Below are 45,048 nucleotides of genomic sequence, written 5' to 3'. Positions count from 1 at the left end.
TTCATCAATCTGATTCCCATTACATCTGATGGGAATCAGATTGCCGGTGCCGCGCCCTCATGAACAGACGGTACGTGTCGAGCGCTTACCGTTCGAGCGTATCAACGTGGATCTCAACGCCAAGCCGGCTTGGTTTTTGGCACTGTCACCGACTGCCAAGGTCCCTTTGCTCCAAATCCAGCAGCCCGACGGCGAAGAAGAGATCTTGTTTGAAAGTATGGCGATTTGCGAATATCTGGACGAAACGCAACCCGGCCCACATCTCTACCCGGCCAATCCATTGGCACGCGCCAAGCATCGAGCCTGGATTGAATTTGGCTCTGCGACCCTGGGCGAGGCGTGGGGGTACTTGAACGCCAAGGACCATGCCAGCGCCGAAGTAAAAGCCACGTCGTTCAAAGAACGGCTGGTCCAACTCGAAAACGTCCTAGGCTTCGGTCCGTACTTCGACGGTGAGGCCTTTGGCATGGTAGACGCGGTCTTTGCCCCCATCTTTCGCTACTTCGACACCTTAGAGATAGATGGTGTCGCGTCAATTTTCGCGGACGTTCCCAAAGTCAACACCTGGCGTAGAAATCTCCGAGGAAGAGCTAGTGTGATCGGCGCCGTTTCTGTAGATTATCAGGCCCATTTTCTAGCGCACTTGCGACGGCAAAAGGCTGTGCTGGCCGAGAAAATGTAGGACGCGTCCCCATCGCCTCACGTGCTCTATTGGAACGCGCCCCTCCGTTACAAATCCATCCCGAGACCTTATAGCCGCAGCCGGAAGCTAACAAAGGTTCTTCTCGGGAACCACGGCTAAAAGATGCCACCGCCTCGCGTGCTCGGAAAGACGATTGTCGAATGATCGTCATCGAGCATTCGTTCGGTGGGCAAATTATTCACAGAGCCTTGATATCGGAGACGGCTGAAGGCGATTGGCGAGCGACAACCACGTCACAACCAGCAGATTGTTCTGACGCGCTTCGAGCCAGCGTCGTCATGTCCCGTTCAAACCGCACCCGCTCCCCACGCAAGGAATCCGCCGTCCACCGGAAGCACAATTCCGTTCGTATACCCCGCCTCCTCCGACGCCAGATAGCACACCGCCGCAGCGATTTCCGACGTCGTGCCGTAGCGCTTCATAGGAATCGCATTTGAATATTCGGCGCGGAACTCTTCACTATGCAGCGCCTTGGTCATAGGCGTATCGACTGGGCCTGGCGCGATTGCGTTAGCTGTAATGCCGTAATCGCAGAGCTCCACTGCCATCTGGCGGGTTAAAGCAATAACGGCCCCTTTCGAGGTGCCGTATGCCGTGCGGCCTTTACCGACCGCTCGCATGCCCGCCACCGAGGCGATATTGATTATGCGGCCCCAGCGATTCTTTACCATCAGACGTGCGGCGTGCTGGGAGCACACCGATGATCCGCCGCCCGAAGTAGCGGCGGCCGGTCACAATCGTTGTATCTGAATACAACCAACTGCTAGATCGTCTAAGTCTTTGATCTGGTGGGCACTTCCACAACGAACAGGTTGTGGCTCGGTTCCCCAGTATCAGCGTTAGACGCCCCTTCGAGAGCATCGACCAACGCAAAATCGTCATCGTTTGCAAAAGAAGGAGGTCACTTCGCCGGCCGAAGCCGACGCCGAAGGGGAAAATGTCGTCATACGTGCCGCGAAATGAAGTCGTCCCGACGCTCGGCGTTGCGAACGCCTGACGCCAACTCGCCCAGGGGCAGGCGTATTGAGAGTCATACATCATTCCCGAGCTCGGCACGCCTCAACACTCAACCCTTAGGTACCTTACTTGATCTTGACCACGACCTTACCCTTGGCGCGTCCTTGCGCTAGGTACTCAAGCGCTTCCTTTGCCTGTTCAAACGGAAATACCTTGTCAATCACCGGATGGATGCGTTCTGACTTGAGCAGTTTGCCAATCTCGGCAAGTTGAGCACCGTCGGGGCGTACGAAGAGAAATGAGTAGGTGACGTCCCGCGTTCTCGCGAGACGCATGATCTTGCGACTCATTAGGCCAAATACGAACCTCAGGACGAAGTTCAGCCCGCGAGCACGGGCGAACGCTGCGTCCAGCGGCCCGATAAGAGAGACGATCTTGCCTCCTTGACTCAGGATTCCTATCGACTTTTCAATCGCATCACCCCTGATCGTGCCAATCACCACATCGTAGCCGCGCAGCACTTTCTCGAACTCTTGCTTCTTGTAGTCGACTACCTCGTCCGCGCCCAGGCTTGTAACCAATGGGATATTACCCGTACTGGTGTTGGTCCCTACTTTAGCACCGAAATACTTGGCCAATTGGATCGCAAACGTGCCAATACCGCCAGATCCTGCAGGAATGAACACCTTCTGACCCGCGTGAAGATTGGCACGTTCCTTCAGCGCTTGCCAGGAAGTGAGTGCGACCATTGGAACTGAGGCGGGCTGCACGAAGTCGAGATTAACCGGTTTTGGGGCTGCTGCACTCTCCGGTACAACGGCGAATTCGGCGATAGATCCTCTTCCAAGGTCGAACAGACTTGCAAAGATTGCGTCGCCTTTCTTGAAGCGAGTTACACGGCTGCCAACATCGATCACAATGCCAGCGAGGTCGCTACCCATAGTCGCGGGCAGTTGGAACTTCAATACGGGTTTGAAAATCCCCGTCGGAATCATGTTATCGATCGGGTTCACCCCCGCGGCGTGAACCTCGACCAGCAGTTCGTCGGGCTTTAGTGTGGGGCGCGGAACTTCGGCGAACCCAATCTCGGGTGATTTGCCATAGCGTTTGAATGTGAGTGCTTTCATGTTGCTCTTACTCCGATGTTGCGTTGTATTGTGAAGGCGCTGAACTGAGCCGCGCTCACGCCCACGGCTGGGGTACTATCCAGCCGCTTCGACGCGAATGAGAACTTCGTCGTCGGCGAGTGAGGGATCTGGCACATCCTCATACACCAGGGTTTCAGGGCCTCCGGTCTTATGAAATCGGACTGATTTCATTTCTTTCTCCAAATTTCGGTGATGCTTTCGGCAAAGCGCGTCGTCGACGAATTTTGGTCGAGAATCATGCGCGCTCTGCTGGGGTTCGCGAGAAGCTTCATACGTGGCTGCTCCACAGAGTATTCATTGCGATAGGAACTCCAGTGCCGTAGGTACGAAGTTGGTGTAATGCTGGAAAATTCCACCATGGCCCGCGTCCTGATAAATGACGAGTTGTGCATGGGGGATGCGGCGGGCCATATCGTGGCTCAAAGCGGTGGGTACCATAATGTCGTTATCCCCATTGGCGATCAGGACAGGGATGGGCAGGTTGGTGAGGTCTTGTGGCGCCTGCTGGCCCCAAGCCTTGATCGCCTTGAGTTGATGAAGGAAGGCGCGAGGTGTAGGCCCCTTGTCACGGCCAGTCTTACGTTCCTTCAACCGTTTCAAGAAGGCGCTTGCTGCCCGCCGGCCATTGGTTGTGGAGGTGAAGAACAGATAGGCCTTTGGATCGCGCAGCGTTAGCAGGCCTTTGAGCATCAGTGGCCAGGACACGGCACCCACACGATCGATGCCGTGACCGCCGGCGGGACCCGTGCCAGTGAGGATGAGCTTGCGCACCAGGCCGGGCGCCTTGAGAGCCACGTCCTGCGCCACGAATCCGCCGAGCGAGAAGCCAAGCAGGTCGACTCGATCAAAACCCATTGCGCGAATCACCGCGATGGTGTCGCGCGCCATCTCGTCCACGGTCACCGGCGCGATACCGCCGGATAAGCCAATTCCTCGATAGTCGATGGTGATAACGCGACGCTTGTGAGCCAAGCCGTCGACGATGCGCGGGTCGAAGTTATCCAGAACGGCTCCCCAATGGTTCAAAAAAACTAAAGGAATTCCGCCGTGCGGACCGAGTTCGCGGTAGGCGAAGGTAGTGCCAGCCGCCTTGACGAAGTTGTTCGGTGCTCGAGCAAACGACGGGTCCGATTGGGTGTCTGGGTTGATGCTCTTCATCATTGACTCCTTGGGTTCTACTTTCATATGTCGAGCATCATGCTGACGGGTAAAAAAAACGGTCGGACTTTAATCCGCGCCGCAAGCAAGATGCTCGAGTGCTGCTTCAAGCATCGATTCGGACAACGGCTCTTCGTCGACAGCGCGCGCCAGGATCACGGCCCCAATCATCGTCGCTGTGGTCGCCAGGGCACGCTTGTGCGCATCGGGCTCACCCCAATCGGCCGATTGGCGGGAGACGACTTCGATCATTTCTTTGATGCGGCGCGTAATTGCGCGTCGTACAGCCGGCGCCTGACGCGGCATTTCCGTTCCCAGGGCGGCGATTGGGCAACCGACCTCCGGGTTTTTCACGTGCTCCTTGGACAGATAAGCTCGTAGGAGCGCCCGCAGGGAATGCTCGGCGGGCGCTGCGGCCGTACAGCGCAAAAAGGTGGCGATGGCATCGGCGCCTGCCCGATCCGCCAACTCGACCAGCATTGCCTCTCTCGAAGCGAAATGTCCGTAAAACCCACCGTGGGTGAGGCCCGCGTGCTTCATGATGTCGCCAATGGCGACGCCGTCATACCCGCTGCGGCGGATCACGCGCGCGCCAGCGTCGACAATGCGCTCGTGCGTGGCTTCCTTTGATCGGGCGGCGGATCGTTTCATAGGACGTTCATCAGCGATGAGTTTCTAATCGCAAGCGCCTCGGCGCTCAACTGCGCGCCCGCAAACGACGCGTGCGAAACGTTCCCCAGCCGCTGCTGAATGCAGACTTCAAGAATGCCGCAAGCCCGCTCTCGTCGGGGCGCGGTTCTCTACCCCTCGCAATGCGCTTGAGCTGGCGCGTGTACCACAGCACCTCCATGATTCCGATGCGATCGACAGTCTTGAGGCCGGTACTGATTGGGTGCACCTGCTGCAGGCTGTCGCGCCCTTGAAGCAACGCGACGGGGGCATCAGGATCGATCGCGAGCAGACGCGCCAAGCCCACCACATCCAGCGCGCTGGAGTGCAGCGCCGCATTCATGCCGGCAGCCGTTCGGAAACCACCGGTCACCATCAGTGGCACTTTGACTGCTGCCCGCACCTTCTGGGAAAATTCAAGGAAGTAGGCTTCTCGGACCGCGGTGGATTCCTTCTTCGGTTCTCGCATCGCCCCGCTCATGGCCGGCGCCTCATAGGTACCGCCAGAAATCTCGATTAGGTCGATGCCCGCGTCGGTCAACGCGCGGATTGTCTCGATCGACTCTTCTTCCGTAAGACCACCACGCTGGAAGTCGGCCGAATTGAGCTTGATGCCGACCGGGAAGTCTGGACCGACCTGCCGGCGGATTTCCGCATATACGGCCAGTACGAACCGGCGCCGCTTCTCGGGACTGCCGCCCCATTCGTCGCTGCGGCGGTTATGGTGCGGAGAAAGAAATTGGCTAATCAGATAACCATGTGCTCCATGGATCTCTACGCCACTGAACCCAGCCTTCTTGCAAATAGCCGCACTGCGCCCGAAGCGTTCGATGATTTCTTGAATCTCGGACGTGGTCGCTTCGCGCGGTGTCTCGAAGAATGCTGCCATGTCCTCGCGGAAAGGAACCGTAGAGGGCGCCAGGTTGAAGGCGTTCAAACCCTTGGTCGACTGCTTTCCGGGATGGTTAAGCTGCACCCAGATCGACACCCCTTGCGCGGTTGCAGCCTCCGCCCACTGCCGCAGCACGGGCAAGTCTGCTTCGTCTTCGATCACGACATTCCCAGGCTCGCCCAAGGCGCGGCGGTCGATCATTACGTTGCCTGTCATGATCAGTCCGAGCCCCGAGGCAGCCCAGCGTCGGTACAACTGCACCAGGTCCGGTGTTGGGCGATTATCGTAGGTGCCCAGAGTCTCACTCATGGCGGCCTTGGCGAGCCGGTTGCGCAGAGCGCTGCCATTGGGCAGGCGCAGCGGCTGGTTAAGCAGATCGGGTTTCATGGCAACTCAGAAGACGGTGCGGTCGTAAGGCAAGACGACTTTCGGAGGCTGCAGGAACGCCGTAAGGCCCTGGAACCACAACACTTCCCGGAAGTCGCCGCTGATGGTCAGGTCTTTACTGCTCACCCCCCTGAGGAAAGCCGCTTGGGCATCCTTGTCCGACAGAATCTCGAAGCCTTTGGCGGCACTAGTAAAGGTGAGCGTGAATCGAGGAGTCGCTGCCAGTCCCGCAAACGATCGGACGGTGGCGGATCTTGGTCGGCTCGCATATGACGCCGCTCCCAGAACGCCCTTGCTGCCTGCTCAGCCTCTGCTGATCGGCCGAAGAACAGATAGAGGAAGTCTTCGAACGCAGGGACCGGATTGACCGCTGTCGTCAACACGCGCTGCTCCATTTCGGGATTTCCCCCGCGCGGCCCGGTACCCAGCAGCATCAGCTTCCGCACGAGCTCGGGATGGCGCCAAGTCAGGTCCAGCGCCTGAAACCCTCCCAACGAAAAGCCCAGAACGTCGATTTGCTGCAAGCCGAGTGCGCGAACGAAGGCCGCTGCGTCATCGGCCATGTCCTCAATGCGCGTTCGTGGTTGCCCGCCGGAGGAAGCGACGCCGCGACCGTTGTAGAGAATGACTTCGCGGCTTTGCGCAAGACCATCCGTCATCAGTGGATCCCAGTTGTCCATGCCCCCACGGAAGTGCTGCAGGAACAGTAACGGCGGCTGCGAAGAATCTGCGTTACCCCAGCGGCGGTAGGCGAATCGAGTACCTTCGACATCCACGAAGCGCGTGGGTGTAGTGATATGGTTGTCAATCATGTTTTCACCTGTTGAGGCAGCTTCGCAGCTTCAATGCGCTAGAAATGCCAACACTTGGGGCGCAAAGTCCTCGTGGTATTCGTCGCTCCGCCGTTTGCTGCAATTGCTTTACAGACCACGGTGCCCCCTGAAACAACCAGAGGGTGCAGTGTCGGGATGCAAAAAACGGCTTCTTACAGATCAGGTACAGCCTGACGCTCGCCAAAGGCAGAAACGGCAATAGTCAGGCGTTGAGCTGATAGCGCTCGGCCGCGTGTGCTTGTCGAATGTCCGACATCAGTCCCTGGCGAGCGCCATCCAGCGCGTCCCATCGTCCGGCTACGTGCAGTGGCGGGATCGTGACCAGTTCGCGACGGTCGAACCCAATCAGTGCCGCATCAACCAGCTCTCCGACTTCCATAACTTCGGGAAGCGTGTTCACGTCGACCCCGGCACGCTCCCAGATCTCCGTGCGGGTCGCCGCCGGCAGTACCGCCTGCACGTAAACGCCCTTGGGCGACAACTCGAGGTTCAGGCCCTGCGACAGGAACAGCACGAATGCCTTGGTCGCGCCGTAGATCGACATGCCGAACTCGGGCGCGAAACCTACCACCGAGCCAATGTTGACGATCGAGCCATTACCGGACTGCACAAAGCGTGGAGCGACCGCGGCTGCAAGCCTCGTCAGCGCCGTCGTGTTGAGCGTGATCAGGCGTTCGATGCTTTCAGAGGTTTGCTGCAGGAAGCCGCCAGACTGAGCCACACCGGCATTGTTTATTAGAATTCCTATCCGATCGTCATCGCGCAGACGCGCCTCGAGCGCGGACAGATCGGTGGACTGGGTCAGGTCGGCCTGCAGCACTTCTACGGCCACACCGCTTTCCTCACGCAGGCGCGTTGCCAAGGCATCCAGTCGCGCCTTGTCACGGGCGACAAGGACGAGGTCATGGCCACGCCGAGCGAAGCGCTCGGCGTAGGTGGCGCCGATGCCGCTGGAGGCGCCGGTGATGAGGACTGTCGGAAGCGTGGTCATGGGTACTTTCCTTTGCAAGGGTTCTTCTGGCGGAGACTCAGTCAAGGGCACGAGCTTTAGCCGGAGATCGTCGGATAATCGATGTAGCCCACAGCGCCGCCGCCATAGAGCGTCGCCGGGTTGAGCTGCGTCAGGGGTGCGCCGTGCTGCAGGCGTTCGACCAGGTCCGGGTTGCTGATAAACGGACGGCCGAACGCGAACAGGTCGGCCCTGCCCTCATTGAGTTGAGTGGTGGCGAATTCCAAGTCGTAGCCGTTGTTGGCTAGATAGGTCTGCTTGAAACGGCGGTGCAGCGCGTCATAGTCGAACGCGGCGACATCGCGTGGGCCGCCAGTCGCACCTTCGACTACGTGCAGATAGACGACGCCCTGGGCGCTGAGCTGTTCGGCGATGTAGTCGTACTGCGCTTGCGGATCGCTGCAGGAAATGCCGTTGGCCGGCGAAACGGGCGAGATGCGCACGCCAGTGCGTTCGGCGCCGATTTCCTTGACCACTGCGGCGACCACCTCGAGCAGCAGGCGCGCACGGTTTTCGATCGAGCCGCCGTAGTCGTCGGTGCGATGGTTGGCCCCGTCCTTGATGAACTGCTCCAGCAGATATCCGTTGGCGCCGTGAATTTCCACTCCGTCGAAACCAGCGGCAATAGCGTTGGCGGCAGCCTGTCGAAAATCGTTCACGATGCCCGGCAGCTCGGCAAGTTCCAGGGCGCGTGGTTCGGACACGTCGGCAAATCCGTTGTTGACGAAAGTCTTCGTCTCGGCGCGGATAGCGGAAGGTGCGACCGGCGCCGTACCGCCAGGTTGCAGGTCAGTGTGCGAGACACGGCCCACATGCCAGAGCTGCACGAAGATGCGTCCACCCTTGGCATGTACGGCGTCCGTGACCTTCCGCCAGCCAGCGATCTGCTCGGGCGTGTACAGGCCGGGAGTGTCCTGATAGCCCTGGGCCTGGGCCGAAACCTGAGTGGCCTCCGTGATGATCAGGCCGGCCGACGCACGCTGGGCGTAGTAGGTCGCGGCATGCTCGCTGGGCACCAACCCGGCGCCGGCACGGTTGCGGGTCAGCGGTGCCATGACGATGCGATTGGCGAGCGTCAGGCCACCGAGGGCGTACGGCTCGAAAAGCGTTTTCTCCGACATGTTGTTCCAGCGTCTGGTGGTGGGAATGGGTTAATGATGATAACCATAATCAAAAGTGTCAAGACTTTGATGACGACCAACATCAATGTATAGTCGGGCCATCAGACAGGAACGCGCCCACGGAGAGGAAAAGTGAAAGTCACCAAGGCACAGGCCCAGGCCAACCGGGCCCACGTTGTTGAAACAGCGTCGACGCTGTTCAGGGAGCGCGGTTTTGATGGGGTCGGAGTAGCGGATCTGATGGGCGCAGCTGGGTTCACCCACGGCGGCTTCTACAAGCACTTCCGCTCAAAGGCCGATCTGATGGCGGAATCGGCGGCCTGCGGCATGGCGCAGACCGTTGCGCTGTCGGCTGGGGTGGACGCATCGGAATTCGTGCGACTGTATCTCGCGCGCGAGCACCGCGACTCGCGCGCAACCGGCTGCACGATGGCCGCGCTGGGTGGGGATGCCGCGCGTCAACCCGAAGCGGTCCGGGCCACATTCGCGGACGGCATCGAAAGACTGCTGGCGGCGTTAGTCCAAGAACGTGATTCGTCAGACGGTGCAGACTCGGCGGAGGCCCGAGCCAACTGCCTCGACATCATGGCGCATGCGGTCGGCGCCATTGTGTTGTCGCGCGCGTGCCCGGATGATTCTCCTCTGGCCGACGAAATCCTGACGGTATGCCGCGACAAGATTCTCGCGACACTGGGCCCGTCGGCGACAGCGCGCGAACCAGGTCGCAATCAGGGTAACGACAGCTCCGCCAAGTCAAATTGACATCGGGCGCCGACGGCCACCTGGAAGGTATTGGAGATCATGGAATACGAGAGCTCCGACAACTGTTGTTCCCTGCGGGGCCGACTATCGTTCTCTTCTTTTATCCGTACGGGCGCACGAGCAGACCCGCATTCCTGCCGTTTGGATGATCTGTTGACGTGACGCCTTATAGCTTGAGGAGAGGTGAGGGATTGGACCGTGGAACGACGAGTGTCAGATGCTCGCACGCCCGGCTCAGCGCAACGTAGAGCAGGCACCGATTCTTCTCGTTGGCAACGAGGTTGTTGGCGTCACAGGGGACCAAGAACGCTCTTCGGGTTTCCAGCCCCTTCGACTTGTGGATGGTGCTAATCGCTTGAGGCGGCAACTGGCCTTTCCGTACGCCGCGTTGATGTGTCAGTCTCGTGAGAACGGTATTGATGTCCGGGTCCGCATGTATCCGGCGTGCCTCAGCGAATTCCCGCCCCAGATCGATCCGGATGTCGCGAAAATTTGCGCTCGTCTGCATCAACTGATGAATCAGCTCACCGAAAAATCGGAGCCGGGCACCAGCTCGGGATAACGCGTCAACGATATCCGCATCTAATCGAAGATGACACGTGTATGTCAGATTCGATTAGATGCGGATATGGGCGCTCGGCGCATGGCCGGCACACCGCGCCGCTGCCGCAGGGCTTGCAGCAGGTGCTGCAGTGACAGTCGAGAAGGCTCGCCGTCGCCCCGTTTCCTTGAGCACACGACGTGTGCCGTGCGAGTCTATCGGCGCGAATCGAGCCTCGCCAGCACGCTGGCCACGATCCGATCGCAACGTGCGCCGTCGAACGAGAACACGTCACGCTCGGCCAGATCGACTTCCTGAGCAAGGGATTCGCGCAGCATGTTCCTTGCCCGGAAATGACGCGAACGCACGGTCGCTTCCGGCATACCGAGACACTGTGCCGTTTCCTCGACGCTCAGCTCCTCGACGCAACGCAGGACGAAGACGACCCGGAACGTGTCGGGTAACGCATCAAGCTTGCGATCGAGCAACGCGCGCAACTCTGCCCGCATGAGCGCGCGATCGGGCGATGAGATTGGGTCTTCGACCATGACGTTCCGCTCGAAATCGCCGATGGTCGACGTGCTGACCATCGGCGCGATGTTATCGCGCCGGGCGCTCCGGCGCTGACGCGTAAAACAGGTTCAGCCTGGTCGCGAGCGCGACCGCCGATCGGTTCACGCTGGTGTGGTCCGTGACCATCAATTTTGCAAAGTCCCTGACCTGCTTCGTGTGAGTCTTGCCTATCGCAAGCTTCCCTGCATCGATGTCGACCTGATTCGCCGTCACCACGATCGCGGCGATCTGGGGATCGGCTAACTGCGCATCCTGCGCGTAAGCCGCGAGCGGCAACGTCGAAAGCAGTGCCACCAGGCTCAGTTTGTGCGTGAGCGCCATTTGTTTTCTCCTGTCCAGTTTGAACGGCCGTCCTCGCAAGGATCGACGATGGACGGTTCCGTGGCGATAGACGTCACGACTGATCGTCGCGTTCCGCGCCCGACACCGTAGCCGCGCAAATGAAACGAGCGGAATAAACGCACCGGCCTGTCCGTTTACTAACGTCCCATTCGTGTTCGGAGCCAAGTCATGAAACAGGTCCATACAACGCTCGGCGCTGCGATGATGGCATTCGTGCTGACCAGCGTCGTAGCATGCGGCAGTTCATCCCACGTCAGTCAGTACAAGGTCGGCGTACTGGTTTCCGACGGTGCGCTTCCCGCTGCTCACGTGGATACAAACCTGAAGAATCCGTGGGGCATTGCATTCAATCCCAAGGGCTTTGTCTGGGTCGCGGATAACGGGACGCAGCACGCAACGCTCTATGACGGCAATGGCGTGCCGCAATCGCTCGTCGTGACAATCCCCGCCGGCTCGCAAGGCGACGCCGCCCCCACGGGCATCGTATTCAATGGCACGTCAGACTTCGTGGTGACCCAGGGCGCAAAATCGGGGCCGGCGCCCTTCATTTTCGCCGGAGAGGGTGGAACGATCACGGCGTGGTCGCCAGCGGTCAATCCGACATCGGCCGTCACTGTGTTCGACAGCGGCGGCAGCGCCGTCTACAAAGGGCTCGCCATGGCCAGCAACAACGGCGCGAATTTCCTGTACGCAACGGACTTCCACAACAACCGGATCGATGTTTTCGACAGAACCTTCACAAAGGTTACGACGACCGGTGCATTTCAAGATCCCGCTTTGCCGGCAGGGTTTGCGCCGTTTGGAATTCAGGCCATCGGCTCGAAACTTTACGTCTCTTATGCGAAGCAGGACGCGGCAGCACACGACGACGTCGCTGGTGCAGGGTTGGGTTTGATCGACGTGTTCAGCCCGTCGGGACAATTCATTCAACGCTTCGCCTCAGGCGAACCGTTGAATGCGCCGTGGGGCATGGCGCTTGCGCCCGCGGATTTTGGCCGCTTCAGCAACACCGTTCTGATCGGCAACTTCGGTGACGGCATGATCCACGCGTTCGATGCGACGTCAGGCATGCTGCGCGGGACCCTGCAGCAACTCGATGGCAAGGCGATCGTCGAGCCGGGGCTGTGGGGCATCGCATTCGGCAACGGCCTCAACAATCAACCCGTCAATACGCTGTTCTTTGCTGCCGGCCCCAACGACGAAGCCGACGGTGTCTATGGCCGCATCGATGTCGGCCCGTGAGCGTTCTCGCCGGGATCGCTTACGGCAATCGCTCGACGCTTGATAGGCCGCGTTGTTTCGATGCAAAGGAGGCTGCCATGGACGCCGCTTACAGAATCGCCATCCTCGCCAGTGTGACCGCCCTCGGCATGACATCGCATGCAAGCCGGGCGGAGCAAACCGTCAACGCGACGTTGCGTTCGAACTCGATCCAGCTCGAGACACACAACGTGAAAGCGGGTCGCGTCACGTTCGACGTCAAGAATGCTGTGGACAACAACATGGAGCACGAACTTGTCGTGCTCAAGACCGATCTCCCGGATGATGCACTTCCTGTCCGCAAACGGCAGGTGCTGGAGCACAGGTTGAGAAAGATCGGCGAAGTCGAAGACATCGCGCCGGGCACGAGCAAGCGCGCGTCATTCAAGCTCACGCCCGGCCACTACGTGCTGATCTGCAACAAGCCGGGACACTACGTTGCGGGCATGCATACGGCGCTTGTCGTGACGCCGTAAGTCACTTCGCGGCCCGAAAGACAGCCCGGAAGCGCCGGGTACCGATGTCGTGCGATCGGAACCGGAGACTTCGCCACGCGGCGCGGCGTGTGCGTCGTCGACTTCAGCCCCTCTTCAGTTCGTCCGTCGCGCGGCGCCGCCTCGGCGTCACGCGGACGGATGCCCTTGTGCTGCTGACCCCCGCCCCTTTTCAACGACGGCACAGCAAGCAGACCAATCAGCGAGAGGGTGACGATCCGGAACGCCACTCGCTGACGTCGACCGTCCGCGGATTTGCACAGGCTGAACCTGCCCGCGTGTTCCAGTGCTGCCGGAATCGCCCCCAATGATCCGGTCATGATGTCGGGAAGACGGTCCATTGAATTTCCATCCGTACACTTCACGATGGACCCTGGAGCACACTCTCGGGTCAAGGCCTGCGGCTCAGTTTTCTGCTGAATTCCGCTGCAGCCAGCGCGTGCGCACCACATGATCAATCGATAACAATCCGGCGCCGCGACACAACAGCACGATCAGCATCGCCGCCCATTGAATGTGTATGGGCCACGCCTGCGGATAGACAAAGATTTCAATCACCGAGGTCATCCCGAGCAGGACCAGCGCGGCGGGCCGGACTGCCAGGCCGAGTACAAGCAGCACCGGCATGCTCAGTTCGATCGAGACAGCCATGTATGCGGCGATTTCGGGTGGCAGCACCGGCAACCGGTACTCTTCCGAAAAGAGTTGCAGTGCCGCGTCCCAGTTCGCAAGCTTGGTCATCGCCGAGTTCCAGAAGACGGTCGCCACCGCAATCCGCAGCGGAATGGCGAGCAGCCAGTAAGGAACACGCTCGAGCGTCTGCGCGATGCGCAGCAGTGCGTCGCGCGCGCTCGCCCGGGTATGGACGGTTTGTGACAGGCGAGTCATGTCCGTGATCCTCCGTCGAACGCGCAGTCGTTCGCCGACTGCGACGCTTCAGCAAAACATCCGCGTGCAAGACAGGTTGCGAGCAGTGCGTATCCGTGCGCTTCGGGAGCTTTCGCGAGTGCGACACTCACCGCCTCGCCTGCGAAGAGCGCCGTGGCGATCTGCCATTCGGCGACACTCAAGCGGAGCGTCTCCACATCTTCGGCCGTGCGCTGCACGAGCAGGTGTGCGGGCGCGTCGTCGAGCCGGATCGCGCGTAGGGCCGAATCGTCGTTCTCGAGCACTGCGCGCCAGATCGCGTCGGCGGGAGAGTTGCAGCGCAGCAGCCGCGCAGCTGGATGGGGCCACAGCCGCAACTCGCCCAGCGCGACGTCGTCGAGTCGTGCCAGGCGGGCAAGATCGAGTATCGGATCGTCCGGTGCGTGAAGCACGAGATTGACCTGCCATTCGAGGCGTGCGACGTCGCCGAGGTACGGCTGCGACGCGGTCTGCGGCATCTGCGCGAGGAAGTCGGGAAACTGCGCGCCGTATTCGTCCAGCCACGCGCGATGCGGCGGCGCCGTGCTGCAGAACAGGCGCGCGGCACCGTCGAAGAATTCGGCGCCGACCAGACGCTGCACAGCCGGAAAGCTCAGGCGCAGCGCATTGGCCAGCACGCTCATCGCCGTGTTCCGGTAGATGTTCAAGCGCGCGCGTGGCTCCAGCCCGTCGCCGAGCACCATGGCTGCAATGTCGCCATTCGCATCGTGATCGGCATCGCACAGCAGGCTGCGGCTGAAAGCCTGCTGCACGTCAGCAAGCGAATGCGTTTGCGGTTTCATTTCGAATCGCCTCCCGTACGGCATCCGCGATGGCCGCTTCCTGAATCAGAACCTCGAGCGTGGGCACGTCGTTGTCCCATTCGATCAGCGTCGGCACCGGGCCAAAACGCCGTAGCGCCGCTTCGTAGAGTGTCCACACCGCGGGCGCGACGCGCGAGCCATGATCGTCGATGCGCAGTGTTCGGCCGTTCTCGAGTTGCATCGTGCTATGGCCGGCGAGATGGATTTCGCCGATCGCCGCCGGCGGCAGCGTAGCGAGATAGGTATGCGGGTCCCAGCCATGATTGCACGCGCTGACGTAAACGTTGTTCACGTCGCAAAGCAGGCCGCATCCCGTGCGCCGCGCGATTTCCGAAAGAAATTCCCACTCTGGAATGGTCGAGTGGACGTAGCGTAAATAGGTGGACGGGTTCTCCACCAGAATCTGCCGCCCGAGCGCGGTCTGCACCTGGTCCACATGCCGGCATACGACCTCCAGTGCCTCCTCGGTCATCGGCAAGGGCAGCAGGTCCGCCAAATAGGTTCCGCCCAGCGCGCTCCACGACACATGCTCGGAAACCAGGTCGGGCTCGAAACGCAGCACTGCTGCACGCACCCGTGCGAGATGCACGGCATCCAGCCCGTCCGCGCTGCCGAGGGACAAGCCCACGCCATGCAGCGACAGCGGGTAATCGCGACGAATCGCATCCAGACATCGCGACGCCGTGCCACCGCCCATGTAGTTCTCGGTGTGCACCTCGAACCATGCGACAGCCGGCCGCTCGTCAATGACCGTCCGATGGTGCCGGAAGCGCAGCCCGACGCCCGCCCGGGCCGGAATCGGGCGCGGCGCCGGGCGATGCGGCGCGGATACGCTCATGATGGGGCGGGCCGTCAACCGGCCTTGAGCTTGCCGCCGGCGATCTTGCCGCAATCGCCGGCCGGCAACAGCACGAACGACTTCGAATCACGAGCCTGCGTGGCCTGCCCCGCGCACGAATGTGCGCCCTCGGCGCAGTCGTTCTTGGCGACCGCGTTCACGCCATAGCATTTTTCCAGATGGTTCTGCGCCATCTTCGCCATGTTGTCCTTGACGACCTGGGGCATATTGCTCATATCCTTCATACCCTGCGCCTGTCCCGGAGCGGCTTGCATGGCAAGCGCAAGTCCGATCGCGGCTGACAGGGAGGAAACGGCTAAGGCGGATTTGCTCATGGTGTCTTCTCCTGAAGATCGGGGGATCGCCGGTGCGCGACCTTGTCAGAAAATTCGCTCCGCGGCGACTAAAGGTTACGCAGCGCGCCGGAAAATTTTCTGCGCCGGACCTTGTAGCGGGATACCTTGGAAATGACCGACGACGAAAGCCATCGTGCAAGGCGTATCCGTCTGGTCCGGCCGGCAGCCGGGCCCGAGGCAGGTAGCGGACGGGCGGCGATTCGGGAGGACGGATCGCCCGACTGGTCGACGCTGATGGCATGCGCACAGATCGGCGACCGGGACGCCTACCGCCGGCTGCTCGAGAGCGTCACCCCGTACTTGAGGCGACTTGCGGCACGCCACGGCGTCCACCCCGATGCCATCGAGGATGTGGTGCAGGACATACTGATCACCCTTCATCAAGTGCGCCACACCTACGCGCCCGAGCGGCCATTCGGGCCGTGGCTGGTATCGATAGCGAGTCGCCGCATCGTCGACGCGCTGCGTCGCCAGGGCCGTGCGGCATCACGCGAGATGTCGCTCGACCCCGACCACGAAACCTTGGCCGGCGACGGAGCGAATCTTATGGAGGAGGCAGCCGATGCGCGGGTGCTGCGCGACGCGCTTGCCCGCTTACCCCAGGGCCAGCGCGACGCGATCCGGATGCTCAAACTCGAGGAAATGTCGTTGAAGGAAGCGGCCGTCGCGAGCGGCATGACGGTTGCCGCCCTGAAGGTCGCGGTCCATCGCGGGATCAAGACATTACGTAAATTGTTGGCGAGAAAAGGGACAGCTGAATGATACGGCCGACCTCCGAACTGATCGAATCGCTGGTAGCGGACAGCACGCCGGTCCGCCCGCTGCGCCGGCCGCTGTGGCGGGCAACAGGCTGGCTGACGTTCGCGGCGCTGCTGCTCCTTGCCATCGCCGTCGCGCACGGCTTGCGGCCGGATCTGTCGTTGAAGCTGCACGAGCGGGCGTTCGTCACCGGCATCGCAGCGGCGGCGGCAACAGGAATTCTGGCCGCCATCGGCGCGTTCATCGCGAGCGTGCCGGGGCGCTCGCTGCGGTGGCTTCTGTTGCCGTCGCCGGCTCTGTTCGTCTGGATCTCGACGATCGGCTACGGTTGCCTGACGAATTGGGTCGAAATCGGCCCCGACGGCCTGTCGCCGGGCGAAACGGCCCGCTGTTTTGCGACGCTCGCGCTCACCGGCGTGCCGCTTTCGTTGACGCTGCTGATCATGCTGCGCCATGCCGCACGTCTCGCGCCGGTGCCCGTGGTCATGGCGGGAAGCGTTGCCGTCTCCGCGATGACGGCGGTCGCGCTATCGCTCTATCATCCGCTCGACGCCACGATGATGATTCTCGCGTGGAACGTCGGACTGACAATTGTCCTGCTGATCGCAAGTGCGTCGTACGGTGCGCGGCTGCTCCGTTGGGTCGGGGCAGGCGTGTGATCGACAGATGGACGGCAGCCGATTGTCCGGCCGCTCGCATCGGGCCTGCCGTTACGCACGGCCCGACCCAACGGAGCAGCCGCGCGAGCGGCGCATGGCCGTGCTCATTACACGCGCTTCAACGCTTCCAGCCCCTCCGGCAGCTTCGCATCCGGAAACTGCGTGGACAGCGTCGCATCCCGCCACCGCGCGGCTTCTTCCGCGCGCTGCGTTTCCGCCTGCTCGCATACGAACAGCGCATCGCCGCCGAGCAGCAGGCGCATCGGCACGTCGTCGCGCCGCGACAGCTCGACGATCAGCTTCGCGACCCGCGCCGGATCGCCGACCTCGTGGCCGGCATATGCGCCGTACAGCTCGAGAATCTTCCCGACCGACGGCTGATAGTCGGGCAGCAGGTCGTCGACGCTGCGCTTCGCCTGCGCGGCCCAGTCGGTGCGCATCCCGCCCGGCTCGAGCGCGCACACGCGCACGCCGAACGGCGCGACTTCCTTCGACAGCACGTCGCTGAACCCGCCGACCGCCCACTTCGCCGCCTGATACGCGGACAAACCGGCCGTCGACGTACGCCCGCCGACCGACGATACCTGGAAGATGTGCCCCGCGCGCTGCGCACGCATCGTCGGCAGCACCGCACGCGTCAGGTTGATCACGCCAAACAGGTTCGTTTCGATCTGGTCGCGGAAGTCATCGGCGCCCATCTGCTCGAACGGCGCCGTATGGCCGTAACCCGCGTTGTTCACCAGCACGTCGATGCGGCCGAACGCTTCGCGAGCCGCCGCGACGGCCTGCGCGGCCGCCGCCTCGTCGGTGACGTCGAGCGCGACCGGCAGCAGCCGGTCGCCATGACGCTCGGCCAGATCGGCCAGCCGCGCGGGATCGCGCGCACCGGCCACCAGCCGGTCGCCCGCCGCCAACACGGCTTCCGAAATCGCTCGCCCAAGACCGCGCGCGGCCCCTGTTACCAACCAGACTTTCGACATTTTCCTGCTCCTTGAAAAGATGAAACCACGATAATGAATGATTACTCACTCATTAATATCGACGATGCATCGATGATTCGCGCGACGCCTCGCCGTGCCTTAAACCGTCCTGCCTTCCGTCGTACCGCACACGCACCGCCCATGCCATCACGGCGGCCAACCCTTCCGTCGCATCGTTCGCGTCACGCTCATACCGCGTGCAGCACCGCCCACAACGCACGAAACCCGGCTTCCCGGTACGCATCGGCCCGCGCCGGATCGCGCGCGACCGACTCCATCGCCGTTTCCGCGATCGACGTAAACAGCGCCGCGCAGAACGCGTGCGCTTCATCGGCCGTCAGCCCGCGCGACGCGACGATCTGCTCCCGCAGCAGCGAGCGGATCGTGCCGAAGCCTTCGGCGCCGGCCGCGCGATGCGCGTCGTCGATGCGCCCGCTCACGCCGAGCTGCTGCAGCGCACGCCGCCCGTCCGGATTCGCGACGCCCCACGACACATAGCCGTTCCACGCATGCCGCACGGCCTGTTCGGCCGGCGCGCCTTCCGGAAAACCGGCCATCATCGCTTCGCGCATCCCGGCCTTCAGGCTCAGATACAGCGCGTTCAGCAACGCATCCTTGGTCTCGAAGTACGTGAACACCGTGCCTTCCGCCACGCCTGCGAGCCGCGCGATGCGCGCGGTGGTCGCGGTCGCGCCGTCCTCGGCGAGCGCGCGGGCGGCGGCGGCGAGGATGGCTTCGTGCTTGTCGGGACTGCGCGGTCGGGCCACGTTCGATTCCTTTAATGAGTGAGTGCTCAATCATAATCAGGCCGCCCGACGGAATGCAAGCCCTGTTACATCTTGGGGGAACGCACACGCAATCCATCAAAACCGTGCACTATTATCGTTTTGCCGTACCGGTGCCGGCCATCCGGCGCCCGATGCCTTCGACGTTCGTTTCACGTTCCCCGTTTCAAACCGCGAACCACTCATGACGAATCAGCCTACCCAGACCGCGGCCGACCGGCCCGTCGACATGATCATCTTCGGCGGCGGCGGCGACCTGGCCGCCCGCAAGCTGTTGCCCGCGCTGTACATGGCGCATCTGCACTGCAACCTTCCGCCCGAGACGCGCATCATCGCCGTCGGCCGCCGCGACTGGGGCATCGACGGCTATCGCAAGTTCATGGACGAGCAGTCGCGCCCGTTCATCGACGAGAAGGCGTTCAACGCCGACGCGTGGAGCCGTTTCCTCGACCTGTTCAAGTACGTGCTGATCGACGTGAACGCGCCGGACGACTACCTGCGGCTCGCCGAAGCGGCGCGCGGCAACGCGATCCGCGTGTTCTACCTGTCGACGTCGCCGGAGCTGTTCACGACGATCTGCGACAACCTGTCGGCCGCGCACCTCGTCGACGCGCGCTCGCGCGTCGTCCTCGAAAAGCCGCTGGGCCACGATCTCGCGTCCGCGAAGGCGATCAACGATGCGGTCGGCAAGCACTTCGAGGAATCGCAGATCTATCGGATCGACCACTATCTCGGCAAGGAAACCGTGCAGAACCTGATGGTGCTGCGCTTCGGCAACCCGATCTTCGGGCCGCTGTGGCAGGCGCCGAACATCCGCAGCGTGCAGATCACGGTCGCGGAAACGGTCGGCGTCGGCAGCCGCGCGGGCTTCTACGACCATACCGGCGCGCTGCGCGACATGGTGCAGAACCACCTGCTGCAGCTGCTGTGCATCGTCGCGATGGAGCCGCCCGTGTCGCTCGACCCGGACGCGGTGCGCGACGAGAAGCTGAAGGTGCTGCGCTCGCTGCGGCCGATGGCGCTGTCCGACGTCGCGCGCGACACGGTGCGCGGCCAGTACACGGCCGGCGCGGTCGACGGCCAGCCGGTCAAGGGCTATCTAGAGGAAGACAACGTGCCGGCGGACAGCCGCGCGGAAACCTTCGTCGCGCTGCGCGCGCACATCAACAACTGGCGCTGGGCGAACGTGCCGTTCTTCCTGCGCACGGGCAAGCGGCTGCAGCGCCGCCAGTCGGAAATCGTGATCGAGTTCGCGGACATGCCGTTCTCGATCATCCCGACCGGCCCGCGCCACTACGGCAACCGCCTCGTGATCCAGCTCCAGCCGGAAGAGTCGATCCAGTTGCAGATGCTCGCGAAGGAACCGGGCAGCGGCATGAACATGGTGCCCGTGAGCCTGAACCTCGACCTGCAGCAGGCGATTCCGGAACGGCGCGCGGAAGCGTACGAACGGCTGCTGATCGACGTGATCCGCGGCCGCCTCACGCACTTCATGCGCCGCGACGAGCTCGAAGCCGCATGGTCGTGGGTCGAGCCGATCCTCGACGGCTGGAAGCAGCTCGGCGACCGGCCGCGCCTGTACACGTCCGGCACGTTCGGGCCCGCGGCCTCGTCGGCGCTGCTTGCGCGCGACGGGATGTCCTGGTCCGAAGAGGCGTAACCGCAGCACGACGGCGTGCCGCCACGCGGCACGCCGGGCCAAGCGGGGCTATGGCCGCCCCGTCTTCCCCCGCAAGCCGCCCGCAGCCGCTAGCGCGGCTCCAGCCACGCGGCCTTGCGCCGGGCCGGCGCATCGCTGCCGCTGCTGCCGCCGCCCAGCACCTCGATCATGTAATCGACGAACGACGCGATCCGCGACGAGATCGCGGTATTGCGGTAGTACACCGCATGGATCGGTTGCTCGACGTCGAGCGTCTGGCGCGCGAGCACCTGCACGAGCCGCCCCGCTTCGCGATCCTGCGCGGTCATGAAATCCGACAGGCAGACGATGCCCGCGCCGTCCAGCGCGAGCTGCCGCAGCGTCTCGCCGCTCGACGACCAGATGTCCGGCTCGATGCGGCACGGCTCGCCGTCGGTGCCGAGGATCGGCCACACGTTCAGCGATTCGGGCTGCGTGAAGCCGAGCAGCGTGTGCCTGCCGAGATCCTCGACCTTGCGCGGCTGACCATGCGCTTCGACATACGCGGGGCTCGCGAGGATGCGCAGCCGGCTGTTGCCGATGCGCCGGCTGTGCAGCGTCGAATCCTTCAACCGGCCGATCCGGATCGCGACGTCGGTGCGCCGCTCCAGCAGGTCGATGATCCCTTCGTTGCTGTTCAGCTCCAGCTCGACTTTCGGGAAGCGTTCGCGGTAGCCGCGCACGAGCGGCACGATCACGTGCAGCATGAACGGCGTCGCGGCGTCGACGCGCAGGCGCCCCGACGGCATCTCGCGACGCGCGAGCATCTGCTCTTCCGCATTCTCGACCGACTCGATGATCGCGCGCGCGTCCTGCAGGAATGCGCGCCCTTCCTCGGTCAGTTCGAGCCGCCGCGTGGTCCGGCGCAGCAGCGTGGTCTTCAGCTTCTCCTCGAGCCGCGCGAGCGTGCGGCTCGCCGCCGACACGGTGAGGTCGAGCTGCTGCGCGGCAGCGGTGATCGAACCGGTGTCGACCACGGCGGCAAAGGCCTGGAGTTCGTCGAGCGTGATTTTCATTGTTGATTTGAAATCAAAACAATTTGGTTTATAGACCAGTTTTTCCGCAAAAGTAAAGTCGGCACACTGCGATCCATCCTTACTGGAACCAGGATCCCATCATGCCACTCGCCCTGCTTGCGCTGACCATCAGCGCATTTGCCATCGGCACCACCGAATTCGTGATCGTCGGGCTGATCCCGACGATCGGCGCCGACCTCGGCGTCAGCCTGCCGTCGGCCGGGCTGCTCGTCAGCCTGTACGCGCTGAGCGTCGCCATCGGCGCGCCGCTCCTGACCGCGCTCACCGGCCGCGTGCCGCGCAAGATGCTGCTCGCCGCGCTGATGGCGCTCTTCACCGTCGGCAACCTCGTCGCATGGCAGGCACCCGGCTACGAATCGCTGATCGTCGCGCGCATCCTCACCGGCCTCGCGCACGGCGTGTTCTTCTCGGTCGGCTCGATCATCGCGACCACGCTCGTGCCGAAGGACAAGGCGGCCAGCGCGATCGCGACGATGTTCAGCGGGATGACCGTCGCGTTCGTCGCCGGCATTCCGCTCGGCACCTTCATCGGCCAGCACTTCGGCTGGCGCGCGACGTTCCTGATCGTCGCGCTGTTCGGCCTCGTCGCGTTCCTTGGCGCGGTCGCGTTCGTGCCGCGCGCGCTGCCGCAAACGCCGCCGGCGCCGCTCGCCCGCCAGCTCCGCGTGCTCGCGCAGCCGCGCCTGCTGCTCGTCTTTGCGATGACGGCCGTCGGCTACGGCGGCTCGCTGATCGCGTTCACGTATATGGCGCCGCTGCTCGAACAGATCGCCGGCTTCACGCCGTCGCAGGTGAGCCTCGTGCTCGTCGGCTATGGCGTGTCGGTCGCGTTCGGCAACGTGTGGGGCGGCAAGCTCGCGGACGCCGTCGGCCCCGTGAAGGCGCTCAAGCGGATCTTCCTGCTGCTCGCGATCGTGCTGCTCGCGCTGACCTTCACGATCCACGTCAAATGGCTCGCGGTGCTGACGATGCTCGCGTGGGGCGCGGTCGCGTTCGGCAACGTGCCCGGGCTGCAGGTGTATGTCGTCAAGCAGGCGCGCCACTTCGCGCCGGACGCCACCGACGTCGCATCGGGCTTCAACATCGCCGCGTTCAACCTCGGCGTCGCCGGCGGCTCGTCGCTCGGCGGCCTGATCGTCGCGAACGTCGGCCTCGGCCACACGCCGTGGATCGCCGCGGTGGTCACGCTCGGCGCGTTCGCGCTCACCGCGCTGAGCGGCCGTCTCGACCGTCGCCACGGGCTGCCCGAACGCACGGCAGAACCCGTCGAACTCGCCCATTGAACGTCACATCTATTTGCAGGAGCTGATCAGCATGAACGCATCGACCCAGCGTCCGCCGTTCGCCGGCAAGACATTCGAAGTCCGTTACGACGGCCTCGCCGCGCTCAACGCGTATGACGAGGATGGTCGCCACATGCGCTACGAGATCACCGAAGGCGCATACGCCGGCGCGCAGGGCGAAGTCGCCTGCACGTGGCAGCACATCGCCGGCGAGACCTACGCGATCTCGTGGCAGGAAGCCGACCGCGCGACGGTCGTGCACATCGACGATTTCGCCGCCGGCACGTCGCGCTCGTTCTTCACCGCGCCGTCGCTCGATTTCTACCGGCTCGAAGGCAGCCTGCGCGCGGTCTGAACGGAGCCCGACCATGTCCACTTCACTCGACAAACTCGCCGACGGCGGCTTCAGCGTCGGTATCGAACTGCCGCTCGACAACGACTGGTCGCCGGCCGGCGACGCGAAGCGCCAGCATGACGGCCGCCGCCCCGGCGTGCCCAATCTGGAAATCCACGCGGAGCTCGCGCAACTGGCCGACACGCTCGGCTTCCGCGCGCTCTGGGTACGCGACGTGCCGGTGTACGACCCGTCGTTCGGCGACGCCGCGCAGGTGTTCGAAACGTTCTCGTATCTCGGCTACCTCGCCGGCATCACGCGCGACATCCTGCTCGGCACGGCGGCCGTCGTGCTGCCGCTGCGCGAACCGCTGCTGACGCTGAAATCGGCCGCGACGATCCAGGAACTGAGCGGCGGCCGACTGCTGCTCGGCGTCGCGAGCGGCGACCGGCCGGTCGAATATCCGCTGTTCGGCCGCGACTTCGCATCGCGCGGCGCGAATTTCCGCGACCAGATCGCACTGCTGCGCGACGGCGCGCGCGCTCACCTGCCGCCCGGCCTCGACGTGCTGCCGGCCGCCCGTTCGCCGGTGCCGCTGCTCGTCGCAGGCCTCGCACAGCAGACGCCCGCGTGGATCGGCGAGCACATGGACGGCTGCCTCGCGTATCCGGGCACGCCGGCCGACCACGCGCAGCGCGCCGCGAACTGGCGCGCAGTAGCAGGCGACAAGCCATACGTGAGCTTCATCCACCTCGACCTCGCGGAAGATCCGCACGAACCGCTGCAGCGGCACCGCTTCGGCGCCCGCGCGGGACGCATCGCGCTGACCGAGGAACTCGCTGCGATGCGCGACGCCGGCGTGCGGCACATCGGCCTGCATTTCCGCCGCAACCGCCGTCCGCTCGACGAGACGATGGCCGAGATCGCAGCGGACGTGCTGCCGGCGTTCCATGCGAATGCGAACGCGAGCGCGCAAACACGCGTCGCATAAGGCCGGCACCGACCCGCAGCGGGCCCGGTTCACAACCGATATTTGAATTCAAATCAAATATTTTTGACCTCTAAAGGCGTTTATCTCATCAGTCTCAAACGCCAGAATGACTCGCATACCGCAACCGTTCCCCTCTCCCAGGAGCACACGATGAGCAAGATTCCCGCATTCGGCCTCGGCACTTTCCGCCTGCAAGGCCAGGTCGTCGTCGACTCGGTCCGCAACGGCCTCGAGCTCGGCTACCGCGCGATCGACACCGCGCAGATCTACGGCAACGAAGCCGAAGTCGGCGAAGCGATCGCCGCGTCTGGCGTGCGCCGCGAAGACCTGTTCCTGACCACCAAGATCTGGGTCGACAACTACGCGCCGGACAAGCTCGTGCCGAGCCTCGAAGAAAGCCTGCGCAAGCTGCGCACCGACCATGTCGACCTGACGCTGATCCACTGGCCGGCCCCGGACAACGGCGTCGCGCTCGACACGTTCATGACCGCGCTCGCCGATGCGAAGGCAAAGGGCCTCACGCGCCAGATCGGCATCTCGAACTTCAACATCGCACTGACGAAGGAAGCGATCGCGGCCGTCGGCAAGGACGCGATCGCGACGAACCAGATCGAACTGAGCCCGTACCTGCAGAACCGCAAGCTCGTCGAGTTCCTGAACGGCGAAGGCATCCACGTGACGTCGTACATGACGCTCGCGTACGGCAAGGTGCTCGGCGACCCGGTGATCGGCGCGATCGCGCAACGTCATCACGCGACGCCCGCACAGGTCGCACTCGCGTGGGCGCTGCAGCTCGGCTACTCGGTGATTCCGTCGTCGACGAAGCGCGAGAACCTCGCGAGCAACCTGCTCGCGCAGACGCTGCGCCTGACCGACGAAGACATGGCGCAGATCGCCGCGCTTGACCGCAACGGCCGCGAAGTCGACCCGGCCGGCCTCGCGCCGAAGTGGGACTAAGCGCGCCGCACCCTCAATCGACCCGTTCGCGGCCAGCCGGCCGCGGCACCGACAGGAATTCACCATGACCCAGGACCCGCTTTTTCAACCGCTGCGACTCGGCACGCTGACGCTGCCGAACCGCGTCGTGATGCCGCCCATGACGCGTTCGCGCGCGAGCCAGCCCGGCGACGAAGCCAACGAACTGATGGCCGCGTATTACGCGCAGCGCGCGAGCGCGGGCCTGATCGTCAGCGAAGGCACCTATATCGCGCCGCTCGGCAAGGGCTACGCGTGGACGCCCGGCATTCACACGCCGTCGCAGGTCGCCGGCTGGCGCAAGGTGACGGACGCCGTGCATGCCGCGCACGGGCGCATGTTCGCGCAGCTGTGGCACGTCGGCCGGCTGAGCCACACGAGCCTGCTCGGCGGCCGGCAACCCGTGTCGTCGTCGCCGATCCAGGCGAAGGGCGTGAACGTGTTCATCGCCGGTGAAGACGGCAGCACGCCGGGCTTCGTGCAGGCGTCCGAGCCGCGCGCGCTGACGATCGACGAGATCCGCGAGATCGTCGGCCAGTACCGCGCCGCCGCGCGCCACGCGATCGAAGCCGGCTTCGACGGCGTCGAACTGCACGGCGCGAACGGCTATCTCGTGAACCAGTTCATCGACTCGAATGCGAACACGCGCACCGACGCGTACGGCGGCTCGCTGGAAAACCGGCTGCGCTTCCTGCGCGAAGTCGCGCAGGCGCTGATCGAAGGCACCGGCGACGCGTCGCGCGTCGGCATCCGCCTCGCGCCGCTGACCACGCTGAACGGCTGCGTCGACGACGATCCGGAAACGACCTACCTCGCCGCCGCGAAGCTGCTCGGCGAGCTCGGGGTCGGCTACCTGCACATCGCGGAAGCCGACTGGGACGACGCACCGCTGATGCCGGTCGAATTCAAGCGGCAACTGCGCGCCGCGTACCCGGGCGTGCTGATCTACGCCGGTGCGTACACCGCCGAGCGCGCGCGCGAAGCGATCGCCGCCGGCTGGGCCGACCTCGTCGCCTTCGGCCGCCCGTTCGTCGCGAACCCCGACCTGCCCGAACGCCTGCGCACCGGCGCCGCGCTCACGCCGCACGACCGCAACACGCTGTTCGGCGGCGGCGCACAGGGCCTGACGGACTATCCGACGCTCGCGCAAGCCGCCGCGTGAACGATCCACAGGAATCCGACATGAGAATCACGCTCCCTTCCCGCCTGGGTTTCGGCACGGCGCCGCTGGGCAACATGTATCGCGACATCCCGAACGAAGAAGCACTGGCCACGGTCGATGCGGCCTGGGAAAGCGGTATCCGCTACTTCGACGCCGCGCCGCTGTATGGCGCGGGCCTCGCCGAGCTGCGCCTCGGCGAAGCGCTCGCCGGCCGGCCGCGCGACGAATATTCGCTCGGCACGAAGGTCGGCCGGCTGGTCCTCGACGAACACGAGGACGCGTCGCAGCGCGATCTCGGCGAGAAGGGCGGCCTGTTCTGCCATGGCCTGCCGAACAAGATCGTCTACGACTACACCGAGGACGGCACGCTGCGCTCGATCGAAGCGAGCCTCGAGCGGCTGCGCACCGACCGGCTCGACACAGTGTGGATCCACGATCCGGCCATCGACTTCCACGGCGAGCGCTGGCTCGACGTGTTCGACGTCGCGATGTCGGGTGCGGCGAAAGCGCTCACGCGGCTGCGCGACGAGAAGGTCATCAAGGGCTGGGGCCTCGGCGTGAACCGCGTCGAGCCGTGCGAGCTCGCCCTCGAACGCTCGGATCCCGACGGCTTCCTGCTCGCCGGCCGCTACACGCTGCTCGACCATGCGGGCGCGCTCGAACGGCTGATGCCGGAAAGCGTCGCGCGCGGGCTCGGCATCATCGTCGGCGGTCCGTACAATTCCGGCGTGCTCGCCGGCGGCACCCACTTCGAGTATCAGCCGGCGACGCAGGACATGCTCGATCGCGTCGCGCGCATCCGGCAGATCGGCGAGCGCTTCGATGTGGACGTCCGCGCGGTGGCGCTGCAGTTCTCGCTCGCGCACCCGGCCGTCGCGGCCGTGATCCCCGGCGCGAGCCGGCCCGATCGCATCGACGAGAACCTGCGGCTGGCCGCGGCGCCGATTCCGTCCGGACTGTGGGACGCGCTGAAGGCCGAGCGCCTGATCGCGGAACACGCGCCGACGCCGGCCGGCGCGGCCTGAGCTGCTTCCGCGCGACCGCCGCGACGAGCGGCCGCGCATAGCCATTCGGTGGCAATCGCGGCGACTAGCGCCGCGATTGCCATTTCCGAATTGCAGCCTGCGCAATCGGCGTCTAGCGTTTACGGGATCGACCCCGCACGACCGTCACCCGACCTGAAAGGACGCCCCGCCATGCCAAGCCGCTCTCCGAAACGCGACATGCTGCTGGCCCTCGCGGCCGGCCTTTCCTTCGCGGCTTTCACGTTGCCGGCTTACGCAGAAGATGCGGCCGGTCTCGCGCCGCCCGAGCCTGCGACGCCGGTACTGTCGACCACCGCGACCGGCGTACAGATCTACGCATGCGAATACGACAATGAACACCGGCTCGCGTGGACATTCCAGCGCCCGGAGGCGATGCTGTTCGACGCCGACGGCACGCTCGTCGTCCGGCACGGCGCGGGGCCGTCGTGGGAAGCGCTCGACGGCAGCCGCATCACCGGCAAGAAGCTCGCGGAAGCGCCGAGCGCGCGCCCGGGCAGCATTGCGCAACTGCTGCTCGCCGCGACGCCGGCCGCAACCGGCACGCTCGCCGGCGTGCGCTTCGTGCAGCGGCTCGATACCGCGGGCGGCACGCCGCCGGCTGCGACGTGCGCGACCGAACATGCGATCGGCCGCTTCCCGTACTTTGCGCGCTATGTGTTCCTGAAGTGACGCGTACGGCGCCCGAAGCGCCGGGCGCCATCCTGCTACCTGCCGTCACGCATCCATTCAATCAGTTTTCCTATATTTTATGAATGGAAGCATGAAATCGTCCGCGTCATCGTTACGGTTGCAACGTGCTCAGCGTATCCGCATCGACAGCTCGACATCGCCGCCGAACGGCACCGACAGATAGCCGTTTTCCGGTGCGCGCACATAAGCGAGGTAGTCGGGGCTGTATTCCGCGTTGTCGGCGACGACGAACGCACCCGCCCCGAGCCGCGATTCGACCAGCGCGAGTATCTCGGGATACAGCGCCTTCGCGCCGTCGAGCAGCAGCAGATCGACCGTATCCGGAAGGTCGGCGGCCAGCGTGCGCAGCGCATCGCCTTCGCGAATCTCCACGAGATCGGCAAGCCCGGCGGCCGTCAGGTTCGCCCGCGCGCGCACGACCTTCGACGGCTCGAACTCGCTCGTGATCAACCGGCCGCCGCCGTTGTCGCGCAGCGCGGCCGCGAGATGCAGCGTCGAAATGCCGAACGACGTGCCGAATTCGACGATCGCCCGCGCGCCACGGCTGCGCGCGAGCATATACAGCAGCGTGCCCGTCTCGCGCGATACGGCGAGCGGGTAATCCTTCAGGCGCGCATAAAAATCGGCGTAGTCGGTCTTGCTGCGCATCAGCCGCGCGTGCTCGTCGTGCGACAGGTCGGCAAAGTCCGGGCTCGTCGCGGGCGACGACGCGTCGGCCTCGTCGAACAGGCGCTCCAGCAGCGAGGCAAGCGGGTCGAGAATCAGGGTGGTCATGCGAATCTCCGGTATCGGGTTGAGTGCGTCGTTGCACCCGATTAGAATATGACGAACTATTCAGGTTTTACTATTCGCATTGGCAAACCGCTCATGACCGACCGCCGAAACACCCGGATCGCCACGCGCAAACAGCCCCAGCAGGCCCGCTCGACGCGTCTCGTCGAAGACGTCCTCCAGGCCGCTGTTCAGGTTTTGGCGAGCGAAGGCGCGCAGCGCTTCACGATGGCGCGCGTCGCCGAGCGGGCCGGCGTGAGCGTCGGCTCGCTGTACCAGTACTTCCCGAACAAGGCGGCCGTGCTGTTCCGGCTGCAGTACGACGAATGGCGGCAGACATCCGAGATGCTGCGCGGCATGCTGGAGGATGCGCGTCAAACGCCGCCCGAGCGGCTGCGCACGGCCGTCCACGCGTTCATCCGTTCGGAATGCGACGAGGCGCGCATGCGCATCGCGCTCGACGACGCCGCGCCGCTCTATCGCGACGCGCCCGAGGCGCAGGAAGCGAAAGCGGCCGGCAACCGCATCTTCCAGGCGTTCATGCGGGAGGCGCTGCCCGATGCGCCGGACGCCACGCGCGCGCTCGCGTGCGACCTGATCACCACCACGCTCGCCACGGCCGGCAAGGCGTTTTCGGAAAGCGAGCGCACGCCCGTGGAAATCGACGCGTATTCGGCGGCCATGGGCGACATGTTCTGCGCGTACCTCGAGCGTCTCGCGCACAATTGACGCGTGGACGGCACCGGCCACGACGAAAGACTTTCGTAATACCCGATGCACCACCCGCTTCGGCCCTGCCCGCCGACCCCGCATTCAAATAGTCGCCTTAACGGATTCGAACTAGGCGTATACACGCGTTCCGGCACGACGAAGCCCCGTTTCACGCCGATATAAGCGCTGCGACATGCGCTGCATGCTCTTCCCCCAATGGGACGTGATGAGCCGTTCGCCTAACCTTCGCTACGGCAAAGCACACGTGACGGGGTCGACAACACAACGCGCCGTACGACGCGACACGCTCGCGATCGTTTCGATTCGCGCATGACGACACGGATCACGCGTCATTCGTCCCCACGACGTTGCCGATAATCCCAACCAGATACGAGACACCCTGACGACGGTTCGCTACGGGCCGTTTCAGCATGCTGATAAAGGAGCAAGCTCATGAGTGATACCCCGGTGCAGCCGACGGTCGGCGTCGGCGCGGAAGAAACTGACTTTGGCACCAAGGGAGTCATCGACCGGTACTTCGGCATTTCGTCGCGCGGCAGCACGCAGCGCGGCGAAATCATTGCGGGCGTGACCACGTTCCTCGCGATGGTCTATTCCGTGTTCGTCGTGCCCGGCATGTTCGGCAAGGCCGGCTTCGACACGAGCGCCGTGTTCGTCGCGGTCTGCCTCACCACCGCGTTCGGCTCGCTGCTGATGGGCCTGTGGGCGAAGCTGCCGATCGCGATCGGCTGCGCGATCTCGCTGACCGCGTTCACCGCGTTCGGCCTCGTGCTCGGCAAGGGGCTGCATCCGACGGTCGCGCTCGGCGCCGTGTTCCTGATGGGCCTCGTGTTCACGGGCATCTCGGTCACCGGCGTGCGCTCGTGGATCCTGCGCAACCTGCCCGCGGGCGTCGCGCACGGCACCGGCATCGGCATCGGCCTGTTCCTGCTGCTGATCGCGTCGAACGACGTCGGCCTCGTGATCAAGAACCCGGGCGCCGGCCTGCCGGTCTCGCTCGGCCAGATCACCGCGTTCCCGGTCATCATGTCGGTCGTCGGCCTCGCCGCGATCTTCGGCCTCGAAAAGCGTCGCGTGCCGGGCGGCATCCTGCTCGTCGTGATCGCGATCTCGGTGTTCGGCCTCGTGTTCGACCCGGCCGTGAAGTACCACGGCATCTTCGCGCTGCCGTCGCTGAGCGCACCGGGCCATGCGTCGCTGATCGGCGCGATGGACATCAAGGGCGCGCTGTCGATGGCCGTGCTGCCGAGCGTGCTCGCGCTGGTGATGACGGCCGTGTTCGACGCGACCGGCACGATCCGCGCGGTCGCCGGGCAGGCCGGCCAGCTCGACGAGAATGGCCGCATCATCAACGGCGGCCGCGCGCTGACCGCCGATTCGCTCAGCTCGATCTTCTCCGGCTTCCTCGGCGGCGCACCGGCGGCGGCCTACATCGAGTCGAGTGTCGGCGTGGCCGCCGGCGCGAAGACGGGCCTCGCGGCGGCCGTGGTCGGCCTGCTGTTCCTCGTCGTGATGTTCTTCTCGCCGCTCGCGGGCCTCGTGCCGTCGTACGCCACGGCACCCGCGCTGATGTACGTCGGCCTGCTGATGCTCGGCAGCGTGAGCAAGTTGCACATGGACGACATGGTCGATGCGATGTCCGGCCTCGTGTGCGCGGTGTTCATCGTGCTGACCGCGAACATCGTGACGGGCATCATGCTCGGCTTCTCGACGCTCGTGATCGGCCGCATTGCGAGCGGCGAATTCCGCAAGCTCAACGTCGGCACCGTGCTGATCGCGGCCGTGCTCGTCACGTTCTATCTCGGCGGCTGGGCGATCTGACCGCGGATCGTGCGCGACGTCGCCGGCAGAAGGACGGCGCGCATCCGGACGACAACGTCTCCTCCACCATCATCGTTGATGGTCTCCCGCCTGGGAACGCGAGTTTCCGGGCTTTTTTTGTCGATGCGGCGCGGTGCGATGCGCATCGCCGAAGCGGCGCGGCGCCAATTCGCGCCCGGTGCTACGATCGAGCTTTGCCTTCAGGAGCCGCCCATGAACGCGCTCGGCATCGTCTCCGAATCGAGCACCCGGACCTCGGCGCGCAAGCCGCCGTTCATCCCGTCGTTCGGCTTCCACGAAGTGCACGAATCGCAGCCGATCCATGCGTCGCCGGCCCGCATCATCGACGCGGTCGCGTCGCTCGACATGCGCGCCGATCCGGTCGTCGATGCACTGATGACGGTGCGCGAATTCCCGTCGGCCGTCGTCGACACGCTTCGCAACGGGCCGGCCCGAAGCGAACGCGCGCGTTTCGGTTTCCACACGTTCACGCTGCTTCACCGGGACGACACGTCGCTGTCGCTCGGTCTCGTCGGACGCTTCTGGCGCCCGACGACCGACGTACGCGCCATCGCCGATGCAACGGCCTTCGTCCGGCACGACGACCCACGCGACGCGAAGCTGGTGCTCCGGTTCGAAGTCGTCGGGCTGGCATCGGGTGCGTACATCCTGCGTACCGAAACCTTCATCCACTGCCCGATCGCACGGACGCGGCGGCTGTTTACGCCGTACTGGCTCGCGATCCGGCTGGGGAGCGGGTGGATCCGGCGCCGCATGCTGGCGGCCGTCGAAACGGCGCTGGCGTAGGCCAACGCATCAAAACGGCTTGATCACGACCAGCCCGACGACGATCCCCGCCGCGACCACGACAGCGCCCGCTGCCTGCCCGAGCCATTGCGCGGGCACGACGACGAGATCGTCGCGCTCCATGCGCCGCAGCGTGCCGGCCAGCATCCCGTGCAGCGCCGACAGCGCGGTGACGACTACCAGCTTCACCGACAGCCACGCGGCGCCGAACCAGTGTCCGCTCAGCGCGATCGCAATCCCCGTGATCCAGACGAGCGCGAGCGCGGGCACCGTCACCGAACGATCCCAGCGCCGCACCGCGCGATGCACGGCGAGGTTGGCGATACGGACGCCGACGGACAGCATCAGCAGCCCGCCGACGAACGTGACGACGGCGACGACATGCGCGGCCTTGAGCAGCAGGTAAATCATTGCGCGTGCCGCCTGCGCGCGATCCATCCGGCGCTCGCCAGCCCCGCAAACGGCACGACGGCCGACAGCACGAGCCGCGCGACGTCGCCCTTGCTCCACAGCCCGCTCGACGCGGTGCCGACGACCGCCCACACGTACATAGCGAAAGCGATACCGTGAATCGGGCCCATGATCGATACCGCGACCGGATAACCGGCCAGATGCTTGAGCGGCACGGCGATGCACACCAGCACGACGAGCGTGGTCGCCTCCAGCAGCGACAGGTACTGCAGGTTGCGCAACGCATTGCGATCGTCTTGTTTCATCGATGGGCCCCCAGGTTGGTCAGCCGCAATTATGGCGTGTGGTACGGGCCCGATCCATTGGCTAGAATGCCATCTTTAAACGGATTCTGGCCACGGCCTCGAACGCCATGCATACGGTCGCCGTCCTCGCTCTGCCCGATGTCGTCCCGTTCGATCTGGGCGTCGCATGCGACACGTTCGCGCGCGTGCGTTCGCCCGGCGTCGAGCATGCGTACCGCGTGCGCGTGTGCAGCGAGCATGCGCGCGTCGCCGGCGACCTGTTCGAACTGCGGCCCGCGTTTCGTCTCGATGCGCTCGCCGACGCCGACACGATCGTCGTCCCCGGCACGTCCGTGCCGCTCGCGCCGACGTCGCGCCGCGTGATCGCGGCCCTATGCGCGGCGGCCGCGCGCGGTTGCCGGATTGCGTCGATCTGCAGCGGCGCGTTCGTGCTCGCGGAAGCCGGGCTGCTCGACGGCCTGCGCGCGACGACGCACTGGCTGGCGGCCGGCGAACTCGCGCGCCGCTACCCCAACGTGACGGTCGACCCGAACGTGCTGTTCGTCGACAACGGCCAGATCCTGACGTCGGCCGGCGCAGCGGCCGGCCTCGATCTGTGCCTGCACATGATCCAGGCCGACTACGGCGCGGCGGTCGCCGTCGACGCCGCACGCTACGCGGTGGCGCCGCGCGTCCGCGAAGGCGGGCAGGCGCAGTTCATCGCGCCGGAATGGCCGGCCGGCACCGACGGGCTGCAAAGCCTGATGGACTGGCTGCAGGCCAACCTGCACAAGCCGCTCACGCTCGACGCGATGGCCCGCAAGGCGTCGACGAGCGTGCGCACGCTGACGCGGCGCTTTCAGGAGCAGACGGGCACGTCGCCGCGGCAATGGCTGCAGACCGCGCGCGTCAGGCATGCGCAGCAGTTGCTGGAAGTCACGGAGCTGTCGATCGAACATGTGGCAACGGAAGCCGGGTTCGGTTCGGTGACCGCGTTTCGCGAGCGGTTCGCGCGCATCGTCGGCACGTCGCCGCAGCGGTATCGTCACGCGTTCCGCGCGCGGTCCGGCGCATGACGCTCGCGCTGCGCATCGGCACCCGATGCGTCGACCCGACGACGTGAACCCACGCGCACAATCGTCAGGATCGCGACCGGAAGCCGCCGCCCCCGCCACTTCGCCCGCCAAAGCCCCTTTCGCGCCAACCGGACCCGACCGATGACCCGCATCCGCAATCCCCTGAACATCGCGCAGCTCCAGGCATTCGTCTCCGCCGCGCATCTCAAGAGCCTGCGCGCCGCCGCACGCGAGCTCGGCGTCACGCAGCCCGCGATCACGCACACGATCCGCGAACTCGAAACGGCGCTCAACGCGGAACTGCTCGCGCGCAGCGTGCGCGGCGTCGAGCTGACCGCCTGCGGCCATGCGCTGCTGCCGCGTGCCGAGCAGTTGCTCGGCGACATCCGCCGCACGGTCGAGGCCGTCGAGCAGGTGAAAGGCGAGATGTCGGGGCGCGTCGCGGTCGGCACGATGCCGTCGATCGCGCTGACGGCGCTGCCGCACGCGGTGACGGCGTTCCGCCGGTCGATGCCGAACGTCAGCCTGCATCTCGAGGAAGTGACGGTGCCCGACGCGCTCGCGCAATTGCGCAACGGCACGCTCGACATCGCCGCGATGCACCATGTGCCCGCGCTCGACCGCGATTTCACGCAATCGCCGCTGCTGTCGACCGAATTCACCGTCGTGATGCGCGAGGGCCACCCGCTCGCGCATGCGCGCCGTTTAGAGGAATTGCTCGACGCCGAGTGGATCGTCACCGTCGGCGCCGAGCAGTTTCCGCACAGCGTGATGGTCGGGATGTTCGAGGCGCGCGGGCTGCCGCTGCCGAAACGCCTGCTGAGATCGCCGATGTCGTTCGCGGTGACGCTCGGGCTCGTCGCGCGCTCGGACGTGATCGGCTGCTTCACGCGCCCGCTCGCCGCGATGGTCGCGCCGCTCGGCATCCGCACGGCCGAACTCGACGAAAGCATGCCGCGCTTCGACCTGTCGATCATCGCGCGGCGCGACATGCTGCCCACGCCCGCCGTTTCGCAATTCGTCACGTGCCTGCAGCGGGCGGTCAACGAAACGCTCGGCTGAATCGTTCCTGTGTCTGAAACGGTCGCGCGCAGCCGCGCGCCGCCGCCGGGCCCGGTATCGGGGCTTGTCCTAGGCGCCCTGCCGGTATTTTGTCTTGATAATCTCCGCACGTCGTGCGCCCGCATCGGGCGGGCGAAACGGACAGTCCGGCGCGAAGCCGTGCCGGACCGAAGGCTTACGGCGCGGCACAACCGCGCACCCATCGAACAAAACGAGGAGTCACCGAGTGAAAAAGATTCTTGCGGCTGTGACCGTTGCCCTGCTTGCCGTATCGGCCGGCAGCGCGTACGCGAAGGACTGGACGACCGTGCGGTTCGGCGTCGACGCAAGCTACCCGCCTTTCGAATCGAAAGGCCCGGACGGCAAGGTGGTCGGCTTCGACGTCGACCTCGGCAACGAAATCTGCCGCCGCATGAACGCGAAATGCGTGTGGATCGAAAACGACTTCGACGGGATGATCCCGGCGCTGAAGGCGCGCAAGTTCGACGGCGTGCTGTCGTCGATGTCGATGACGCCGGCGCGCGAGGAACAGATCGCGTTCTCGTCGAAGCTGTTCAATACGCCGACGCGCCTCGTCGCGAAGAAGGGCGCCGGCCTGCTGCCGACGGCCGAATCGCTGAAGGGCAAGTCGATCGGCGTCGAACAGGGCACGATCCAGGAAACCTACGCAAAGACCTACTGGGCGGCGAAGGGCGTGAAGGTCGTCCCCTACCAGAACCAGGACCAGGTCTATGCCGACCTGATCGCGGGCCGTCTGGACGGCGCGCTGCAGGACGCGGTGCAGGCCGAGATCGGCTTCCTGAAGACGCCGCGCGGCGCGGGCTTCGATTTCGCAGGCAAGGATATCGACGATCCGAAGACGCTCGGCAACGGCGCCGGCATCGGCCTGCGCAAGGAAGACACCGACCTGAAGGCGAAGATCGACAGCGCGATCACCGGCATGCGCAAGGACGGCACGTACGACAAGATCGCGAAGAAGTACTTCGATTTCGACGTCTACGGCAAGTAATCCGGCAAGCAAGCGAGCCATTCGCTTCGACGCAAACGGGCTCCGCAAGGAGCCCGTTTTTTTGCGCGCACGGCGCCGGAAACGTTATTTTTTCCGCGCCAACCCGATGATTCTCAAGGAAAATCAGCGCGCTCTGTCACCGGTTTGATGGCGGCGACGCAGGCAACGTACAATCGATCTTCCACGCACACCGGATCATTCGCGGCTGCGCCGCACTCCCCTCATCATGCAAACGCAGACCCATCCGCTGATTTCCCCTGCCGTCGGCACCGAACGCCAGATCACGAGCTTCCACTACGGCCCGCGCGGCGGCAAGAAGGTCTATATCCAGTCGTCGCTGCACGCGGACGAACTGCCCGGCATGCTGGTCGCCGCGCTGCTGCGCCGCAAGATCGCCGCGCTCGAGACGGCCGGCAAGCTGCGCGGCGAAGTCGTCATCGTGCCCGTGCCGAACCCGATCGGCCTGTCGCAACACGTGTTCGGCGATCACCTCGGCCGCTTCGAGCTCGGCTCGATGCAGAACTTCAACCGCAATTTCTACGATCTCGCGGCGCTCGTGCTGCCGCGCGTCGAAAGCCGGCTCACGAACGACGCGCAGCGCAACCTCGTCGCCGTGCGCGCCGCGATGCGCGAAGCGCTCGACGAGCAGAAGCCGCGCACCGAGCTCGACTCGCAGCGCCTCGCGCTGCAGAAGCTGTCGTTCGACGCCGATATCGTGCTCGACCTGCACTGCGACAGCGATGCGGTGATGCACCTCTATACGAATCCCGATCTGTGGCAGGACGTCGAGCCGCTGTCGCGCTATCTCGACGCGCAGGCGTCGCTGCTCGCGCTGAATTCGGTCGGCAACCCGTTCGACGAGATCCACAGCTTCTGCTGGTCGGATCTGCGCAGCCGCTTCGGCGACCGCTTCCCGATCCCGAACGGCGCGATTTCCGTCACGGTGGAACTGCGCAGCGAACGCGACGTGTCGTACGAGTTCGCCGAAAAGGATTCTCAGGCGATCGTCGAATACCTGACCGAGCGCGGCATCGTCGACGGCACGCCGGCGCCGCTGCCGCCGCTCGCGCATCCGGCCACGCCGCTCGCGGGCACCGATCCGCTCGTCGCGCCGGTGTCCGGCGTGATCGTGTTCCGCACGCCGGTCGGTGCGATGATCGAGGCCGGCCAGGAAGTGGCCGACATCGTCGATCCGCTGACCGATCGCGTCGTCACGCTGAAGAGCAGCGTGTCGGGCGTGCTGTACGCGCGCCAGATCGTGCGCTTCGCGACGGCCGGCATGGAAGTCGCGCGAATCGCCGGCGCGACCGCGATCCGCACGGGTTCGCTGCTGTCGGCCTGAGATCGGCCCGCGCGCCGGGTAAACGCGCGCACCGACCCGTGCCAACAACCACCAATGCAATCGCCCGCTAGCGCGGGCGATTTGCTTTCCGATATGCGCCCGGCGATCCGGCCGGGCGGCGGCACGCCTGGGCGCTCAGAACGCCGGCACGATCGCGCCGCCGAACTTCTGGTCGATGAACTTGCGCACGTCGTCCGATTCATAGGCCGCGACGAGCTTCTTCACCCACGGCTTGTCCTTGTCCTGCGCGCGCACTGCGATCAGGTTCGCATACGGCCCGCGCAGATCCTCGATCGCGATCGCATCCTTCACCGGCGTGAGCCCCGCCTTCACCGCGTAGTCGGTGTTGATCGACGCGGCATCGACATCGGGCAGCGCGCGCGGCAACTGCGCGGCATCGAGCTCGACGATCCTGATCTTCTTCGGATTCTCGGCCACGTCGAGCGGCGTCGCGTTCACGCCGTTCGTGCCGGCGCCCGGCTTCAGCTTGATCACCCCGTATTTCTGCAGCAGCAGGAGCGCGCGGTTGCCGTTCGACGGATCGTTCTGGATCCCGACCTTCGCACCGACCGGCAAGTCCTTCAGCGACTTGATCTTCTTCGAATAGAAACCCATCGGCGCCGTGTAGGTGAGCCCGACGTTGACGATCCTGTAGCCGCGCTGCTTGATCTGGCTGTCGAGGAACGGCTGGTGCTGGAAGCCGTTCGCGTCGAGGTCGCCCGAATCGAGCGCCGCGTTCGGCTGCACGTAGTCGTTGAATTCGATGACCTTGATCGCAAGCCCTTCGCGCGCGGCCACTTTCGTTACTTCGGTCCAGATCTGCGCGTCGGGGCCGCTCATCGTGCCGATCTTCAGCGTTTGCGGGTCGGCGTGCGCGCCGGGCGCCGCGAATGCCAGCGCCGCGGCGAGTGCGCCGAGGCCGGTCAGGATCGAACGTCGCATGGTGTCCTCTTGTCCCGTGTCGTTGTTGGAGCACGGATCGTGGCACGGGGCCCGAACACCGCCAACCAAGCTTATTTCATGTGCATATTCCCGATCGGGATCGAATCTCAGCCGAAATCGGTATAACTCCCTCGCATACAGCCGGGCAGAATTCAGGGCCTGCTTGCATAGGGAACGGACATGCGTTCCCTATGCAAGCAGGCCGTAATGTCGCATCGGCACCACACATTCTTCATATGACAGTCGCTGTCATATTCATTACGTGGCCCGCCGATAAAGTTGCCGCCGGTCCGTGAAAGCGCCCATAGAGAGCGCCGGAACCGCAACTGGACACGCCATTCATTCGCTCGGAGAATCCTTTGAACAAGAAACTGTTGACCATCGCCGCCCTCGCAGCAACGGCCGGCACGGCACACGCGCAAAGCAGCGTGACCCTGTACGGCGTCATCGATGCCGGTATCAGCTACGTGAACCACAGCAAGACCGCCAACGGCGGCTCGGGCAAGCTGTTCAAGTACGACGACGGCGTTGCCCAGGGCAGCCGTTGGGGCCTGCGCGGCACCGAAGACCTCGGTGGCGGCCTGAAGGCGATCTTCGTGCTCGAAAACGGCTTCAACAGCGGCAACGGCACGATCGGCCAGGGCGGCGCGATCTTCGGTCGCCAGGCTTACGTCGGCCTGAGCCAGTCGCAATACGGCACGGTCACGTTCGGCCGCCAGTACTCGTTCTCGACCGACATCCTCGGCTCGAACTACTCGACGGGCGGCAACACGGTCGCGGGTAACTACGCGTACCACGTGAACGACGTCGACCAGCTCACGTCCAGCCGCATCAACAACTCGGTGAAGTTCCAGAGCGCGAACTACGCGGGCTTCACGTTCGGCGCGTTGTACGGCTTCTCGAACTCGACCGACTTCGCCGGCGCACCGGCCACGACGTCGGGCACGACGACGACGGCAGGCTCGTCGCGCGCATACAGCTTCGGCCTGAACTACGCGAACGGCCCGTTCTCGCTCGGCGCTGCCTACACGGACATCCGCTTCCCGAGCCAGTCGACGCCGGCGTTCTCGACGACGATCGCGAACATCAGCACGGGCAACATCCGCGACCTGCGCACGTATGGCGTCGGCGGCCGCTACATCTTCGGCCCGGCGACCGCATGGCTGCTGTGGACGCGCACGCAGTTCACCCCGCTCGCGAGCGGCGCATCGGGCACGTTCTACAACGCGTATGAAGCAGGCGTGAAGTACGCGATCACGCCGGCCCTGTCGGCAGCCGCCGGCTACACGTACACGAACGCGACGCAAAGCGGCGGCTCGGCGCACTGGAACCAGGGCAACCTGGGTCTCGACTACGCGCTCAGCAAGCGTACGGACGTGTACGGCCTCGTCGTCTACCAGAAGGCGTCGGGCAACAACGTGCAGGCGCAGATCGGTTCGAGCACGAGCTACTTCAACACGTCGGGCAACGGCTCGTCGAACCAGCTCGCCGCTCGCGTCGGTATCCGTCACAAGTTCTAAAGCATCCGCTTAACTCGCGGATCACGACGGCAAGAAGCGCCCCGCTCCACGCGGGGCGCTTTTTTATCTGCTTTTAAGTTTCGCTTAATTCTGGGCTGAGAGGATGCTCTCACCCCCCCTGTTGGCCGCCTGAGCATCGGCGGCTTTTTTTTTACATGCCGACGGCGCCGCCATCGATTGCCCACAAGACAGGATCGGAGGCCATGATGATCGAAGATACCGTTTTCAGCCATCTGCACGCGATTCTGACGTGCCAACACTCGCTGCCGGTCCAGAGCTGCCGCGTATCGGTAGCAATGCAGCGCCCGTGGGGCCGCCCGTACCGGCTCGTCGAATGGACGATGCATCTCGACGCGCCCGCGCGGCGCCAGATCGTGCCGGCCGAATCGACCGACGAAGAGATCGCCGAGGTCGTTGCGTCGCACGTGCCGGGCCGGCTTTACGGCGACGGCCGGCTGCAGTTCTGAACGCCTCCCTGTTCCCCCGCTTCCCGTATTTCGGCCGCCCCGCACGCATCGTGCGGCAGTCGGTCTCGTTTGACGCGGCAACGAAACCTGCTACGCTGCGCGTTTTCGTCCACGCAACACACGATGGAAAACGCATTCAACGAACGCGGCGTCATGATCACGCGCAACGGCCTGTCGGCCGCCGGGCAGGTATTCGCGCTGCGTGACATCCGCCACGTCGACGTCGTCAAGATTCCGAAAAACCGCGTCGTTCCGGCGCTGATCTCGCTGATCGGTGCGGCCGCCGCCATCGCAGGCGGCATCGGCGCATCGAGCGCCGCACTCGTCGTCGGCGTGATGCTCGCCGTCGTCGGTTATCTCGCCTGGACCACGCAGGACGTCACGTATCGCCTGATGGTCGAGATGCCCGACGGCAAGCGCGAAGCGCTGTCGAGCGTCGATGCCGAATTCGTCGAACGCGTCGCGCAGGTCGTGCGCGATGCGCAAGCCGCGACGGCTGCAGGCTGATTCCATTCGCATCGCTGCACGCTTGGATGCGCGATCCGCGGATGCGCGCGGCGCGTATCGGCTCGCGCGGCACATCGTTGCGTCGGGCCGAGTCGTCTTCGTCGAATCGGCTTCCCGCATCATCAGCGCGAACCCCGCGCCTGCGCTGCGTACGCCGACCGCCTAGTATGGAAAGAGCGGCCCGCCGCCGCATCGTCCGAGGAGGTCGGCATGAACGTTCAATTGCTGTCCGGCATGCTTCGCGCGCAGGAACTGCTGCTCGTGTCGATGATCCGCGCGCTTCCCCTTGACGAACGCCGTGCGCTCGTCGATCTCTACACCGAACAGATCGCGTTCGCCGAACAGGCGGGCCTCGAAAGCCACAGCGATCGCGCAACGCACGATGCGTTCATCGCGCATGCGCGCAACCTGCTGATCCGCATCGAAGCGCTGGCCTAGCGCTGGCGCGCCTGCGCGTTTCTCCCGAATTTCCCGCCGCGGCTCACTCGAGCCGCGCAGGCAAGCGCTCACCCGCACGGGCCGCTTTCCTTCCTTGTACCGATAATGATTCTCATTTACACTGGTAAAGTTATCAGTTTCTTTCAATTCGCCGTTCGCCGCATGCCGCGCGCGGACGGGCCAGCCAGGTGAACGCGTCACCCAGCCAGCCTTCGGGCTTGTTTTCGTCAATGGGAGACCACCTGTGCATTGCTATCCGCTGGCGCGGCGGCCGATCTGCGCCGCGCTGTTCGGCGCGTTCGGCCTGTCCGCCGCCCCGGCTCACGCCGATTCGTCGCCGCAAGGCGCCACCCCGCCTCCTGCCGTCCTCGTCGCCGCGTCCACGCGCGGCGATGCGGCGCTGCTCGACCCCGTCACCGTCACGGCCACCCGCACGGCCACCGCTGCGAGCCGCACGGCGGCGTCCGTGTCGGTGATCACCGACGACGATCTCGAGGAACAGCAGGCCACGAACATCAAGGACGCACTGCGCTACGAGCCGGGCATCACGGTGCGCCGCACCGCGTACCGGCCCGGCAGCGCCGCGCTCGGCGGCGGCCGCGACGGCGATTCGAGCATCAATATCCGCGGCCTCGAAGGCAATCGCGTGCTGCTGATGGAAGACGGCATCCGCCTGCCGAACGCGTTCTCGTTCGGGCCGCTAGAAGCGGGGCGCGGCGACTACGCCGATCTCGACACGCTCAAGCGCATCGAGATCCTGCGCGGGCCGGCCTCGGCGCTCTATGGCAGCGACGGCCTGACCGGCGCGGTGAACTTCATCACGAAGGATCCGCGCGACCTGCTGTCGATCTACCACAAGCCCTATTACTTCTCGTTCCGGCCGAGCTACGACTCGGCCGACCGCAGCATCGGCGCGACCGTGTCGGCCGCGGGCGGCAGCGACCGCGTGCAGGGGATGATCATCGCCGACGGCCGGCGCGGCCACGAGGTCGACACGCGCGGCGGCAACAACTCGGCGAGCACGCTGCGCACGACGTCGAACCCGCAGGACGTCTATTCCGAATCGCTGCTCGGCAAGCTCGTGCTGACGCCCACCGCGCGCGACACGATCAAGTTCACCGCGGAAACCGTGCAGCGGCGCGTGAGCACCGACGTGCTGTCCGCGATCAATCCGCCGAATACGCTCGGCCTCACGACGAACGACCGGCTCGAGCGCAACCGCTTCAGCGTCGACTACGACTTCCGCGACGACGCGTTCCGCTGGTTCCAGACCGCGCACGTGCAGTTCTACTACCAGGACGCGAAGCAGGACCAGTACGCGTTCGAGACGCGCGGCGCGCCGCTGAAGTCGCGCTCGCGCGACAACCAGTACAAGGAACGCACGTTCGGCGGCTCCGCGTTTGCCGAAAGCGGCTTCGCGACGGGCCCGCTCGCGCACAAGCTGCTGTACGGCATCGACGGCAGCCTGTCGCGCGTGACGAACCTGCGCGACGGCACGGTGCCGGGCGTCGGCGAAGCGTTCCCGAACAAGGCATTCCCCGACACCGACTACACGCTGTTCGGCGCGTTCGTGCAGGACCAGATCGGCTACGGCCGCCTGCTCGTCACGCCGGGCCTGCGCTTCGACACGTACCGGCTGAGCCCGACCGGAAACGATCCGCTGTTCACCGGCAAGGCCGTGTCGACGAGCGCGAACGAACTGTCGCCGCGCGTCGCCGTGCTCTACGAGATCACGCCCGCGGTCATTCCGTACGTGCAGTACGCGCACGGCTTCCGCGCGCCGACGCCCGACCAGGTGAACAGCAGCTTCTCGAACCCGGTGTACGGCTATACGTCGATCGGCAATCCGAACCTGAAGCCCGAGACGAGCGATACGTTCGAAGCGGGCCTGCGCGGCAAGGCCGGCACCGGCTACGGTGTCGTGCGCTACAGCGCGGCCGCGTTCACGGGCCGCTACCGCAACTTCATCTCGCGCACGACGATCGCCGGCAGCGGCCGGCCGACCGACCCGTCCGTATTCCAGTACGTGAACTTCGCCGACGCGCGCATCCACGGCCTCGAAGGCCGCGCCGAATGGGCGATGCCGAACGGCATCACGCTGAAGACGGCGATGGCGTTCACGAAGGGCTCGACGCAGAACGACGGCGCGGCCAGCCAGCCGCTCAACACGGTCAACCCGTTCTCGGCCGTGTTCGGCGTGCGCTACGAGCCGGGCGAGCGCTGGTTCGTGCAGACCGACCTGCTGTTCCAGGCCGCCAAGCGCGACAAGGACATCGACAAATCCGACTGTTCGAACAAGGCGTGCTTCACGCCGCCGTCGTCGTTCGTCGTCGACCTGCGCGGCGGCTACCGCTTCAACAAGCACGTGAGCGCAACGATCGGCATCCGCAACCTGTTCGACCGCAAATACTGGAACTGGTCGGACGTGCGCGGCATCGCGGCCGATTCGCAGGTGCTCGATGCGTATACGTCGCCCGGACGCACGGTCGCCGTCAGCATGAAAGTGGATTTCTGATGCGCGAAGCCCGCGCTGCCACCCCAACCGTTACTTGAAGGAGTCCGACATGATGCAATCCGCCCTTCCCGGTCAACCGGCCGGCCCGGCCCGCGCGGCCGCCGCACTGCGCGACGCGTTCATCAAGCTCAAGACCGAGCGCCAGCTGCGCAACCGCGACGTCGCGCAGGCGCTCGGCGTCAGCGAAGGCGAGGCGCTCGCCGCGTTCGTCGGCGAGCACGTCGTGCGGCTCGACGCGCGCTTTCCGGCGATGTTCGAGGAAATGCCGCGCCTCGGCCGCGTGATGGCGCTCACGCGCAACGACACGGCCGTCCACGAAAAGGACGGCGAATATGCGCAGATGAGCCATGACGGCCCCGTCGGACTCGCGCTCGGCGACATCGACCTGCGGATCTTCTATCGCCACTGGGTGTCGGCGTTCGCGGTGCGCGACGAGACCGCGCACGGGCCGCTGAAGAGCCTGCAGTTCTTCGACGCGCAGGGCCGCGCGATCCACAAGGTCTACCTGCGCGCGCACAGCGACCACGCCGCGTACGACGCGTTCGTCGAACGCTGGCGCGCACCGTCGCAGGAGCCGGGCCTCGACGTCGCGCCCGCCGCGCCGAAGACGCCCGAGCGCGCCGACACCGAGATCGACGTCGCGGGCTTCCGCGCCGCGTGGGATGCGATGACCGACACGCACCAGTTCTTCGGCATCACGCAGCGCTTCGGCGTGAGCCGCATGCAGGCGCTGCGCCTCGCCGATCCGCAATACGCGTATCCGGTCGAAACCGCGCATGCGCTGCGCCACGTGCTCGAACGGGCCGCGCAAAGCGGCCAGCCGATCATGGTGTTCGTCGGCAATGCGGGGATGATCCAGATCCATACGGGCCCCGTCGCGAACGTGCGCGAGGTCGGCGCGTGGATCAACGTGCTCGACCCGGGCTTCAACCTGCACGTGCGCGAGAACCTGATCGCCGCCGCGTGGGTCGTGAAGAAGCCGACGAGCGACGGCATCGTCACGTCGCTCGAACTGTTCGACCGGCAGGGCGACCACGTCGCGCTGCTGTTCGGCGAACGCAAGCCGGGCAAGGTCGAACGCGACGACTGGCGCGCGCTCGTCGCGACGCTGCCGCCGGCCGCACGCGGGGACGCGCGGTGAGCGCGCGATCGTTCGATCCGCGGCGCCGCACGGTGCTGGCGAGCGCGGCGG

The 45,048-nt window shown here is 64.9% G+C and carries 47 protein-coding genes and 3 pseudogenes; 27 read left to right on the top strand and 23 right to left on the bottom strand.

Annotated elements, in window-relative coordinates; all coding sequences use genetic code 11:
• Positions 1 to 28: 28 nt before the first annotated feature.
• Entirely contained in the window at positions 29 to 682 is a 654-nt protein-coding gene (locus tag ACPUER_RS24920) for a glutathione S-transferase family protein (protein ID WP_425132397.1), read from the top strand.
• 308 nt (positions 683 to 990) lie between these two features.
• On the opposite strand, the pseudogene ACPUER_RS24915 reads toward ACPUER_RS24920, so the two are convergent.
• From ACPUER_RS24915 to ACPUER_RS24880, 8 genes and pseudogenes are all read right to left on the bottom strand, one after another.
• Positions 991 to 1,410: pseudogene (locus ACPUER_RS24915) on the bottom strand (SDR family NAD(P)-dependent oxidoreductase); the annotation flags it as partial.
• A gap of 375 nt (positions 1,411 to 1,785) precedes the next feature.
• Positions 1,786 to 2,787: an NADP-dependent oxidoreductase gene (locus tag ACPUER_RS24910; RefSeq protein ID WP_425132396.1), complete on the bottom strand. Its 1,002-nt coding sequence runs from the start codon at positions 2,785 to 2,787 to the stop codon at positions 1,786 to 1,788.
• Between the two features lie 315 nt (positions 2,788 to 3,102).
• The gene (locus tag ACPUER_RS24905; RefSeq protein ID WP_175960079.1) at positions 3,103 to 3,966 is read right to left on the bottom strand and encodes an alpha/beta fold hydrolase; all 864 of its coding nucleotides are present in this window, start codon (positions 3,964 to 3,966) and stop codon (positions 3,103 to 3,105) included.
• Between the two features lie 69 nt (positions 3,967 to 4,035).
• On the bottom strand, positions 4,036 to 4,617 hold the full coding sequence (locus ACPUER_RS24900) for a TetR/AcrR family transcriptional regulator (protein WP_175960078.1): 582 nt from the start codon (positions 4,615 to 4,617) through the stop codon (positions 4,036 to 4,038).
• A 46-nt stretch (positions 4,618 to 4,663) separates the two neighbouring features.
• Positions 4,664 to 5,914 (bottom strand): NADH:flavin oxidoreductase/NADH oxidase family protein, encoded by a 1,251-nt coding sequence (locus tag ACPUER_RS24895; protein WP_425132395.1) that lies wholly within the window; start codon positions 5,912 to 5,914, stop codon positions 4,664 to 4,666.
• A gap of 122 nt (positions 5,915 to 6,036) precedes the next feature.
• Entirely contained in the window at positions 6,037 to 6,726 is a 690-nt protein-coding gene (locus tag ACPUER_RS24890) for an alpha/beta fold hydrolase (RefSeq protein ID WP_425132394.1), read from the bottom strand.
• A gap of 223 nt (positions 6,727 to 6,949) precedes the next feature.
• The gene (locus ACPUER_RS24885) at positions 6,950 to 7,738 is read right to left on the bottom strand and encodes an SDR family NAD(P)-dependent oxidoreductase (protein ID WP_072440264.1); all 789 of its coding nucleotides are present in this window, start codon (positions 7,736 to 7,738) and stop codon (positions 6,950 to 6,952) included.
• A gap of 56 nt (positions 7,739 to 7,794) precedes the next feature.
• Positions 7,795 to 8,877, bottom strand: coding sequence for an alkene reductase (locus ACPUER_RS24880; RefSeq protein WP_425132393.1), 1,083 nt, complete (start codon positions 8,875 to 8,877; stop codon positions 7,795 to 7,797).
• A gap of 132 nt (positions 8,878 to 9,009) precedes the next feature.
• On the opposite strand from ACPUER_RS24880, the gene ACPUER_RS24875 reads away from it, so the two are divergent.
• Positions 9,010 to 9,639, top strand: a complete 630-nt coding sequence (locus ACPUER_RS24875) for a TetR/AcrR family transcriptional regulator (protein WP_175960074.1) — start codon at positions 9,010 to 9,012, stop codon at positions 9,637 to 9,639.
• A gap of 166 nt (positions 9,640 to 9,805) precedes the next feature.
• Here ACPUER_RS24875 and ACPUER_RS24870 read toward each other — a convergent pair whose 3' ends face one another.
• From ACPUER_RS24870 to ACPUER_RS24860, 3 genes and pseudogenes are all read right to left on the bottom strand, one after another.
• Positions 9,806 to 10,147 carry an ATP-binding domain-containing protein gene (locus ACPUER_RS24870; RefSeq protein WP_425132399.1) on the bottom strand — a complete coding sequence of 114 codons (342 nt, stop codon included), beginning with the start codon at positions 10,145 to 10,147 and terminating at the stop codon, positions 9,806 to 9,808.
• Between the two features lie 248 nt (positions 10,148 to 10,395).
• A pseudogene (locus ACPUER_RS24865) lies at positions 10,396 to 10,818 on the bottom strand (sigma-70 family RNA polymerase sigma factor); the annotation flags it as partial.
• Positions 10,817 to 11,074 (bottom strand): annotated as a pseudogene (locus ACPUER_RS24860) (DUF4142 domain-containing protein); the annotation flags it as partial. The pseudogenes ACPUER_RS24865 and ACPUER_RS24860, both read right to left, overlap by 2 nt.
• Before the next feature lie 189 nt (positions 11,075 to 11,263).
• Here ACPUER_RS24860 and ACPUER_RS24855 point away from each other — a divergent pair.
• On the top strand, positions 11,264 to 12,337 hold the full coding sequence (locus ACPUER_RS24855; RefSeq protein ID WP_425132392.1) for a TIGR03118 family protein: 1,074 nt from the start codon (positions 11,264 to 11,266) through the stop codon (positions 12,335 to 12,337).
• 77 nt (positions 12,338 to 12,414) lie between these two features.
• On the top strand, positions 12,415 to 12,831 hold the full coding sequence (locus tag ACPUER_RS24850; protein ID WP_425132398.1) for a plastocyanin/azurin family copper-binding protein: 417 nt from the start codon (positions 12,415 to 12,417) through the stop codon (positions 12,829 to 12,831).
• Here ACPUER_RS24850 and ACPUER_RS24845 read toward each other — a convergent pair.
• The 5 genes from ACPUER_RS24845 to ACPUER_RS24825 all read right to left on the bottom strand — a co-directional run bounded on the left by ACPUER_RS24845 (position 12,789) and on the right by ACPUER_RS24825 (position 15,752).
• The gene (locus tag ACPUER_RS24845) at positions 12,789 to 13,190 is read right to left on the bottom strand and encodes a hypothetical protein (RefSeq protein WP_425132391.1); all 402 of its coding nucleotides are present in this window, start codon (positions 13,188 to 13,190) and stop codon (positions 12,789 to 12,791) included. The genes ACPUER_RS24850 and ACPUER_RS24845 overlap by 43 nt on opposite strands.
• Positions 13,191 to 13,254: 64 nt before the next feature.
• Positions 13,255 to 13,737, bottom strand: coding sequence for a DoxX family protein (locus tag ACPUER_RS24840; RefSeq protein ID WP_425132390.1), 483 nt, complete (start codon positions 13,735 to 13,737; stop codon positions 13,255 to 13,257).
• The gene (locus ACPUER_RS24835; RefSeq protein ID WP_425132389.1) at positions 13,734 to 14,558 is read right to left on the bottom strand and encodes a putative DNA-binding domain-containing protein; all 825 of its coding nucleotides are present in this window, start codon (positions 14,556 to 14,558) and stop codon (positions 13,734 to 13,736) included. Before ACPUER_RS24835 ends, ACPUER_RS24840 begins: the two co-directional genes overlap by 4 nt.
• A complete protein-coding gene (locus ACPUER_RS24830) occupies positions 14,530 to 15,417 on the bottom strand; it encodes a DUF692 domain-containing protein (protein ID WP_425132388.1) in 888 nt (295 codons plus the stop codon). Before ACPUER_RS24830 ends, ACPUER_RS24835 begins: the two co-directional genes overlap by 29 nt.
• A gap of 14 nt (positions 15,418 to 15,431) precedes the next feature.
• Positions 15,432 to 15,752, bottom strand: coding sequence for a DUF2282 domain-containing protein (locus ACPUER_RS24825; RefSeq protein WP_175960065.1), 321 nt, complete (start codon positions 15,750 to 15,752; stop codon positions 15,432 to 15,434).
• A 132-nt stretch (positions 15,753 to 15,884) separates the two neighbouring features.
• Here ACPUER_RS24825 and ACPUER_RS24820 point away from each other — a divergent pair, with 132 nt between their 5' ends.
• Complete coding sequence (locus ACPUER_RS24820) at positions 15,885 to 16,535, top strand: sigma-70 family RNA polymerase sigma factor (protein ID WP_175960064.1); 651 nt, start codon at positions 15,885 to 15,887, stop codon at positions 16,533 to 16,535.
• A complete protein-coding gene (locus ACPUER_RS24815; protein ID WP_425132387.1) occupies positions 16,532 to 17,191 on the top strand; it encodes an NrsF family protein in 660 nt (219 codons plus the stop codon). The genes ACPUER_RS24820 and ACPUER_RS24815 overlap by 4 nt, the downstream gene beginning before the upstream one ends.
• Positions 17,192 to 17,298: 107 nt before the next feature.
• Here ACPUER_RS24815 and ACPUER_RS24810 read toward each other — a convergent pair whose 3' ends face one another.
• On the bottom strand, positions 17,299 to 18,171 hold the full coding sequence (locus ACPUER_RS24810) for an SDR family NAD(P)-dependent oxidoreductase (protein WP_425132386.1): 873 nt from the start codon (positions 18,169 to 18,171) through the stop codon (positions 17,299 to 17,301).
• Between the two features lie 188 nt (positions 18,172 to 18,359).
• Positions 18,360 to 18,938, bottom strand: coding sequence for a TetR/AcrR family transcriptional regulator (locus ACPUER_RS24805; RefSeq protein ID WP_310136600.1), 579 nt, complete (start codon positions 18,936 to 18,938; stop codon positions 18,360 to 18,362).
• Positions 18,939 to 19,140: 202 nt separating this feature from the next.
• On the opposite strand from ACPUER_RS24805, the gene zwf reads away from it, so the two are divergent.
• Entirely contained in the window at positions 19,141 to 20,616 is a 1,476-nt protein-coding gene (gene zwf / locus ACPUER_RS24800; RefSeq protein WP_175960061.1) for a glucose-6-phosphate dehydrogenase, read from the top strand.
• Positions 20,617 to 20,705: 89 nt separating this feature from the next.
• Here zwf and ACPUER_RS24795 read toward each other — a convergent pair whose 3' ends face one another.
• Positions 20,706 to 21,650, bottom strand: a complete 945-nt coding sequence (locus tag ACPUER_RS24795; protein ID WP_310136602.1) for a LysR family transcriptional regulator — start codon at positions 21,648 to 21,650, stop codon at positions 20,706 to 20,708.
• A 101-nt stretch (positions 21,651 to 21,751) separates the two neighbouring features.
• On the opposite strand from ACPUER_RS24795, the gene ACPUER_RS24790 reads away from it, so the two are divergent.
• The 7 genes from ACPUER_RS24790 to ACPUER_RS24760 all read left to right on the top strand — a co-directional run bounded on the left by ACPUER_RS24790 (position 21,752) and on the right by ACPUER_RS24760 (position 28,131).
• A complete protein-coding gene (locus ACPUER_RS24790) occupies positions 21,752 to 22,954 on the top strand; it encodes an MFS transporter (protein ID WP_425132385.1) in 1,203 nt (400 codons plus the stop codon).
• Between the two features lie 31 nt (positions 22,955 to 22,985).
• Complete coding sequence (locus tag ACPUER_RS24785) at positions 22,986 to 23,309, top strand: MoaF-related domain-containing protein (protein WP_175960059.1); 324 nt, start codon at positions 22,986 to 22,988, stop codon at positions 23,307 to 23,309.
• Positions 23,310 to 23,322: 13 nt separating this feature from the next.
• A complete protein-coding gene (locus ACPUER_RS24780) occupies positions 23,323 to 24,279 on the top strand; it encodes an LLM class oxidoreductase (RefSeq protein ID WP_425132384.1) in 957 nt (318 codons plus the stop codon).
• A 150-nt stretch (positions 24,280 to 24,429) separates the two neighbouring features.
• Positions 24,430 to 25,236, top strand: a complete 807-nt coding sequence (gene dkgB, locus ACPUER_RS24775; RefSeq protein WP_310136608.1) for a 2,5-didehydrogluconate reductase DkgB — start codon at positions 24,430 to 24,432, stop codon at positions 25,234 to 25,236.
• A 64-nt stretch (positions 25,237 to 25,300) separates the two neighbouring features.
• Positions 25,301 to 26,416 carry an alkene reductase gene (locus ACPUER_RS24770; protein WP_425132383.1) on the top strand — a complete coding sequence of 372 codons (1,116 nt, stop codon included), beginning with the start codon at positions 25,301 to 25,303 and terminating at the stop codon, positions 26,414 to 26,416.
• Between the two features lie 20 nt (positions 26,417 to 26,436).
• Positions 26,437 to 27,441, top strand: a complete 1,005-nt coding sequence (locus ACPUER_RS24765) for an aldo/keto reductase (RefSeq protein WP_425132382.1) — start codon at positions 26,437 to 26,439, stop codon at positions 27,439 to 27,441.
• Between the two features lie 171 nt (positions 27,442 to 27,612).
• Complete coding sequence (locus ACPUER_RS24760) at positions 27,613 to 28,131, top strand: DUF3455 domain-containing protein (protein WP_425132381.1); 519 nt, start codon at positions 27,613 to 27,615, stop codon at positions 28,129 to 28,131.
• A 129-nt stretch (positions 28,132 to 28,260) separates the two neighbouring features.
• On the opposite strand, the gene ACPUER_RS24755 is transcribed toward ACPUER_RS24760, so the two are convergent.
• Entirely contained in the window at positions 28,261 to 28,926 is a 666-nt protein-coding gene (locus ACPUER_RS24755; protein ID WP_425132380.1) for an O-methyltransferase, read from the bottom strand.
• 48 nt (positions 28,927 to 28,974) lie between these two features.
• Between ACPUER_RS24755 and ACPUER_RS24750 the strand changes: the two genes are divergently transcribed.
• The 3 genes from ACPUER_RS24750 (at position 28,975) to ACPUER_RS24740 (ending at position 32,283) form a co-directional block, all read left to right on the top strand.
• Complete coding sequence (locus ACPUER_RS24750) at positions 28,975 to 29,652, top strand: TetR family transcriptional regulator (protein WP_175960053.1); 678 nt, start codon at positions 28,975 to 28,977, stop codon at positions 29,650 to 29,652.
• A gap of 435 nt (positions 29,653 to 30,087) precedes the next feature.
• The gene (locus ACPUER_RS24745; RefSeq protein ID WP_425132379.1) at positions 30,088 to 31,476 is read left to right on the top strand and encodes an NCS2 family permease; all 1,389 of its coding nucleotides are present in this window, start codon (positions 30,088 to 30,090) and stop codon (positions 31,474 to 31,476) included.
• Positions 31,477 to 31,689: 213 nt separating this feature from the next.
• Positions 31,690 to 32,283, top strand: a complete 594-nt coding sequence (locus ACPUER_RS24740) for a hypothetical protein (protein ID WP_175960051.1) — start codon at positions 31,690 to 31,692, stop codon at positions 32,281 to 32,283.
• A gap of 9 nt (positions 32,284 to 32,292) precedes the next feature.
• Here ACPUER_RS24740 and ACPUER_RS24735 read toward each other — a convergent pair whose 3' ends face one another.
• Together ACPUER_RS24735 and ACPUER_RS24730 are read right to left on the bottom strand one after the other, a co-directional pair.
• Positions 32,293 to 32,694 (bottom strand): CopD family protein, encoded by a 402-nt coding sequence (locus tag ACPUER_RS24735; RefSeq protein ID WP_175960050.1) that lies wholly within the window; start codon positions 32,692 to 32,694, stop codon positions 32,293 to 32,295.
• On the bottom strand, positions 32,691 to 32,999 hold the full coding sequence (locus tag ACPUER_RS24730; protein ID WP_111019019.1) for a DUF3817 domain-containing protein: 309 nt from the start codon (positions 32,997 to 32,999) through the stop codon (positions 32,691 to 32,693). Before ACPUER_RS24730 ends, ACPUER_RS24735 begins: the two co-directional genes overlap by 4 nt.
• 107 nt (positions 33,000 to 33,106) lie before the next feature.
• Here ACPUER_RS24730 and ACPUER_RS24725 point away from each other — a divergent pair, with 107 nt between their 5' ends.
• From ACPUER_RS24725 to ACPUER_RS24710, 4 genes are all read left to right on the top strand, one after another.
• The gene (locus ACPUER_RS24725; RefSeq protein WP_425132378.1) at positions 33,107 to 34,054 is read left to right on the top strand and encodes a GlxA family transcriptional regulator; all 948 of its coding nucleotides are present in this window, start codon (positions 33,107 to 33,109) and stop codon (positions 34,052 to 34,054) included.
• 141 nt (positions 34,055 to 34,195) lie between these two features.
• Positions 34,196 to 35,116, top strand: coding sequence for a LysR substrate-binding domain-containing protein (locus ACPUER_RS24720; RefSeq protein WP_165948156.1), 921 nt, complete (start codon positions 34,196 to 34,198; stop codon positions 35,114 to 35,116).
• Positions 35,117 to 35,342: 226 nt separating this feature from the next.
• Positions 35,343 to 36,125, top strand: a complete 783-nt coding sequence (locus ACPUER_RS24715; protein WP_072440207.1) for an ABC transporter substrate-binding protein — start codon at positions 35,343 to 35,345, stop codon at positions 36,123 to 36,125.
• 226 nt (positions 36,126 to 36,351) lie between these two features.
• On the top strand, positions 36,352 to 37,467 hold the full coding sequence (locus tag ACPUER_RS24710; RefSeq protein ID WP_175960048.1) for a succinylglutamate desuccinylase/aspartoacylase family protein: 1,116 nt from the start codon (positions 36,352 to 36,354) through the stop codon (positions 37,465 to 37,467).
• A gap of 135 nt (positions 37,468 to 37,602) precedes the next feature.
• Here ACPUER_RS24710 and ACPUER_RS24705 read toward each other — a convergent pair whose 3' ends face one another.
• Positions 37,603 to 38,409: a MetQ/NlpA family ABC transporter substrate-binding protein gene (locus ACPUER_RS24705; RefSeq protein ID WP_034181708.1), complete on the bottom strand. Its 807-nt coding sequence runs from the start codon at positions 38,407 to 38,409 to the stop codon at positions 37,603 to 37,605.
• Positions 38,410 to 38,768: 359 nt separating this feature from the next.
• Here ACPUER_RS24705 and ACPUER_RS24700 point away from each other — a divergent pair, with 359 nt between their 5' ends.
• The 6 genes from ACPUER_RS24700 to ACPUER_RS24675 all read left to right on the top strand — a co-directional run bounded on the left by ACPUER_RS24700 (position 38,769) and on the right by ACPUER_RS24675 (position 44,997).
• Positions 38,769 to 39,929, top strand: coding sequence for a porin (locus ACPUER_RS24700; protein WP_425132377.1), 1,161 nt, complete (start codon positions 38,769 to 38,771; stop codon positions 39,927 to 39,929).
• 206 nt (positions 39,930 to 40,135) lie between these two features.
• On the top strand, positions 40,136 to 40,396 hold the full coding sequence (locus tag ACPUER_RS24695) for a DUF2866 domain-containing protein (protein ID WP_072440302.1): 261 nt from the start codon (positions 40,136 to 40,138) through the stop codon (positions 40,394 to 40,396).
• A 123-nt stretch (positions 40,397 to 40,519) separates the two neighbouring features.
• Entirely contained in the window at positions 40,520 to 40,903 is a 384-nt protein-coding gene (locus ACPUER_RS24690) for a DUF6232 family protein (protein ID WP_072440201.1), read from the top strand.
• 210 nt (positions 40,904 to 41,113) lie between these two features.
• A complete protein-coding gene (locus ACPUER_RS24685; RefSeq protein ID WP_034181704.1) occupies positions 41,114 to 41,341 on the top strand; it encodes a hypothetical protein in 228 nt (75 codons plus the stop codon).
• A gap of 244 nt (positions 41,342 to 41,585) precedes the next feature.
• Positions 41,586 to 43,856 (top strand): TonB-dependent hemoglobin/transferrin/lactoferrin family receptor, encoded by a 2,271-nt coding sequence (locus tag ACPUER_RS24680; protein WP_425132376.1) that lies wholly within the window; start codon positions 41,586 to 41,588, stop codon positions 43,854 to 43,856.
• A 49-nt stretch (positions 43,857 to 43,905) separates the two neighbouring features.
• Positions 43,906 to 44,997 carry a hemin-degrading factor gene (locus ACPUER_RS24675; protein ID WP_425132375.1) on the top strand — a complete coding sequence of 364 codons (1,092 nt, stop codon included), beginning with the start codon at positions 43,906 to 43,908 and terminating at the stop codon, positions 44,995 to 44,997.
• Positions 44,998 to 45,048 lie beyond the last annotated feature (51 nt).

The organism is Burkholderia sp. DN3021 (assembly GCF_049805555.1).
Taxonomy (GTDB): Bacteria; Pseudomonadota; Gammaproteobacteria; order Burkholderiales; family Burkholderiaceae; genus Burkholderia; species Burkholderia pyrrocinia_C.
Note: the sequence above shows the minus strand (reverse complement) of the source record. Positions and strands in the feature narration are given on the sequence as shown.

What these genes read in the sequence shown, in the direction of transcription:
- ACPUER_RS24730 (WP_111019019.1), bottom strand. Translation starts at nt 32,999, where the DNA reads ATGAAACAAGACGATCGCAATGCGTTGCGCAACCTGCAGTACCTGTCG.
- ACPUER_RS24750 (WP_175960053.1), top strand. Translation starts at nt 28,975, where the DNA reads ATGACGAACTATTCAGGTTTTACTATTCGCATTGGCAAACCGCTCATG.
- ACPUER_RS24710 (WP_175960048.1), top strand. Translation starts at nt 36,352, where the DNA reads ATGCAAACGCAGACCCATCCGCTGATTTCCCCTGCCGTCGGCACCGAA.
- ACPUER_RS24705 (WP_034181708.1), bottom strand. Translation starts at nt 38,409, where the DNA reads ATGCGACGTTCGATCCTGACCGGCCTCGGCGCACTCGCCGCGGCGCTG.
- ACPUER_RS24910 (WP_425132396.1), bottom strand. Translation starts at nt 2,787, where the DNA reads ATGAAAGCACTCACATTCAAACGCTATGGCAAATCACCCGAGATTGGG.
- ACPUER_RS24895 (WP_425132395.1), bottom strand. Translation starts at nt 5,914, where the DNA reads ATGAAACCCGATCTGCTTAACCAGCCGCTGCGCCTGCCCAATGGCAGC.
- ACPUER_RS24890 (WP_425132394.1), bottom strand. Translation starts at nt 6,726, where the DNA reads ATGATTGACAACCATATCACTACACCCACGCGCTTCGTGGATGTCGAA.
- ACPUER_RS24795 (WP_310136602.1), bottom strand. Translation starts at nt 21,650, where the DNA reads ATGAAAATCACGCTCGACGAACTCCAGGCCTTTGCCGCCGTGGTCGAC.
- ACPUER_RS24900 (WP_175960078.1), bottom strand. Translation starts at nt 4,617, where the DNA reads ATGAAACGATCCGCCGCCCGATCAAAGGAAGCCACGCACGAGCGCATT.
- ACPUER_RS24870 (WP_425132399.1), bottom strand. Translation starts at nt 10,147, where the DNA reads ATGCAGACGAGCGCAAATTTTCGCGACATCCGGATCGATCTGGGGCGG.
- ACPUER_RS24740 (WP_175960051.1), top strand. Translation starts at nt 31,690, where the DNA reads ATGAACGCGCTCGGCATCGTCTCCGAATCGAGCACCCGGACCTCGGCG.
- ACPUER_RS24725 (WP_425132378.1), top strand. Translation starts at nt 33,107, where the DNA reads ATGCATACGGTCGCCGTCCTCGCTCTGCCCGATGTCGTCCCGTTCGAT.
- ACPUER_RS24885 (WP_072440264.1), bottom strand. Translation starts at nt 7,738, where the DNA reads ATGACCACGCTTCCGACAGTCCTCATCACCGGCGCCTCCAGCGGCATC.
- ACPUER_RS24830 (WP_425132388.1), bottom strand. Translation starts at nt 15,417, where the DNA reads ATGAGCGTATCCGCGCCGCATCGCCCGGCGCCGCGCCCGATTCCGGCC.
- ACPUER_RS24745 (WP_425132379.1), top strand. Translation starts at nt 30,088, where the DNA reads ATGAGTGATACCCCGGTGCAGCCGACGGTCGGCGTCGGCGCGGAAGAA.
- ACPUER_RS24765 (WP_425132382.1), top strand. Translation starts at nt 26,437, where the DNA reads ATGAGAATCACGCTCCCTTCCCGCCTGGGTTTCGGCACGGCGCCGCTG.
- ACPUER_RS24755 (WP_425132380.1), bottom strand. Translation starts at nt 28,926, where the DNA reads ATGACCACCCTGATTCTCGACCCGCTTGCCTCGCTGCTGGAGCGCCTG.
- ACPUER_RS24905 (WP_175960079.1), bottom strand. Translation starts at nt 3,966, where the DNA reads ATGAAGAGCATCAACCCAGACACCCAATCGGACCCGTCGTTTGCTCGA.
- ACPUER_RS24790 (WP_425132385.1), top strand. Translation starts at nt 21,752, where the DNA reads ATGCCACTCGCCCTGCTTGCGCTGACCATCAGCGCATTTGCCATCGGC.
- ACPUER_RS24810 (WP_425132386.1), bottom strand. Translation starts at nt 18,171, where the DNA reads ATGTCGAAAGTCTGGTTGGTAACAGGGGCCGCGCGCGGTCTTGGGCGA.
- ACPUER_RS24760 (WP_425132381.1), top strand. Translation starts at nt 27,613, where the DNA reads ATGCCAAGCCGCTCTCCGAAACGCGACATGCTGCTGGCCCTCGCGGCC.
- ACPUER_RS24845 (WP_425132391.1), bottom strand. Translation starts at nt 13,190, where the DNA reads ATGGACCGTCTTCCCGACATCATGACCGGATCATTGGGGGCGATTCCG.
- ACPUER_RS24690 (WP_072440201.1), top strand. Translation starts at nt 40,520, where the DNA reads ATGGAAAACGCATTCAACGAACGCGGCGTCATGATCACGCGCAACGGC.
- ACPUER_RS24770 (WP_425132383.1), top strand. Translation starts at nt 25,301, where the DNA reads ATGACCCAGGACCCGCTTTTTCAACCGCTGCGACTCGGCACGCTGACG.
- dkgB (WP_310136608.1), top strand. Translation starts at nt 24,430, where the DNA reads ATGAGCAAGATTCCCGCATTCGGCCTCGGCACTTTCCGCCTGCAAGGC.
- ACPUER_RS24815 (WP_425132387.1), top strand. Translation starts at nt 16,532, where the DNA reads ATGATACGGCCGACCTCCGAACTGATCGAATCGCTGGTAGCGGACAGC.
- ACPUER_RS24850 (WP_425132398.1), top strand. Translation starts at nt 12,415, where the DNA reads ATGGACGCCGCTTACAGAATCGCCATCCTCGCCAGTGTGACCGCCCTC.
- ACPUER_RS24880 (WP_425132393.1), bottom strand. Translation starts at nt 8,877, where the DNA reads ATGTCGGAGAAAACGCTTTTCGAGCCGTACGCCCTCGGTGGCCTGACG.
- ACPUER_RS24835 (WP_425132389.1), bottom strand. Translation starts at nt 14,558, where the DNA reads ATGAAACCGCAAACGCATTCGCTTGCTGACGTGCAGCAGGCTTTCAGC.
- ACPUER_RS24840 (WP_425132390.1), bottom strand. Translation starts at nt 13,737, where the DNA reads ATGACTCGCCTGTCACAAACCGTCCATACCCGGGCGAGCGCGCGCGAC.
- ACPUER_RS24820 (WP_175960064.1), top strand. Translation starts at nt 15,885, where the DNA reads ATGACCGACGACGAAAGCCATCGTGCAAGGCGTATCCGTCTGGTCCGG.
- ACPUER_RS24675 (WP_425132375.1), top strand. Translation starts at nt 43,906, where the DNA reads ATGATGCAATCCGCCCTTCCCGGTCAACCGGCCGGCCCGGCCCGCGCG.
- ACPUER_RS24695 (WP_072440302.1), top strand. Translation starts at nt 40,136, where the DNA reads ATGATCGAAGATACCGTTTTCAGCCATCTGCACGCGATTCTGACGTGC.
- zwf (WP_175960061.1), top strand. Translation starts at nt 19,141, where the DNA reads ATGACGAATCAGCCTACCCAGACCGCGGCCGACCGGCCCGTCGACATG.
- ACPUER_RS24780 (WP_425132384.1), top strand. Translation starts at nt 23,323, where the DNA reads ATGTCCACTTCACTCGACAAACTCGCCGACGGCGGCTTCAGCGTCGGT.
- ACPUER_RS24735 (WP_175960050.1), bottom strand. Translation starts at nt 32,694, where the DNA reads ATGATTTACCTGCTGCTCAAGGCCGCGCATGTCGTCGCCGTCGTCACG.
- ACPUER_RS24855 (WP_425132392.1), top strand. Translation starts at nt 11,264, where the DNA reads ATGAAACAGGTCCATACAACGCTCGGCGCTGCGATGATGGCATTCGTG.
- ACPUER_RS24785 (WP_175960059.1), top strand. Translation starts at nt 22,986, where the DNA reads ATGAACGCATCGACCCAGCGTCCGCCGTTCGCCGGCAAGACATTCGAA.
- ACPUER_RS24720 (WP_165948156.1), top strand. Translation starts at nt 34,196, where the DNA reads ATGACCCGCATCCGCAATCCCCTGAACATCGCGCAGCTCCAGGCATTC.
- ACPUER_RS24825 (WP_175960065.1), bottom strand. Translation starts at nt 15,752, where the DNA reads ATGAGCAAATCCGCCTTAGCCGTTTCCTCCCTGTCAGCCGCGATCGGA.
- ACPUER_RS24685 (WP_034181704.1), top strand. Translation starts at nt 41,114, where the DNA reads ATGAACGTTCAATTGCTGTCCGGCATGCTTCGCGCGCAGGAACTGCTG.
- ACPUER_RS24920 (WP_425132397.1), top strand. Translation starts at nt 29, where the DNA reads ATGGGAATCAGATTGCCGGTGCCGCGCCCTCATGAACAGACGGTACGT.